56 protein-coding genes (2 of these 56 only partly in view) are annotated in these 55,577 nt (G+C 64.6%); 22 read left to right on the forward strand and 34 right to left on the reverse strand.

Annotated features, from left to right (window positions below; genetic code table 11):
- Positions 1-1,162 carry the 5' portion of an iron ABC transporter permease gene (locus tag B6V74_RS02125; protein ID WP_088721838.1) on the reverse strand. 401 nt of this gene lie to the left of the window's left edge, so 1,162 of the gene's 1,563 nt are visible here — the first part of the coding sequence; the start codon lies at positions 1,160-1,162; its stop codon lies off the left edge, out of view.
- Positions 1,163-1,439: 277 nt separating this feature from the next.
- Here B6V74_RS02125 and B6V74_RS02130 point away from each other — a divergent pair, with 277 nt between their 5' ends.
- Positions 1,440-2,315, forward strand: a complete 876-nt coding sequence (locus B6V74_RS02130; protein WP_075774392.1) for a hypothetical protein — start codon at positions 1,440-1,442, stop codon at positions 2,313-2,315.
- 46 nt (positions 2,316-2,361) lie between these two features.
- Here B6V74_RS02130 and B6V74_RS02135 read toward each other — a convergent pair whose 3' ends face one another.
- Positions 2,362-2,613, reverse strand: a complete 252-nt coding sequence (locus B6V74_RS02135) for a DUF2312 domain-containing protein (protein WP_075774391.1) — start codon at positions 2,611-2,613, stop codon at positions 2,362-2,364.
- A gap of 204 nt (positions 2,614-2,817) precedes the next feature.
- Between B6V74_RS02135 and B6V74_RS02140 the strand changes: the two genes are divergently transcribed.
- Positions 2,818-3,033, forward strand: coding sequence for a hypothetical protein (locus B6V74_RS02140; protein WP_075774390.1), 216 nt, complete (start codon positions 2,818-2,820; stop codon positions 3,031-3,033).
- A gap of 27 nt (positions 3,034-3,060) precedes the next feature.
- Here B6V74_RS02140 and B6V74_RS02145 read toward each other — a convergent pair whose 3' ends face one another.
- A complete protein-coding gene (locus tag B6V74_RS02145) occupies positions 3,061-5,058 on the reverse strand; it encodes an enoyl-CoA hydratase/isomerase family protein (RefSeq protein ID WP_168184167.1) in 1,998 nt (665 codons plus the stop codon).
- Between the two features lie 155 nt (positions 5,059-5,213).
- Positions 5,214-5,552: a TraR/DksA family transcriptional regulator gene (locus B6V74_RS02150; RefSeq protein ID WP_075774388.1), complete on the reverse strand. Its 339-nt coding sequence runs from the start codon at positions 5,550-5,552 to the stop codon at positions 5,214-5,216.
- A 198-nt stretch (positions 5,553-5,750) separates the two neighbouring features.
- On the opposite strand from B6V74_RS02150, the gene B6V74_RS02155 reads away from it, so the two are divergent.
- The gene (locus B6V74_RS02155) at positions 5,751-6,176 is read left to right on the forward strand and encodes a YeeE/YedE thiosulfate transporter family protein (RefSeq protein ID WP_075774387.1); all 426 of its coding nucleotides are present in this window, start codon (positions 5,751-5,753) and stop codon (positions 6,174-6,176) included.
- Positions 6,176-6,676: a DUF6691 family protein gene (locus B6V74_RS02160; protein WP_240497030.1), complete on the forward strand. Its 501-nt coding sequence runs from the start codon at positions 6,176-6,178 to the stop codon at positions 6,674-6,676. Before B6V74_RS02155 ends, B6V74_RS02160 begins: the two co-directional genes overlap by 1 nt.
- 43 nt (positions 6,677-6,719) lie before the next feature.
- On the opposite strand, the gene B6V74_RS02165 is transcribed toward B6V74_RS02160, so the two are convergent.
- The 6 genes from B6V74_RS02165 to B6V74_RS18870 all read right to left on the reverse strand — a co-directional run bounded on the left by B6V74_RS02165 (position 6,720) and on the right by B6V74_RS18870 (position 13,150).
- Positions 6,720-7,952, reverse strand: a complete 1,233-nt coding sequence (locus tag B6V74_RS02165; protein ID WP_088721840.1) for a FliM/FliN family flagellar motor switch protein — start codon at positions 7,950-7,952, stop codon at positions 6,720-6,722.
- 80 nt (positions 7,953-8,032) lie between these two features.
- Positions 8,033-10,759 (reverse strand): ATP-binding protein, encoded by a 2,727-nt coding sequence (locus tag B6V74_RS02170; RefSeq protein ID WP_088721841.1) that lies wholly within the window; start codon positions 10,757-10,759, stop codon positions 8,033-8,035.
- A gap of 1 nt (position 10,760) precedes the next feature.
- A complete protein-coding gene (locus B6V74_RS02175; protein ID WP_233243029.1) occupies positions 10,761-11,102 on the reverse strand; it encodes a hypothetical protein in 342 nt (113 codons plus the stop codon).
- Positions 11,102-11,497, reverse strand: a complete 396-nt coding sequence (locus B6V74_RS02180; protein ID WP_075774383.1) for a response regulator — start codon at positions 11,495-11,497, stop codon at positions 11,102-11,104. The genes B6V74_RS02175 and B6V74_RS02180 overlap by 1 nt, the downstream gene beginning before the upstream one ends.
- 51 nt (positions 11,498-11,548) lie before the next feature.
- On the reverse strand, positions 11,549-12,907 hold the full coding sequence (locus tag B6V74_RS02185) for a helix-turn-helix transcriptional regulator (protein WP_088721842.1): 1,359 nt from the start codon (positions 12,905-12,907) through the stop codon (positions 11,549-11,551).
- Positions 12,908-12,982: 75 nt separating this feature from the next.
- Entirely contained in the window at positions 12,983-13,150 is a 168-nt protein-coding gene (locus tag B6V74_RS18870) for a hypothetical protein (protein ID WP_157771568.1), read from the reverse strand.
- A 169-nt stretch (positions 13,151-13,319) separates the two neighbouring features.
- Between B6V74_RS18870 and B6V74_RS02190 the strand changes: the two genes are divergently transcribed.
- Positions 13,320-14,483, forward strand: a complete 1,164-nt coding sequence (locus tag B6V74_RS02190) for a mechanosensitive ion channel family protein (protein ID WP_088721843.1) — start codon at positions 13,320-13,322, stop codon at positions 14,481-14,483.
- Between the two features lie 44 nt (positions 14,484-14,527).
- Here the strand turns inward: B6V74_RS02190 and B6V74_RS02195 are convergent, their stop codons facing one another.
- The 8 genes from B6V74_RS02195 to B6V74_RS02230 all read right to left on the reverse strand — a co-directional run bounded on the left by B6V74_RS02195 (position 14,528) and on the right by B6V74_RS02230 (position 21,988).
- Entirely contained in the window at positions 14,528-14,992 is a 465-nt protein-coding gene (locus B6V74_RS02195; RefSeq protein ID WP_075774380.1) for a hypothetical protein, read from the reverse strand.
- A gap of 108 nt (positions 14,993-15,100) precedes the next feature.
- On the reverse strand, positions 15,101-16,087 hold the full coding sequence (locus B6V74_RS02200; RefSeq protein ID WP_075774379.1) for an ABC transporter substrate-binding protein: 987 nt from the start codon (positions 16,085-16,087) through the stop codon (positions 15,101-15,103).
- A 71-nt stretch (positions 16,088-16,158) separates the two neighbouring features.
- Positions 16,159-17,007, reverse strand: a complete 849-nt coding sequence (locus tag B6V74_RS02205; RefSeq protein WP_088718962.1) for an ABC transporter permease — start codon at positions 17,005-17,007, stop codon at positions 16,159-16,161.
- On the reverse strand, positions 17,004-17,867 hold the full coding sequence (locus B6V74_RS02210) for an ABC transporter permease (protein ID WP_075774377.1): 864 nt from the start codon (positions 17,865-17,867) through the stop codon (positions 17,004-17,006). Before B6V74_RS02210 ends, B6V74_RS02205 begins: the two co-directional genes overlap by 4 nt.
- 102 nt (positions 17,868-17,969) lie before the next feature.
- The gene (locus tag B6V74_RS02215; RefSeq protein WP_075774376.1) at positions 17,970-18,758 is read right to left on the reverse strand and encodes an ABC transporter ATP-binding protein; all 789 of its coding nucleotides are present in this window, start codon (positions 18,756-18,758) and stop codon (positions 17,970-17,972) included.
- The gene (locus tag B6V74_RS02220) at positions 18,755-19,177 is read right to left on the reverse strand and encodes a VOC family protein (RefSeq protein ID WP_088721844.1); all 423 of its coding nucleotides are present in this window, start codon (positions 19,175-19,177) and stop codon (positions 18,755-18,757) included. Before B6V74_RS02220 ends, B6V74_RS02215 begins: the two co-directional genes overlap by 4 nt.
- Before the next feature lie 6 nt (positions 19,178-19,183).
- A complete protein-coding gene (gene hydA / locus B6V74_RS02225) occupies positions 19,184-20,635 on the reverse strand; it encodes a dihydropyrimidinase (RefSeq protein WP_075774374.1) in 1,452 nt (483 codons plus the stop codon).
- 102 nt (positions 20,636-20,737) lie between these two features.
- Positions 20,738-21,988 (reverse strand): Zn-dependent hydrolase, encoded by a 1,251-nt coding sequence (locus tag B6V74_RS02230; protein WP_075774373.1) that lies wholly within the window; start codon positions 21,986-21,988, stop codon positions 20,738-20,740.
- Positions 21,989-22,115: 127 nt separating this feature from the next.
- Here B6V74_RS02230 and B6V74_RS02235 point away from each other — a divergent pair, with 127 nt between their 5' ends.
- Positions 22,116-22,778 carry a TetR/AcrR family transcriptional regulator gene (locus tag B6V74_RS02235; protein ID WP_088721845.1) on the forward strand — a complete coding sequence of 221 codons (663 nt, stop codon included), beginning with the start codon at positions 22,116-22,118 and terminating at the stop codon, positions 22,776-22,778.
- A gap of 4 nt (positions 22,779-22,782) precedes the next feature.
- Here the strand turns inward: B6V74_RS02235 and B6V74_RS02240 are convergent, their stop codons facing one another.
- On the reverse strand, positions 22,783-23,646 hold the full coding sequence (locus B6V74_RS02240; protein WP_088721846.1) for a hypothetical protein: 864 nt from the start codon (positions 23,644-23,646) through the stop codon (positions 22,783-22,785).
- A 176-nt stretch (positions 23,647-23,822) separates the two neighbouring features.
- On the opposite strand from B6V74_RS02240, the gene B6V74_RS02245 reads away from it, so the two are divergent.
- On the forward strand, positions 23,823-24,404 hold the full coding sequence (locus tag B6V74_RS02245; protein WP_088721847.1) for a VOC family protein: 582 nt from the start codon (positions 23,823-23,825) through the stop codon (positions 24,402-24,404).
- Between the two features lie 125 nt (positions 24,405-24,529).
- On the opposite strand, the gene B6V74_RS02250 is transcribed toward B6V74_RS02245, so the two are convergent.
- A complete protein-coding gene (locus B6V74_RS02250) occupies positions 24,530-25,855 on the reverse strand; it encodes an aspartate aminotransferase family protein (RefSeq protein WP_088718966.1) in 1,326 nt (441 codons plus the stop codon).
- A gap of 200 nt (positions 25,856-26,055) precedes the next feature.
- On the opposite strand from B6V74_RS02250, the gene B6V74_RS02255 reads away from it, so the two are divergent.
- Complete coding sequence (locus tag B6V74_RS02255; protein WP_206185171.1) at positions 26,056-26,706, forward strand: TetR family transcriptional regulator C-terminal domain-containing protein; 651 nt, start codon at positions 26,056-26,058, stop codon at positions 26,704-26,706.
- Positions 26,707-27,097: 391 nt separating this feature from the next.
- A complete protein-coding gene (locus B6V74_RS18710; RefSeq protein ID WP_146694507.1) occupies positions 27,098-27,451 on the forward strand; it encodes a hypothetical protein in 354 nt (117 codons plus the stop codon).
- A 10-nt stretch (positions 27,452-27,461) separates the two neighbouring features.
- On the opposite strand, the gene preA is transcribed toward B6V74_RS18710, so the two are convergent.
- A complete protein-coding gene (gene preA, locus B6V74_RS02265) occupies positions 27,462-28,763 on the reverse strand; it encodes an NAD-dependent dihydropyrimidine dehydrogenase subunit PreA (protein ID WP_075774367.1) in 1,302 nt (433 codons plus the stop codon).
- A 3-nt stretch (positions 28,764-28,766) separates the two neighbouring features.
- Positions 28,767-30,110 carry an NAD(P)-dependent oxidoreductase gene (locus tag B6V74_RS02270; RefSeq protein WP_088721849.1) on the reverse strand — a complete coding sequence of 448 codons (1,344 nt, stop codon included), beginning with the start codon at positions 30,108-30,110 and terminating at the stop codon, positions 28,767-28,769.
- Positions 30,111-30,405: 295 nt separating this feature from the next.
- Between B6V74_RS02270 and accB the strand changes: the two genes are divergently transcribed.
- Together accB and accC are read left to right on the forward strand one after the other, a co-directional pair.
- Complete coding sequence (accB, locus tag B6V74_RS02275) at positions 30,406-30,906, forward strand: acetyl-CoA carboxylase biotin carboxyl carrier protein (protein WP_075774721.1); 501 nt, start codon at positions 30,406-30,408, stop codon at positions 30,904-30,906.
- Between the two features lie 10 nt (positions 30,907-30,916).
- Complete coding sequence (accC, locus tag B6V74_RS02280) at positions 30,917-32,260, forward strand: acetyl-CoA carboxylase biotin carboxylase subunit (RefSeq protein WP_075774365.1); 1,344 nt, start codon at positions 30,917-30,919, stop codon at positions 32,258-32,260.
- A gap of 45 nt (positions 32,261-32,305) precedes the next feature.
- Here accC and B6V74_RS02285 read toward each other — a convergent pair whose 3' ends face one another.
- Positions 32,306-33,016, reverse strand: a complete 711-nt coding sequence (locus tag B6V74_RS02285) for a class I SAM-dependent methyltransferase (protein WP_075774364.1) — start codon at positions 33,014-33,016, stop codon at positions 32,306-32,308.
- Between the two features lie 71 nt (positions 33,017-33,087).
- Here B6V74_RS02285 and aat point away from each other — a divergent pair, with 71 nt between their 5' ends.
- Positions 33,088-33,726, forward strand: a complete 639-nt coding sequence (gene aat / locus B6V74_RS02290) for a leucyl/phenylalanyl-tRNA--protein transferase (RefSeq protein ID WP_088721850.1) — start codon at positions 33,088-33,090, stop codon at positions 33,724-33,726.
- Here aat and B6V74_RS02295 read toward each other — a convergent pair.
- From B6V74_RS02295 to B6V74_RS02320, 6 genes are all read right to left on the reverse strand, one after another.
- Positions 33,690-34,100 (reverse strand): DUF2155 domain-containing protein, encoded by a 411-nt coding sequence (locus B6V74_RS02295; RefSeq protein ID WP_075774362.1) that lies wholly within the window; start codon positions 34,098-34,100, stop codon positions 33,690-33,692. The genes aat and B6V74_RS02295 overlap by 37 nt on opposite strands.
- Complete coding sequence (gene mlaD / locus B6V74_RS02300; RefSeq protein WP_075774361.1) at positions 34,097-34,567, reverse strand: outer membrane lipid asymmetry maintenance protein MlaD; 471 nt, start codon at positions 34,565-34,567, stop codon at positions 34,097-34,099. The genes B6V74_RS02295 and mlaD overlap by 4 nt, the downstream gene beginning before the upstream one ends.
- Positions 34,568-34,579: 12 nt before the next feature.
- A complete protein-coding gene (locus B6V74_RS02305; RefSeq protein ID WP_075774360.1) occupies positions 34,580-34,954 on the reverse strand; it encodes an NADH:ubiquinone oxidoreductase subunit NDUFA12 in 375 nt (124 codons plus the stop codon).
- A 70-nt stretch (positions 34,955-35,024) separates the two neighbouring features.
- On the reverse strand, positions 35,025-36,095 hold the full coding sequence (locus B6V74_RS02310) for an acyltransferase (RefSeq protein ID WP_088721851.1): 1,071 nt from the start codon (positions 36,093-36,095) through the stop codon (positions 35,025-35,027).
- Between the two features lie 129 nt (positions 36,096-36,224).
- Complete coding sequence (gene clpX / locus B6V74_RS02315) at positions 36,225-37,490, reverse strand: ATP-dependent Clp protease ATP-binding subunit ClpX (protein WP_075774358.1); 1,266 nt, start codon at positions 37,488-37,490, stop codon at positions 36,225-36,227.
- A 117-nt stretch (positions 37,491-37,607) separates the two neighbouring features.
- Positions 37,608-38,237, reverse strand: a complete 630-nt coding sequence (locus tag B6V74_RS02320) for an ATP-dependent Clp protease proteolytic subunit (protein WP_075774357.1) — start codon at positions 38,235-38,237, stop codon at positions 37,608-37,610.
- 221 nt (positions 38,238-38,458) lie between these two features.
- On the opposite strand from B6V74_RS02320, the gene B6V74_RS02325 reads away from it, so the two are divergent.
- Positions 38,459-41,065 carry a methyl-accepting chemotaxis protein gene (locus tag B6V74_RS02325; protein WP_168184168.1) on the forward strand — a complete coding sequence of 869 codons (2,607 nt, stop codon included), beginning with the start codon at positions 38,459-38,461 and terminating at the stop codon, positions 41,063-41,065.
- A gap of 42 nt (positions 41,066-41,107) precedes the next feature.
- On the opposite strand, the gene B6V74_RS02330 is transcribed toward B6V74_RS02325, so the two are convergent.
- Positions 41,108-42,406, reverse strand: coding sequence for a urate hydroxylase PuuD (locus B6V74_RS02330; protein WP_088721853.1), 1,299 nt, complete (start codon positions 42,404-42,406; stop codon positions 41,108-41,110).
- Positions 42,407-42,528: 122 nt separating this feature from the next.
- Positions 42,529-42,885, reverse strand: coding sequence for a hydroxyisourate hydrolase (uraH, locus tag B6V74_RS02335; protein ID WP_088721854.1), 357 nt, complete (start codon positions 42,883-42,885; stop codon positions 42,529-42,531).
- A gap of 326 nt (positions 42,886-43,211) precedes the next feature.
- Between uraH and B6V74_RS02340 the strand changes: the two genes are divergently transcribed.
- Genes B6V74_RS02340 through B6V74_RS02360 form a run of 5 tightly spaced genes read left to right on the forward strand, consistent with a single transcriptional unit; the run spans position 43,212 to position 47,930 of the window.
- Complete coding sequence (locus B6V74_RS02340; RefSeq protein WP_088721855.1) at positions 43,212-44,015, forward strand: UDP-2,3-diacylglucosamine diphosphatase; 804 nt, start codon at positions 43,212-43,214, stop codon at positions 44,013-44,015.
- Complete coding sequence (locus B6V74_RS02345; RefSeq protein WP_088721856.1) at positions 44,012-45,151, forward strand: ceramide glucosyltransferase; 1,140 nt, start codon at positions 44,012-44,014, stop codon at positions 45,149-45,151. The genes B6V74_RS02340 and B6V74_RS02345 overlap by 4 nt, the downstream gene beginning before the upstream one ends.
- 4 nt (positions 45,152-45,155) lie before the next feature.
- Positions 45,156-45,731 carry a VTT domain-containing protein gene (locus B6V74_RS02350; protein ID WP_075776029.1) on the forward strand — a complete coding sequence of 192 codons (576 nt, stop codon included), beginning with the start codon at positions 45,156-45,158 and terminating at the stop codon, positions 45,729-45,731.
- A complete protein-coding gene (locus B6V74_RS02355; protein ID WP_088721857.1) occupies positions 45,728-46,471 on the forward strand; it encodes a glycosyltransferase family 2 protein in 744 nt (247 codons plus the stop codon). The genes B6V74_RS02350 and B6V74_RS02355 overlap by 4 nt, the downstream gene beginning before the upstream one ends.
- A gap of 34 nt (positions 46,472-46,505) precedes the next feature.
- The gene (locus B6V74_RS02360) at positions 46,506-47,930 is read left to right on the forward strand and encodes a dihydrolipoyl dehydrogenase (RefSeq protein ID WP_088721858.1); all 1,425 of its coding nucleotides are present in this window, start codon (positions 46,506-46,508) and stop codon (positions 47,928-47,930) included.
- On the opposite strand, the gene B6V74_RS02365 is transcribed toward B6V74_RS02360, so the two are convergent.
- Positions 47,927-48,679 carry a 3-keto-5-aminohexanoate cleavage protein gene (locus tag B6V74_RS02365; RefSeq protein ID WP_088721859.1) on the reverse strand — a complete coding sequence of 251 codons (753 nt, stop codon included), beginning with the start codon at positions 48,677-48,679 and terminating at the stop codon, positions 47,927-47,929. The two genes, B6V74_RS02360 and B6V74_RS02365, sit on opposite strands and share 4 nt — an antisense overlap.
- Positions 48,676-49,998 (reverse strand): aspartate aminotransferase family protein, encoded by a 1,323-nt coding sequence (locus B6V74_RS02370; protein ID WP_075776032.1) that lies wholly within the window; start codon positions 49,996-49,998, stop codon positions 48,676-48,678. Before B6V74_RS02370 ends, B6V74_RS02365 begins: the two co-directional genes overlap by 4 nt.
- A gap of 141 nt (positions 49,999-50,139) precedes the next feature.
- On the opposite strand from B6V74_RS02370, the gene B6V74_RS02375 reads away from it, so the two are divergent.
- From B6V74_RS02375 to B6V74_RS02390, 4 genes are all read left to right on the forward strand, one after another.
- Positions 50,140-51,003 (forward strand): MurR/RpiR family transcriptional regulator, encoded by an 864-nt coding sequence (locus B6V74_RS02375; protein ID WP_233243028.1) that lies wholly within the window; start codon positions 50,140-50,142, stop codon positions 51,001-51,003.
- A 57-nt stretch (positions 51,004-51,060) separates the two neighbouring features.
- Positions 51,061-52,035, forward strand: coding sequence for a TAXI family TRAP transporter solute-binding subunit (locus B6V74_RS02380; protein ID WP_075776034.1), 975 nt, complete (start codon positions 51,061-51,063; stop codon positions 52,033-52,035).
- Positions 52,036-52,144: 109 nt separating this feature from the next.
- On the forward strand, positions 52,145-54,760 hold the full coding sequence (locus B6V74_RS02385) for a TRAP transporter permease (protein WP_240497031.1): 2,616 nt from the start codon (positions 52,145-52,147) through the stop codon (positions 54,758-54,760).
- Positions 54,757-55,188, forward strand: coding sequence for a universal stress protein (locus tag B6V74_RS02390; protein ID WP_075776036.1), 432 nt, complete (start codon positions 54,757-54,759; stop codon positions 55,186-55,188). Before B6V74_RS02385 ends, B6V74_RS02390 begins: the two co-directional genes overlap by 4 nt.
- Positions 55,189-55,262: 74 nt before the next feature.
- Here B6V74_RS02390 and B6V74_RS02395 read toward each other — a convergent pair whose 3' ends face one another.
- Positions 55,263-55,577, reverse strand: the 3' end of a protein-coding gene (locus tag B6V74_RS02395; protein ID WP_088718978.1) for an acyl-homoserine-lactone synthase. The gene runs 351 nt beyond the window's last position; the window shows 315 of its 666 coding nt (coding positions 352-666); its start codon lies off the right edge, out of view; it ends in the stop codon at positions 55,263-55,265.

A 55,577-nucleotide genomic window follows, 5' to 3' on the forward strand; every position in this document is an offset into this window, starting at 1 on the left:
CGAAGGCCGAGCCCGTCAGCAGCAAGCCCGGATCATAGCCGGTCAGCGCCAGTACGGTGTCGGCCAGCGCATGATCGAGACCGGCGAGCGGCATCAGGATGCCGACCGCCAGCACAGCCCCCGGCGCGGCATAGCCGAGTGTCGTCAGCGGCAGCACGGCACGCGGCAGGCGCTGCCCCGAGAGGCGCACCCCATAGACCATGAACAGCGCGAGCGTCACAGTGATCGCAGCGGCCGCGCCCCCGGTCAGGATCGTGTGCCATAGCGCGAGCCCGAGCCCCCGGCCGAACCACGCCTCGGGATTGGCGAGCGCATGCCCGCCCATCACTGCGACCGGCAGCACGAAGCCCAAAGCCACCGGGAGCACGCAGGCTAGCGTCGCCACCCAGCCAGCCGCACCCTTCAGGCGCTGCGCCTGAACCGGACGGGCCTGACGCGCGCTTTGGTAATACTGGACACGACGGCGCGAGAGTTTCTCGACCATAAGGAGCGCGAGCACGATCCCGAGGATCACCAGCGCGAGCTGCGCCGCCCCGCCTGCATTGCCGCCCGAAAGCCATGTCGAGAAGATGCCCGTGGTCAGGGTCTGCACGCCGAAATGATCCACGACGCCGAAATCCGCCACCGTCTCCATCATGGCGATCGCGGCCCCTGCGGCGATGGCTGGACGGGCGAGCGGCAGGCCTACGCGCCAGACCAGCCCCCACGGCCCGGTGCCGAGCGCGCGGGCGACCTCGTAGCTGGCGCCGGATTGCTCGCGCAGGGCCGCACGGGTGATCAAATAGATATAGGGGTACAGCGCGGCAGACAGCACGACGACCGCCGCCTCGCGCGAGCGGATTTCGGGAAACCAGTAATCGCGCGCTGAGGCCCAGCCGAAAGCGCCGCGCATGGCGGTCTGCACCGGGCCGGAATAGTCGAGGAAATCGGTGAGGGCGTAGGCTCCGACATAGGCCGGGATCGCGAGCGGCAGCAGGAGCAACCATTGTAGAATGCGATGCCCCGGGAAGCGATACATCACCACGAGCCACGCGGCCCCCGCCCCGATGGCGGATGCCAGAAGCCCCACGCCGCCCGTCAGCACTGCCGTGTTGATCAGGTAGCGCGGCAGCACGGTCGCGATCAGATGCGGCCAGATATTGTCGCGCGGATCGAGCGCCATCCATCCAACGGCCAGGATCGGCGCAAGCACCAGCACAGCAATCACTACGGCCCCGAGCGACCACAGCCCACCAGCCGGACGCAAGCGCCCGCGCGATGCAGAGATGGGGCGGGCCGGGAGGGATGGGGCGGATTTTGGCACGGGCTTTCCCGATCAGTTTTGTCGGAATTGTCCCGACCTCCTACCCCGAAACGGGTTTGCCTGTCCAGAACGGAGCGGCTAGAGTGAGCGCCAACAATAAGGGCTTGACCCGGCAGACGATATTGAGGCGCGCAGAATGAAAGTCGTTTTCCATCTCGGAGCGCATTCGACCGATGAAGATCGTATCGTTGGCGCGCTTTCGAGCAATGATCGGCTTCTCGAATCTCATCGCATCGCCGTGCCCGCGCCCCGCAGCTACCGAATGGTTCTGCGCGATGCGCTGGTCTCTTTGAAAGGCGGACCGGCCCCGCAGGAAGTGCAGGACGCGATCATCGAAGCGAGCACCGACGCGCCGGTCCTCGACCGGCTGGTGTTCAGCCACGCATTCTTCCTCTGCATCCCCGAGCGGGTGATCACCAAGCGCGGGTTCTACGCGATGGCGCCGAGCAAGCTCGCGCCGCTGGCGAACCTGTTTCCCGACGCGGAGACCGAGTTCCACCTCGCGCTGATCAACCCCGCGAGCCTGATCCCGCAGCTGGTCGCGCGGCTACCCAAGCGCAACTACGAGCAGATCATGGAAGGCCACGACCCGCGCGAGCTGCGCTGGGAGCCGCTCATCCGACAGATGGTGGAGGCCGCGGGCGGCCGGCGCTTCGTGATCTGGTGCAACGAGGACCTGCCGCTGATCTGGCCCGAGGTGCTGCGCTCTGTCGGCGGGCTGCCGGAGGATCAGGCGCTCAAGGGCGACATGATGGTCCTGCGCCAGATCATGCCCGAAGAGGGGATCGAACGGCTGCGGAGCTATTTCGACGCGAACCCGCCGAAATCGGTGCTGCATCGGCGCAAGATCGTGGCGGCGTTCCTCGACAAATACGCCAAGCCCGAAGCGCTCGAGATCGAGGCGCCGCTGCCGGGCTGGACCGATGAACTGGTCGAGGAAATCACCGCGCAATACGACGCCGACGTCGCCGCGATCGCGCGGATGCCCGGTGTGGAATTCATCGCGCCCTGAGCACAGGGCGGGTCGCGCCGGACCATCGCCCGGCGCGCGGTGGCGCTCAGCCCATCCCCAGCGCGGATTTGTAGAGGTCGAGAATCGCTTCTTCCTCGGCCACGTCGTCCTTGTCGCGTTTGCGCAGGGCGACGATCTTCTTCAGCACCTTGGTGTCGTAGCCGCGGGCCTTGGCCTCGGACATGATGTCCTTCTGCTGCTCGGCGATGTCTTTCTTCTCGGCTTCGAGGCTCTCGAACTGTTCGATGAACTGGCGCAGTTCGTCGGCGGCGACATTGTAGGCGGCATCGTTGGGCATGGGCCTCTCCTGCTTGCGATCGGGGGTCGGCGCTCTGACTAGCCCGAGCGTCTGCGCGCATCAAGAGGCGGCGCGCGCGGATCGGCGGGTTCCGCAAGCCGATTTTTCCTGTGCGATTTCCCGCGATCACACAGGCGCCCGCGTTTTTCTTGCCATACCCCCCGCGACGGGCTAGGCAGGCGCGCGCAACTTTCGGAGGCCGCAATGGAAAATCTGATCTGGGCAGGGGCCGTCGTCTCGGTGATCGGGCTGTTCGGCATCCTCTATTGCATCGTCAAAGTGGCGAGCGCCAAACGCGCGGGCCTGCCCGACGAGGAACTGCGCGCACGGCTGCAAAAGATCATTGCGATCAATATGGGCGCGCTGTTCGTGTCGGTGATCGGGCTGATGATGGTGGTGCTAGGCATCTTCCTCGGCTGAGGTGCCCCGTCCGACGGGCGCCTCGCCTCACGCGTCGTCGAGATCGGCGAAGCACTTCCCGTTACGGATCAACACATCCCACAGCGTGACCGGCTCGGGGGCGCCCTCTTCGACGAGTTCGCGCAGCAGCTTGCGCGTGGCGAGAAGCCCGGCGCGGTCGGCGGCGAACATCACCCCGCCCATTTGCGGCGCAAAGCCCAGCACGTGGCGCGCCGCGACGTCGATATCGCCGGCCCGATGCGCCTGCGCGTGCTGCAACAGCTCCGCGCCGCAATTGGCAAGCTCGGCCAATATCCGGGCGCGGATGCGCGCATTCGACAGGCGACGCGGCACGATCCCCGCCTCGTCGCGCAACGCAGCCAGCGCCTCTGCCTGATCGGGCACCGGGCGCGGCGAGCCCTCGCTCCAATCGTAGAAGCCCTTTTGCCCCGCGCCTTTCGCCGCGGCATCGAGCGCGAGCAAACTCAACAGCGGACCGAATGGACGGTGGAGCCGCGCGAAATCCTCTAGCACGGCGTCGATGCCCAGCCGGTCGGTCAGTTCAAGCGGCGGACGCGCGCCGCCTGCCTCGCGGATCGCGGCATCGACCTGCGCGACCGAAGCCCCTGCGAGCACCGCCCGCTCTGCCGCGGCGATGTAGGCCAGGCGCAGATGATCGGCGATACCGCCTATGCCTGGACCGCCGCGCAAAACCTGCATCCCGCCCTGCCGCATCAACCCTGCCATCGCGTAGAGATCGGCAGGCAGCGCGCCGTCGGGCGGCACGATTTCGCACAGATCGCCGGTGCGGCGCAGCCCGAATTCCTCCGCGCCTTCGGGCAGGTCCTCGGCATTGCGCGCGCTGAGCGGCGCGGCCGGGAAAGCCCCCGTCCCCGTCGCGATGATCGCATCCGACCCAGATAGTCCCTCGCGGGTCATCGCCGCGCCAAGCCGCGCCCAATCGGCCTCGCGGGTATCGGGCGACAAGCTGCCGCTCTGCACCGCGACTTCCTGCTTGCGCGCGATATCGGCGAAGGCGGTCTCGATCGCGGCGGGATCGGTCGCCCCGAACACCACCTCGTGCCCGGCGGCGAGCAAGCCCCCCGCCATCCCGGCGGGCTGATCCCACAGACCGATCCGCAAAGGCGGCGGAGCGGTGGGATGCCCTTCCCCGGGCAGATGAGCGGCGCGGCGCGTGACCCGGGCGGCGTGACGCAAGGCTCGTGACAGCGGCGCGTCGAGCAAATCCTGCAACGCCACCGACTCGACATCGAGCGCCTCGTCGAGCGGCAGCAACAGTGCCCCCTCGACCACCTCGAAAAGCCGCGCACCCACTGGCGCGAGCGGCCCCTTCCCCAGCTGCGCACGCAGCGGCGCGAGATCGTTGAGATAGGCTGCGGGATCGTCCAGCGCGGTATCGGTGCGCGGCACGCCCTCGGCGATGAGCATATCGAGCGCGGCGGCGATCTGGCTGCGATCGGTCGCGCCCAGCACGAGGTCGCATTGGCCCTGCGCCCGGGCGGGCTCAGCCTCTACCTCTTCTCCGGCAGCCACGATCGCGAGCGCTCGCGCGCCACCGATCCGCCGCGCAAGCCGCACGAGACCGCCCGCGCCGACGAAGCCGCCAAGCGCGAATTCCGGTGCCGCGAAACAGGTATCGGGATCGGCGATGCGCAGATCGGCGGCCTGCGCCAGCGCCATCGCACCGCCCGCGATCCGGCCCGAGAGCCGCGCCAGCACAGGCAGGTCGAGCGCTCCGAGCCGACGGCACAGCTCCGACAGGCTCGGCACCGCGTCGCCCTTCCCGGCGCGCGGCGAGATTTCGTCGAAATCCTCCAGCGGATCGGGCGCGCAGGGCCAGCCCGACGCCCCACCCTGCAAAACCAGACCGCGAAGGCTGCTGTCGCCCGCGACCCGGTCCAGCACACCGCCGATCGCCTGGCGCATCTCGGCGGTGATACCCGCCCGCGCGCCCTGATCGTCAAGCGCGGCAAGCGTCAGCCAAGCCAGCCCGTCCTGTGTACGGAATTTAACCCGTTTCGCCATCGTCCCCCACTTGTGACGGGACATCCCGTGCGATGCGCCGCCGCGCGAAGTTTAAAGCGAAGCAGGTTCAAAACAAAAGGGAAAACGCGCATTCCCACAGGGGAGGTGCAGGGGCATCGAGCTCTCCCTGCACCGTCCAAAGAATGCGCTTCACGTTACTGGCGGGGTGCCTTTGCCCCCGGCGCGTGCTCGCGGCAGAACGGCGTCGCAGGCAGCAGATCGAGCCGCGCTTCGTCGATACGCTCGCCGCAGGTGACGCAATAGCCGTATTCGCCCGCTTCGATCCGGGCCAGGGCCGCGTCGATCGCGCGCATCTCGGACTGCGCCGACTGGCCGAGGTCTTCGAGAACCTCGTCGCTCTCATGCTCGATCGCGGCGTCGTCCCAATCTTTTTCCTCGTGCCCCTCAAGTTCGGATTCGACCTGTGCCATCCGCTCCGAGAGTTGGGCCCGCCGGGCTTCGAGTTCGTTCTTGCGCGTTTCAGTTGACTTCATCCTGTCCTCCTTGATCGATACAACCAGCTAATCGGGCAAGCGTTCCTTCGCTTTGACGCAAATCAACCGGTCGCATTCACGCACATATGCAGATATCAACGTGCTTGCGCCCTCGCAGGCGCGAGGGCTAGCATCCGGAGCGTGACGGGTTCCGGACAGAGAGCCCGTTCGATCCGAAATGGAGCACGGGGAGAGCTCATGCATCAAGATTGGATTTGGGGCCTCGTCGGGGGCCTGATGATCGGCGCCGGCGCCGGCCTGTTTCTGCTGGTCAACGGCCGGATCATGGGCGCGAGCGGCATCGTCGGCGGGCTCGTCGATGGGTCGGGCCGCGAAACCGTGTCTGAACGCGTGGCCTTCCTCGGCGGGCTGATCGCGGTGCCGCCGCTGCTCGTGCCGCTCTACAAGACGGTCGACACCCATATGACGACATCGGTCTGGGTCATCGTCGCGGCGGGCCTGATGGTGGGTCTTGGCACGCGGATCGCGAACGGCTGCACCTCGGGCCACGGCGTCTGCGGGATCTCGCGATTTTCGCTGCGCGGCATCGTCGCCACCGCCTTCTACCTGCTGGGAGGCGCGCTGGTCCTCGTGATCTTCCGGCATTTTCTGGGAGTGATCTGATGCGCAACGTCTTCGCGTTCCTGTCGGGCGGATTGTTCGGCGCGGGTCTCCTCGTGGCGGGCATGGTCGACACGAAAAAGGTGCAGGGCTGGCTCGACGTGTTCGGCGACTGGGACCCGACGCTGGCCTTCGTGATGGGCGGCGCGGTGAGCGTGATGGCCTTCGTCTGGATCTTCGCGAAGCGGCGCGAAACCTCGATGCTGGGCTCGCCGATGCCGGGACCGTTCCCGCGGCTGGTGGACCGCAACCTCGTGCTCGGCTCGCTCCTGTTCGGCGCGGGTTGGGGCCTTGCCGGGCTGTGCCCCGGCCCCGCGATGGGCTCGCTCTCCTTCAATGGCTGGGAAGGCTGGCTGTTCCTGATCGCCATGGGGGTCGGCATGACGCTGGCGCCACGGGCGAAAATCTGGCTGAGCATGCTGGACCGCAGCACGCTGGAGGTGCCGCCCTGCGAGAACGGGACCAACGAGACGCCCACACCCCCGGCGGCGCGTGGCGCGTAAGGCTACACCGCGCTTCCGTCGGCAGCTTTCGAGGCGCCTGTGGTCACAGGCCCGACTGAATCTTCAACGGTGTTAGCTCCTCCTCGTCTTGCGATGGCGCGAGCGTGTCGAGATCGAGCGGCTCCCCGAAATCCATATCCGGGGTAAGCCCGACCAAGCCGCGCGGCTCCGGGGCGTGAACGGCATGCCCCCCCTCTTCCGCGTCGTAAGCAGGATCGAGCGGGTCGCCGAGGCGGGACAGGCCGGGCAGATCGTCCGGGGTCGGCGCCTCCGCATAGGGTGACACTCCGGCATCGAACGCCCCCACCCCTTGCGCGCCAGCAGCCCCCGCGGCTTCCGCGTCACACAGCCTCAGCGCCCGCATGCCGTGGCTTTGCCCAAGCCGGGCGAGCGAGAGCTTGCGCCGCCCCTGCGCCTCGAGCGCGATCCGCTCCAGAGCGTCTCGCGGGATCGGAATCTCGGAACCCTGACGCAGCGTGAGCACGGCGGACAGCGGCAAGGTCACACGGTGCAGGACCGCTTCAAGCTGCGCGGAAGCCGCGAGGATGGAGCGTTCGAACGTGGCGGACCAGTCGCGCGCGGGGTCGTCGGGGACGAAAGCGGCCTCCGGGCTCGCAGTTCCCTTCGCATCCTCCCACGTCGCCGGGGCCACGCGGCGCATTGCGGCGCCCCGCCCTTCGCGCGGAACCGCCCAGAGGAAACCGCCGCTGCGTTCGCCCGTCGCGCCGAAGCTGAGCTCTGCCGTCCAGACGCGATAGCTGACATCTTCCAGCAGCAAGCCGAGCGGACGGGGGTCGTCGAGATGCGAGGCGAAGCGGAAGCCCCCGGCCCATGAAATAGACGGCTCGCTGATCAGGGCCTCCTCGATCTCGGCCAGCACCGCATCGACGAAATCGGCGGCGATCGCAGCATCGATCCGGGTGGGTTTCCGCGGGGCGGGCATGGCCTTGCCGAACCGCCCCATCGTCTGCATCTCGATCAGCGTCGCCAAAGTGGCGGGCGGAAGGGCGAGGACGCCGAGCGCCTCCGCCGGCCCTTCGATCACCGCAAGCAGTGACAGGTCTTCGAGCATCTCCGGCAAATCGGCGAGCGACCGCATCGCCTCTTCGATCGCAATGACTTGCAACGGTAGATCAAGCCTGTCCTGCGCGACCTTGGACAGCGCGAGCGTCACCGCCCGGGCAGCGGTGATCGGGGCCGTGCCTGCACCCGTCTTCGCCGCCTCGGTCTTACGCCGCAGCACCGATGTCTCGCGCTCGTGAACCATGACCTCCATCCGCCCGCCTTCGGGGTCTCTTTCCCAGCTTTGGCAGGTCGAGGTTTACAAACCGTTTCAAATGCTACGGCGATCGCGTCTTAGCGTGAAAGCGTTGCGCTCTCGGAAGCCTCGTCGGAGGGTGCGCGCAGATCACTGCGCCGGAGTAGCAGAGTGATGCGGAACGCGGCCCCGCCCTGCCCAGGCACATAGTCGATCGTGCCGCCCAGATTGGACATGATCTCGCGGCAAATCGCGAGCCCGAGCCCCGCGCTACCGGCGCGGCTTTGGTCGGTCAAGCGGGCGAATTTCTCGAAGATCAGCTTTTGGCTCTTTTTCGGAATCCCCGCGCCGTTGTCGATGAAATCGATCTGCACCCGCTTGCCGCGGCGCTTAACTTCGATCCGCAGCACCGCCTTCTCGGCATCGCAATATTTCCGCGCGTTCGAGATCAGGTTGATCATGACCTGAACCAACCGGTCGGCATCGGTGAAGATCGGCATATGCTCGGTCGGGAAATCGCGTTCGATGCGGAATGTCCGTTCGGGCCGCGTCGAGGAGGCCGATTGCACCGCGCGGTTGATCAGGTCGTGCAGATTGGCGACCGAGACATTGAGCTGCGCGCGACGGTTTTCCAGCACGGACAGGTCGAGCAGATCATCCAGCAGACGCGTCAGGCGGCGCGCTTCTTCATGGATGATCTCGGCATATTGCGCGCGCATCGAATCCGGCAGATCGGGCTCCATCAGAATCTCGGAAAACGCCCGGATCGAGGTCATCGGCGTGCGTAGCTCGTGGCTGATCTGGCTGAGGAAGCTGTCCTTCTGAACCGACAGATCCTGCAGCTTGTCATTGGCCTCGCGCAGCGCACGCGCAACCCGGGCCAGCTCCTCGGATTTCGCCTCTAGCCGCGCGGTGTATTCCTTCGCTTCCGCCGTCTCGCCCGCCACCGCGATCAGATCTTGCATCGACACGGAGGTGCCCCCGGTGAGCTGCGCGATCATCGCATGCGCCGTCGAGGCACCGACCGAGCCTGCCAGCTTCCGCTCCAGACGGGCGAGGAAATCGGGCGTGGTGTCGGGCAGGAACCCGGCCTTGCCCTGCCCCGCCGCCTGCGCCTGAAAGAAATGTTGCGCAGGCTCGGCGCCCAGAATGCGCTGCGACATCGACAGCAGGTCCTCGGCCTCGGCACCGCCTTGCACCCAGGATCGCGCGGCGGGGCTCTGGTCGTAGATATTGACAAACGCCACGCCCTGCAGCCGCTCCATCGGGCCGGGGAAGGACAGCATCGAGAAGATCAGGAAGGCCAGCGTGTTGAACAGCAGAGACCAGAACAGCGCATGCAGCAGCGGGTCGAGCCCCGCGATCCCGAACAAAGCATGCGGGCGCAGCCATTCGAACCCGAAGAGGCCGTGATCGAGAACGATCTGCGGTATCAGCCCGGCATCGCCCACCGACGGCAGGAACAGCGTATAGGCCCAGAGCGCGAAGCCGATCACCAGCCCCGCCGCCGCGCCCACATGGGTCGCGCCGCGCCAGAAGATGCCGCCGATCAACGCTGGCAAAACCTGCGCCGCGCCGACGAATGCGATCAAGCCAATCGCCGCCAGCGCCTCGGAACCCCCCGACATCCGGTAATAGGCATAGCCCATCGCCAGCACAGCGATGATCGAGACCCGGCGCGAGGCCAGAACCAGCCCGCGCACATCGCCCTGGGCGCGCGGCCCTTCCCGGCGCAGCGCGAGCCAAAGCGGCGTCACGATATGGTTCGAGACCATTGTCGCGAGCGCAATCGCAGCGACGATCACCATCGACGTGGCCGAGGAAAACCCACCCAAGAAGGCCAGCAGCGCCAGCTTCCCCTGCCCTTCGGACAGCGGCAGCGTGAGGACGAACAGATCGGGGTTCGCGCCCTCGGGCATACGCTCCAGCCCCATCACCGCGATCGGAACGACGAAGAGGCTCATCAGCATCAGATAGGCCGGAAAGGCCCAGCTTGCGGTGGCGAGGTGCCGCTCGTCCACGTTCTCCACGACCAGCACCTGAAACATGCGCGGCAAGGTCAGGATCGCGGCGGCGGAGACGAAGGTCAGCCCAGCGAAGCGCCCCGGGTTGAGATTCCACTCCGCGATTTTCGACGCGTCGATCCGGGCAAGCATGTCCATCGGCCCGCCGCCCAGGCCCCAGACGACGAAAACGCCCACCGCGACCAGCGCGACCAGCTTCACCACCGCCTCCAGCGCGATGGCGGTGACAACACCATGGTGACGCTCGTTCGCATCGAGGTTTCGGGTGCCGAAGAGAATTGTGAAGATCGCGAGCCCGCCCGCGATCCACAGCGCCGTCGCCCCTTGATCGGGCAATGCCCAGCCCTCGGGCGTCCCGGCGGCGAAGACGCCGAAGCTCAGCGTCACCGATTGCAGCTGAAGCGCGATGTAAGGCGTGGCGGCGGCGACCGACATCAGCGTGACGATGACGCCCAGCGTGTTCGATTTCCCGTAGCGGCTGGAAATCAGGTCTGCGATCGAAGTCACGCGATGGGTGCGCCCGATCCGCACGAGCTTGCGCAACACCCACCACCAGCCGACGAAGACAAGCGTCGGGCCGAGGTAGATGGTCAGGAATTCCAGCCCCGAGCGCGCCGCGTAGCCGACGGCGCCGTAGAACGTCCATGCGGTACAGTAGATCGAGAGCGAGAGCGTGTAGATCACCGGCGAGCGCAGAAAGCGCAGACGGCGGCGCTCTGCACGGCGTTCCGCGACGAAGGCCACCGAGAAGAGCACGATCACATAGGTCAGGCAGACCGCGACGAGATTATTGAAGGGCATCTCAGCCCTCCGGCGGCGGCGCGTCCGGCGCGCGGCGTGTGGAGGCGGCGTCCATCCGGTCGTCGTCCGCGTTGGCCGTGCCTTCGGCCACATCCTCTGCATCGAGCACCGGGCCAAGCCCGCGGGCGATCGCGAAGGCCGCGACGATCAGGGCGATCCAGACCCCGAACAGGTAGAGCCCTCCACGACCGGTATCGGGCATCGGGGTCTGCGCCGGATGCCACAGGCCCGGGATCAGGATCAGCACGAGCCCGACGAGCGGCAACAGCCGCGCCGCATCCATCAGGCGGCGGCGGCGATAGGAACGGCGGGCAAGAAAGAGCGGCTGGCCCGTCTGCGGCATCAGGCGGGCTCCCGGCGCGCCGCGCCCCCGCCGGTGATCGCCTCGAGCTGATCGAGCACGTCGCCATTCGCAAAAGGTTTGGCGAGGAAGGCCGTCGCCCCGGCGCGGGTCGCGGCATCGCGGTCGCGTCCCTGCCCGCGCGCGCTGAGCATCAGAACCGGCAGATCACGCAGCGCGGCATCCGCGCGCATATCGGCAAGGATTTCGAGACCGGACCGCCCCGGCAACATCAGGTCGAGGATGATTGCATCTGGCGGATCGCCGGTGATGCGCGCCATTGCCCGCGCGCCGTCTTCGAGCACCGACACCGTCCAGCCGGCACGCGTCAGGATGAACCGGATCGCTTCCGCGATATGCGGCTCGTCCTCGATCAACAGCACCTGTCTTTGCGCCATAGCCATCCCCCTCACCCGACTATCGCCACCGTGTCGCGCCCTGTCAAACCCTCACGCCCGCTCCGCCGATGCATCCGCGACGATCGAGGGCTCGCGCCGCCCCGGACAGTCGCCACGCGGGCAAATACGGCACGACGCACCGATCGGGCGCGCCGGGGCATCGGAGCTCTGCGGCGGCGCGGGCAGGATCAGCATCGTCGCGCGCATCAGCACGGGTCCGTCGAAGCCGGTCGGGCGCGGTTCGGAGACGGCATATGTCAGGAAGCGTTGCGGCAGCCGCCCGGCCATGTCGACCAGCGCCCGGATCGGCTGCATCGGACGCGCGAGCGCCTCGTAGAGCGGCCAGAGGGGACAGGCGGCGGCGAAGCGCGGCAACAGGAAGCCGGGCGCTGCGCGGCGGAAGGTCAGCGTGCCCGAGCCGTCGCAGATCACGAGCCCCGGCTGCCCCAAGCCCGGCGCGCCCGCCGGCAGCGCCGCGAGCCGCCGCAACACCTGCGCGAGCGGCACCGCGAAGCGCGCGGCCAAGCCCCCCGGATCGGGCCCGAGCTCGGCCAGCGCCGCCAGCAGCGGATCGAGCGGCAGCGCACGCGCATCCTCCGCCTGCCGCCGCAGATGGTTGCGCGCCAATTCCCGAGCCGCCGCGGAGGCCAATTCCGGCGCGCCCGCGATCAGCTCGGCCGGATCGGTCCCGTCCCCCTCGAGTTCCGGGAAATGCCAGCCACGCGCCTCGAGCCACGCCTCCACCTGTTCCTGCGGCGAGGACAGACCGGTTTCGGCGGTTTCCATCTCGTCGAGATAGCCGACCAAGGCCTCTGCCGTCCCCGAAAGGCGCAGGCTTTCCTCCTGGATCGTGTTGAGAAACCGCGCGCGCCATTCCGGCTCGATATCCTCGGTCTCGACAAGGATCGCAGCGGTAGAGCGCAGCGACGTCACAGCCGAGAGCACCTCGTGGAGCGAGGTCAGCAGGAACGGGTCCTGGGCCATGCGCTCTGCATAGGTCTCGACGACGCGCTCCAATTCGGCCAGCCGCGCCTGACGGTTCACCAGAAGCGCGGCCCAGGCGGGAAAGCGGCCCACGAATTCCTCGATCCGGTCGAGGTCGGGCGCAAGCTGGCTGACAGTCGCGGCGCTGCCAGCCTCGCCGGCCTCGGCCAGCTCCACCGACGCCGCCGCCTCGCGCAGCCCTGCGAACAGCGCCCCTTCCGCCCCCTCGCCCAGCGTGACCGGATCAATGCCCATCGCGCTCGCGATCCGCTCGATCAAGGCATCGCCGACGCGGCGGCGGTTGTGCTCGATCAGGTTGAGATAGGCGGCGGAAATTCCGGCGGCCCGCGCGAGGTCAGCCTGTTTCAAACCGAGCGAAGTGCGCCGCTCGCGAATGCGGGTGCCAGTGAGTGCGGAACGGGCCATATGCAATACTCCTGCCCTCGCTTTTACAGGCAAGTGCAGGAGAAGAAAATCATTTTACAGCGCTTTACACGCCGCTCAGCAGGTTCCCACGCCCGACGGGGCGACCGTGGCCATACCGGACATCCCCGCGACGCCCGGCTCGCATTCCCCGATGTCGCGCTCAAGCTGCGTACAGCCCGCGAAGGCGACCAGCGCGAATAGGGCTGCAAGCTGCGCGATGGTTGCAGAAAAGCGATGTCTCATAGCTTCCTCCAGTGCTCGAAACGGGATGTTTTCCCGAATGTCATTCTACATTCCCGCCTTTCGGCCTCGATGATCTGCGTCAATGTCCAGGCCGATTTGACAGCGCAGATCGAAGCGCCATCATCAATGCGGCAACGCAGCAAAAAGGCGTGGCATTGCGGAGACGCGGATGGAGCCCGATACGATCGAGACCGAACTGGCCAGCGCCATCGATACGGCGCAGAAATTCCTGCCGGACTGGGCGGTGGCGCTGATCACCTATGTCGCGGCGGCGCTGCTCGCTCTGCTGCTGTTCCGGGTGGTGTTCACGGCGCTCAATCGCGCGGTGGCCGACCGCGATCTGTTCTGGCGCTCGCTGATGGCGCGCGGCGCGCGACCGATGCGGCTGATACTGCTGATCGTGGCACTGGGCCTCGCGAACGGGGTCGCCCCGGCCAGCGCTGCGGTCACCAGTGCAATCACGCATATCCTGTTGGTCGCGCTGATCCTCTGTCTGGCATGGATTGCCTATACCGCACTCTACATCTGGACGACGATCCATCTGCGGCGCTTCAAACTCGACGCGGAAGACAACCTGCTGGCGCGCAAGCACGTTACTCAGACCCGCATCCTGATGCGCGTGGCCAAGGTGATGATCGTGATCATCGCGGTCGCCACGGCGCTGATGACTTTCCCCGCCGTACGCCAATATGGCGTGTCGCTTCTCGCGGCGGGTGGCGCGGCGGGCCTTGTGGTAGGCCTTGCGCTGCAACCGGTACTGAAGAACCTCTTCGCTGGCATCCAGCTTGCCCTGACCCAACCGATCCGGATCGACGACGCGCTGATCGTCGAAGGCGAATGGGGCAATGTGGAGGAAATCACGTCCACCTATGTCGTCATCCGCGTCTGGGATTGGCGGCGGCTGGTGGTGCCGCTGAGCTATTTCATCGAACAGCCGTTCCAGAACTGGACCCGCGAAAGCGCAGAACTGATCGGCACCGTGATGATCTACCTCGATCACACGGCCGACATCGCCGCCATCCGCGCGAAAGCCGAAGAGATAGCCCGCGCCGATCCATTGTGGGACGGCAAGGTCTTCGCGCTGCAAGTCACCGATTTCCGCGAGCGGGTAATGGAAGTGCGTATCCTCGCCTCCGCCCGCAACGGTCCGCGCACCTTCGATCTGCGCTGCCATATCCGCGAGGAGTTGGTGGCGTGGATTCAAGCCGAGATGCCGCACGCCCTGCCCCGAACCCGGGCCGATCTGTCCCCGGCCGAAGCTGCATTCCTCGGGGGGCCCGCAGGTGAGGCGTCCTCGGCTGACGCGCCACCAAGTGACGCGCCCTCTCCCTGAATAGGTTTCTCAAGCGCCTTCCTTCTAGTCCACGTGTCTCCGCGCTAATCGAACGCGTCGAAATGCGCCCCGTAATTCACCGCGCGGTTGGAACATTTGTCCATCGCATCGACGAGCCATTGGCGATCCGGTACGGGCCTGCCGACCAGATGACGTCCCAGCGCATCTTCCCCCTTCGCGATATTGCCTGCGACGTCGCCGCTGAATTCCAACAAGCGTTCCAGCCAGAAATCCTGCGCCTCTCCGACATAGCCACCGCTTCCCCCGCCCGACAGTCCCCGCACCACCGCGAGGCAATAGGCCGCCTCGATCGGCTGGGTGGGCGTATCGAAGAGATAGCTCGGCGGGGCAGCGAACTGGCTTTTCCATGCGAGGTAGAACAGCGCGCCCGCGAACCCGATCACGAAGATCGAGTAGAGCGCCGTCAGGGCCGGGTGCGTGCGCTGCTGGCGCTTGCGAGCCCGGGCGCGAGCCCGCGCACGTTGCGCGGTGATTGATCGATCGGCCATGCGACTGCCTCCTGCCGCCCACCAAAGCCGATTCCCCTTAAGAAACCGCGAACATGGAAAAGCCCTCCGGCGCACCGGAGGGCTTCGTCATCAGCAACAGGGCCGCGTTTATTCGAGGCCAGCCTTGTCGGTCACGTCATGGGTCCAGGCGCCTTCCGGCTTCTTGGTGATAACCGGGTCCGAGCCGCCCGACATCAGAACATCGACGGTGCGATCGTAATCCGCGGGATCGAGCGTGCCGTTCGAGCCTGCGGTCAGCTTCGAGACCTCTTTCATCATGCCCAGCTGGTGCTCCATCGTCTGCGCACCGGTCTCGTCATTGTCGAGCACGATCTGCGCGGCTTCCTCCGGATGCGCCTCGGCGTATTTCCAGCCTTCCATCGAAGCCTTCACGAATTTCGCCATCTTGTCGACGAAGGCCGGGTCCTTGAGGTTGTCTTCGAGAACGTAGAGGCCGTCCTCGAGCGTCGCCACGCCCTCGTCTTCGTATTTGAAGGTGACGAGCTGGTCCGGCTGGATCCCGGCTTCGAGCACCTGCAGATACTCGTTATAGGTCATGGTCGAGATACAGGCCGCCTGCTTTTGCAGCAGCGGATCGACGTTGAAGCCCTGCTTGAGAACGGTCACGCCATCGTCGCCACCCTCTGTGGAGATGCCCAGATGGTTCATCCAGCTCAGGAACGGGTATTCGTTCCCGAAGAACCAGACGCCCAAAGTATGACCGGGGAAGTCCTCGGGGGTCTTGATGCCGCTTTCCTTCAGGCAGGTCAGCATCATGCCCGACTTCTTGAAGGGCTGGGCGATGTTCACCAGCGGCAGCCCCTTCTCGCGCGCGGCCAGCGCCGCCGGCATCCAGTCGACGATGACATCGGCGCCGCCGCCGGCGATCACCTGCTCGGGTCCGATATCGGGGCCGCCCGGCTTGATGGTCACGTTGAGACCCGCATCGTCGTAGAAGCCCTTGTCCTGCGCGACATAGTAGCCTGCGAACTGGGCCTGCGTGACCCATTTGAGCTGCAGCGTCACGTCCTCGTTGGCCCAGGCGGCCCCCGCCATGGTGAGGCTAGCCGCCACCCCTGCGATCAGTTTCTTCATCTTTCACTCCACTGTTGGCCCCGGATCTTTACGCCCGGGATTTTGGGTTTTTCTCAGGCTCTTCCTTGCCCTTACGTCCGGGCCCGTTGCGACGGGTGCCAGAAAGTCACCAGCTTCTCGATCAGGGCGACAAGCCCATAGAAGCCCGAGCCCGCGAGGGCCGCAACGGTAATTTCCGACCACACGAGCGGCAGATCAAGCTGCCCCACCGCGGTCGAGATGCGAAACCCCATTCCTTTCGTCGGGCTGCCGAAAAATTCGGCAACGATCGCACCGATCAAAGCCAGTGTCGTTGCGATCTTCAACCCGTTGAAGAGAAAGGGCATCGCCGCAGGCAGGCGCATCTTGAAAAGCCCCTGCCAATAGCTTGCGGAATAGGTCGCCATCAGGTCGCGCTGTAGCGCATTCGTGGCCGCCAGCCCCGCCACCATGTTCACGAGGACGGGGAAGAAGACCATAACCACGACGACCGCCGCTTTGGACTGCCAGTCGAAGCCGAACCACATCACGAGGATCGGCGCGATCCCGACGATCGGCAGGGCCGCGACGAAGTTCCCGATCGGCAGAAGCCCGCGTTGCAGGAAGGGCGAGCGGTCGATCAGGATCGCCACAACCACGGCGGCACCACAGCCGATGACATAGCCCGACAGCGCGCCTTTCAGGATGGTCTGCACGAAATCCTCGCGCAGCACCGCAGTCGAGGCCATCAGGCTCGCCGCGATCTGACTCGGCGCGGGCAGGATCACCGGGCTGATATTCAGACCTCGAACCAGACCTTCCCACAGAAGCAGGAGGGTGATGCCGAACAAGGCCGGGATCAGGAAACGCGCCCAACGCTCCGAGCCATGATGGCGGGCAAGCCAGGTGTTGAGCGCCCAGGCCGCCAGCCAGAAGACGATTGCGAAAATAAGCCAGCTCATTGCACCATCCCCATCCGCTTGAGCGTGATCTGTTCGATGATGCCGACCACCACCACGAGGATCGCAGCCAGCGCCGCCGCCGCGAACAGAGCGGACCAGATCTGCACCGTCTGCCCGTAATAGCTGCCCGACAGAAGCCGCGCGCCAAGCCCTCGGGTCGCGCCCGCCGGCAGTTCGGCCACGATCGTGCCGACAAGGCTCGCCGCCACGCCCACTTTCAGCGAGGCGAAGAGGTAAGGCATCGACGATGGCAACCGCAGCTTCCAGAAGGTTGCGCCTTGGCTCGCATTATAGGTCTTCAGCAGATCGAGCTGCATGTGATCGGGCGCGCGCAGTCCCTTCACCATGCCGACGAGCACGGGGAAGAAGCTCAGGTAAGCCGCGATGATCGCCTTGGGCAGAAGCCCCGTTACGCCGAGGCTCGCCAGCACCACGATCACCATCGGCGCAATGGCGAGGATCGGGATCGTCTGGCTCGCGATCGCCCAGGGCATCACGCTCAGGTCCATCGCGCGGCTATGGGTGATCCCCACCGCCAGCAGAATGCCCAGACCGGTGCCGAGTGCGAAGCCCGCAAGCGTCGCCGACAGCGTGATCCAGCCGTGGAAGACGAGGCTCCGCTTGGAGGTAATCTTCTGCCCGGCCACGCCTTCCCAAAGGCCGACAGCCACCTGATGCGGGGCGGGCAGCACGGGACGTTTCTGGGTCAGCGTGTCGGTGACAAGCTCGGAGAACGTGACCTCTTCTCCGGCCCGTGCGGCCTGGTCGTAGGTCCATTGCGAATTCATCCAGACGGTCGCGGCGTACCAAAGCAGCAGGATCGCGGCCAGAACCGTCAGAACGGGTGCCACCATTTTCATGAGACCGCCCTCCCCGTCGGCTTGGCCGAAATATCCTCGGGGAGTGAATGGCGCAGCCTGAGGGGGGCAGACAGCCCCCGTTCCGGGGTCGGGGTCATAGCGTCATTCATCATAGGCATGCCCCGCTCGCAGCCCTTCGCGCACCCGGTGTGCGATATGCAGGAATTCCTCGCTGTCGCGGATATCGAGCGGACGCGGGCCGTTCGGCAGCGTGCTCTCGATCACCTCGTGGATGCGACCCGGACGGGGCGACATCACCACGATCTTGGTCGAGAGATACACCGCTTCCGGGATCGAGTGGGTCACGAACCCGATCGTCTTGTTCGTGGCCGACCAGAGCTTGAGAAGCTCCTCGTTGAGCTTGTCGCGCACGATCTCGTCCAGCGCGCCGAAAGGTTCGTCCATCAGCAGGATCTCGGCGTCGAAGGCCAGCGCCCGCGCGATCGAGGCGCGCTGCTGCATCCCCCCCGAAAGCTGCCATGGGAACTTCTTCCCGAAGCCTTCGAGATCCACCAGAGAGAGCACTTTTTCAACGCGCTCTTGCTGCTGCGCCTTGGAATAGCCCATGATTTCCAGCGGAAGTTTCACATTTCCCGCAATCGTGCGCCAAGGGTAAAGCCCGGCCGCCTGGAACACGTAGCCGTAGCTACGCGCCTTGCGGGCTTCCTCGGGCGAGATTCCGTTCACGGTCAGCGCCCCGCCCGTGGGCGTTTCCAGCGCCGCGATGCAGCGCAGGAAGGTGGTCTTGCCGCAGCCCGAGGGGCCGATGAAGCTCACGAATTCGCCCTTCTCGATATCGAGATCGATATCCTTGAGCGCGTGAACCGGACCGTCATTGGTCTGGAAGGTCAGGTCGAGCCCGCGGGCCTGAATTACCGGTGCGTCCGTCATCCGCGCCTCCACAGGGTTTTGTCCGCGATCTCGACGCTATTTCCCGCCGGGTCGCGCAGATAGATCGATCGCGCCCCGTTCGGCCAATAGAAGTCGGCCTCAATCTCCACGTTGTTGTCCCTCAAATGTCGTTCCCATTCGTTGAGTTGTTCCGCGTCCGCCGCGAGGCATACATGCCCGGGTCCGACCGCACCATGCGGGGGGACCGGCAGCGTCGCCTCGGGATCGGGTGGCTCACGCGTGGCCTGAGCGATGAAGGTCAGGATCACGCTGTCGCCACAGCGAAAAAAGACATGTCGCCCGTCTCGACGGGTTATCCGATCAAGCCCCAGCAGCCCGCCGTAGAAGGCTTCGGTCTTGTCGAGATCCTCGACATAGACCGCAGCCTCCAAGACGCCGGAACTGACCGGGGCCGCCATAGCGCCTTATACCCCGGTCGCCGGGATACCGCTGCGCTCCACCGGACGCGGCGCGGTCAGCTCTTTCCAGGTGGACAGAGCCTTGGTCACCGGCATGCCCGGATCGCGGGCGACGAATTCACCGTGGCCCTCGGGCGTGTGAATCTTGCCATCGGCCCAAGCGACGACACCGCGGCTGAGCGTGTAGCGCGGCAGACCCTTGACCTCCTTGCCTTCGAACACGTTGTAATCGATGGCGGATTGCTGGGTCTCGGCCGAGATCGTCTTGGTCGCCTCCGGATCCCAGACCACGAGGTCGGCATCCGCGCCGACGAGAACTGCGCCCTTCTTCGGATAGACGTTGAGGATCTTCGCGATGTTGGTCGAGGTGACGGCCACGAATTCGTTCATCGTGATCCGGCCGGTCTCGACCCCATAGGTCCAGAGCATCGGCATCCGGTCTTCCAGACCGCCGGTGCCATTCGGGATCTTGGTGAAATCGCCCACGCCATAGCGCTTCTGCTCGGTCGAGAAGGCGCAGTGATCGGTCGCCACGACCGAGAGCGAGCCCGAGGCGAGACCGGCCCAGAGGCTGTCCTGATGCTGCTTGTTGCGGAAGGGCGGCGACATCACGCGGCGCGCGGCGTGATCCCAGTCCTTGTCGAAATACTCGGACTCGTCGAGCGTGAGGTGCTGGATCAGCGGCTCGCCCCAGACGCGCTTGCCCTGCATCTTGGCGCGGCGGATCGCTTCGTGGCTTTCCTCGCAGGAGGTGTGCACGACATAGAGCGGCACGCCTGCCATATCGGCGATCATGATCGCGCGGTTGGTGGCCTCGCCCTCGACCTGCGGCGGGCGCGAATAGGCGTGTCCCTCGGGGCCGTTATTCCCTTCGGCCAGCAGCTTCGCAGACAGTTCGGCCACGACGTCGCCGTTCTCGGCATGAACCAACGGGATCGCCCCCAGCTCGGCGCAGCGCTTGAAGCTCGAATAAAGCTCGTCATCGTTCACCATCAGCGCGCCCTTATAGGCCATGAAGTGCTTGAAGGTGTTGATGCCGCGCTCAGTGACCTGCTTCATCTCGTTGAAGACCTGCTCGCTCCACCAGGTGATCGCCATGTGGAAAGAATAGTCGCAATGCGCGCGCGTCGATTTGTTGTCCCAGCGCTTGAGCGCTTCCAGCAGGCCCTCGCCCGGTGCGGGCAGCGCGAAATCGACGACCATCGTGGTGCCGCCGGCCAGCGCCGCGCGAGTGCCGCTTTCGAAATCGTCGCTCGAATAGGTGCCCATGAAGGGCATCTCGAGGTGGGTGTGCGGATCGATCCCGCCCGGCATCACATAGCAGCCGGTCGCGTCGATCTCTTCGTCGCCTTTCAGGTTCGGGCCGATCTCGATGATCTTGCCGCTGTCGATCAGCACATCCGCCTTATAGGTCAGATCCGCGGTGACGATGGTTCCGTTCTTGATGACTTTGGTCATGTTTTACCTCCCACGAAGGTCTTCCGCCTTCGATTATTTCAAGTATTCCGGGGGCTGGGCGCGCGAGCGCCTCAGGGGGCCGCGCCCCCTGCTCCGCCCGTCTCAGCTTACGATTTCCGCGGTTTCCAGCACGGCGTGGAACAGCACATCGGCACCCGCGCTCGCCCAGTCCTTGGAGATATCCTCGGCCTCGTTATGGCTCAGCCCGTCGACGCAGGGGCACATCACCATCGCCGTCGGCGCGACCGCGTTGATCCAGCAGGCATCATGGCCCGCGCCCGAGATGATGTCGCGATGCGAATAGCCCAGACGCTCGGCTGCGCTGCGCACGGCGCTCACGCAGGTCGGATCGAACGTGACCGGGTCGAACCCGCCGGTCTTCTCGAACTCCACCTCAAGGCCCATCTCGTCGCAGATTTTCTTCGCTCCCTCGCGCAGTCGCTTTTCCATGTCCTGGATCACACTCAGATCGGGCGAGCGGAAATCGACGGTGAACACGGCTTTGCCCGGGATCACGTTACGCGAATTCGGGTAGATGTCGATATGGCCCGCGGCGCCCACCGCGTGGGGCTTGTGCGACCAGGCGATCTCGTCGACCAGTTCCAGCACGCGCGCCATTCCGAGACCCGCATTCTTGCGCATCGGCATCGGGGTGGAGCCGGTATGCGCGTCCTTGCCCGTGATCGTCACTTGGGTCCAGCTGAGGCCCTGCCCATGCGTGACGACGCCGATATCCTTGCCCTCTGCCTCGAGGATCGGGCCCTGCTCGATATGCAGCTCGAACATCGCATGCATCTTGCGCGCTCCGACTTCTTCGTCGCCTACCCAGCCGATGCGTTTCAGTTCGTCGCCGAACTTCTTGCCTTCCGCGTCCTCGCGATCGTAAGCCCAGTCCTGCGTGTGCACGCCCGCGAAAACGCCCGAGGCCAGCATCGCCGGGGCGAAGCGCGTGCCCTCTTCGTTGGTCCAGTTGGTCACGACGATCGGGTGCTTGGTCTTGATGCCCAGATCGTTCATCGAGCGCACCGCCTCCAGCGCGCCGAGCACACCGAGGACGCCGTCGTACTTACCGCCCGTGGGCTGCGTGTCGAGGTGGCTGCCCATGTAGACCGGCAGCGCATCGGGGTCTTCGCCTGCGCGGGTGGCGAACATGTTGCCCATCGTGTCGACGCCCATCGTCATGCCGGCCTCTTCGCACCATTTCTGGAACAGTGCGCGGCCTTCGGCATCCGCATCGGTAAGGGTTTGGCGATTATTGCCCCCGGCGACGCCGGGACCGATCTTGGCCATCTCCATGAGACTGTCCCAAAGGCGATCGGGATTGATGCGGAGGTTTTCTCCGGGTGCTGACATTTCATTACTCCCTGTCGGCTGCGTGGGGGTTATCCCCTCTTGCGACGAATCTTTTTCTGACCGTATGGTCAGGTTGAGTGGGCCACGGTCTGACCATTCGGTCAACAAAAATCAGGACGCAGTTCGAATGAAAGATGATGAGAGCGGCAGGCGCTCAAAAAATGGGCAAGCGAGCCGCGGCAGTCGGGCCGAGGCCCGGCGCGCTACCGAAGAGTCGATCCTGAAAGCTGCCGAGCGGGTCTTCGCGGAGGCCGGATTCGGCGGCGCCACGATGCAACTGATCGCGGATGTGGCGGGGCTGCCGAAAGCCAATCTCCATTACTATTTCGAGACGAAGGAGTCGCTCTATCGCCGGGTCGTAGAGCGCATTTTCAACATCTGGCTGGAAGCGGCGGATGTGTTCGACGCGGCAAGCGGCCCCGCCGAGGGGATCGGTGCCTATATCGACGCCAAAATGGAGATTTCGCGCAATCACCCGAACGGCTCGAAGGTCTGGGCGTCGGAGGTGATGCATGGCGCGCCGGTCATTCAGGACTACCTCGAGACCACGCTCCGAGACTGGACCGAGGGCCGCGCGGTCATCATCGAGCGCTGGATTGCGGAAGGCAAAATGGCCAAGGTCGATCCCCATCACCTTCTCTACATGCTCTGGGCCACCACCCAGCACTATGCCGATTTCTCGCATCAGATCGAGACGTTGAACGGCGGCGCCCCACTGAACGACGCTCAGTGGGAAGACGCGAAGACCTGCGTGAAAAGCATCGTGTTGCGCGGGATCGGCGTGAGCTGATCGCTCAGTTCGCTGCCGGATCGGCGGTGATATCCGGCGCGCCGACGGGTGCCGCGTTGGAGTTCGCTGGTGCAGGCGATTGCGAAGCCCCCTCCGACGCATCCGGCGCATTTGCGTCTGGCGCGGCTGGCAGCGTCTCGGTCTCGACCGGGCGCATCGGTGCACCGGCCACGCCTGCGGGCAGATGCGTCTTGGGCAGTTTCGAGCCCAGCAGCTCCTTCCCGTCCGAGATCGGCTCGACCGGGTCGGCTTCGAGCCCCACCGCCTCCGCGCCGGTATCCGAACAAATGTAAATCGCGCCACCGACGACGACCGCGGTAGCCGCAAGAGCGGGCGCCGAGGCTCCGGCCAGCACGCCGAGGCCCGCATCGCGCAGCTTCTTTTGCAGGTTGCCGGCCTGATCCGACACGATCATACCGCCGATTTTTTTGCCCAGAACCTTGCTCGCCGCGTCGCCCACGGCGCTTTCGGCCTCGTCGCGCAGATCGCCGGCGGCCTTTGCAGTCCCCTTGAGGCGCTCGCAGATGCTTTTCGACGGCTTGCGGCAGAGCCCGTAGGCGTCGCGCTCACCGCGGTCGTAGCCCAGATAGGTCTCGGCCTCCTTGTCCCATTGCAGGCAGAACGGGGCGCGGCTTTCGTCGTCCATTTCGGGCGTCAGCGCCCGCAGCGTGACCAGTGCCGGGCAGGTTACCTCCCCCTTCTCGCCGAAGAGCTTTTCCCGCAGCGAGCGGCTTTCCTTCAGCGCCGCATTGTCCGCGTCGTAAACATAGGAATAGGCCTTGCCGCGAATGGAAGTTTCACACGGCACCAGTTCGGCCATGGCCGGCAGCGGGCATATCAGGGCGAGAACAAAGGTCAGGCGCAGCATCGCGAGTCTCCGGGCATCGCTGCGCACCATAGCTCACCCCCGCGCCGCGACAAGCTCGCGCACCGCTGCGTGGCGACGCTCGGCGGGGTTTCGCGCGGCCCCGCACAGATCCTGTTCCTAGACCTGAGCGCTGCACGGGTTATCTTGATCAAGAGGCAATTCAGGCAGAGGACGACATGCGCAAGATGCAGGTTCAGGGGGTTCACCACATCACGCTGACCGGCGCGGATCGGCAGAGCTCCATCGATTTCTGGGAGGGTGTCCTGGGGATGCCGTTCATCTTCGATCAGCCCAATCTCGACAATGCCGACGAAGGGCATCTCTATTTCGATCCGGGTGACGGGCGGCTGATCACGATCTTCACGAACGAGACCCGCAAGCCTGTTCACGACCGCACGCCCACCGACCCGGGCTGCGTGCATCATCTAGCCTTCAATGTCTCGATGGCGACGCATCGGCAGGTCGTGGCAAGACTCGATGCGCGCGGGATCGCGCATTCCGGCGTGAAGGATCGCGGCTTTATGGATTCGATCTATTTCAAGGATCCGCTGGGACTCCTGATCGAGCTTGCCACCTACAAGTTCGAACCGCCGCGCGGAACGTCCCATGCCGAGGTCATGATCGAGGCGCATCGCATCCGGGTGGCGCGCGGCGACAAAGCGATCGGTGAGGATCATCTCGCCGACGCGATCGAGATGATCGTCGAGCGCTCGCAGCAATCGCTGAGCGAGGATCGCGGGGCGAAGAACCCGTACTGAGCGACGCGCCGTCTCGGACGTCAGAATGGCGCGGGGCGACTAGCCCCGGGCCGCGCATCAACCCGCAACGAGAAACGGCCGCGCAATCCCTGCGCGGCCGTCTTGTCATCTAGGCTTGAGCCCGATCACTCAACCTCTTCGAGCACCTCTTTGAGCGTGCCGACCAGCTGGTCGATCTGCTCTTTCGAGATGATCAGCGGCGGGCTCATCGCGATGATGTCGCCGGTCGTGCGGATCAGGATGCCTTTCTCATAGGCCTTCAGGAAGGCCGAGAAGGCGCGCTTCGTGGGTTCGCCCGCGATCGGCTCCAGCTCGACCGCACCGATCAGGCCCTCGTTGCGGATGTCGATCACGTTGCGCACGCCCTTGAGCGAATGCAGCGCATCTTCCCAATAGGGAGCGAGCTCGGCGGCCCGCTCGAACAGCCCCTCTTCGCGATACGTCTCGATCGTCGCAATCCCGGCCGCGGCGGCGATCGGGTTGCCCGAATAGGTGTAGCCATGGAACAGCTCGATCATGTGCTCGGGGCCGTTCATGAAGGCGTCGTGGACCTCGGCCGTCGTCAGTACCGCGCCCATCGGGATTACGCCGTTGGTCAGGCCCTTTGCGGTCGTGATCATGTCCGGCACGACGCCGTATTTCTCGGCAGCGAAGGCCGCGCCCGTGCGCCCGAAGCCGGTGATCACCTCGTCGAAGATCAGCAGGATGCCGTGCTTCTTGGTGATGTCGCGCAGCTTCTGCAGGTAGCCCTTCGGCGGCAGCAGCACGCCGGTCGAGCCCGCCACCGGCTCCACGATGACGGCAGCGATGGTCTCGGCGCCATGCAGCGCGATGATCCGCTCGAGGTCGTCGGCCAGATGCGCGCCATGCTCGGGGCAGCCCTTCGACCAACGGTTCTCCTCGGGCAGATGGGTGTGCGGCAGGTGATCGACCCCCGGCACGAGCGGACCGAAGGTCTTGCGGTTGGTGACGATGCCGCCCACCGAGATACCGCCGAAGTTCACGCCGTGATAGCCGCGCTCGCGCCCGATCAGGCGCGTGCGAGCCCCGTCGCCGCGCGCACGGTGATAGCCGATGGCGAGTTTCAGCGCGGTCTCGACCGATTCCGAGCCGGAGTTGGTGTAGAACACATGCGCCATCTCGTCGGGCGCGATGTCGAGGATGCGGTTCGCAAGCTCGAACGCAATCGGGTGGCCCATCTGGAAGGCGGGCGCGTAATCGAGCTCGGCCGCCTGTTTCTGGATCGCCTCGGTGATCTTCGGGCGGCAATGGCCCGCGTTGCAGCACCACAGGCCTGCCGTGCCGTCGAGCACCTGGCGCCCGTCGGAGGTGGTGTAATGCATATCCTTCGCGCCGACGAACATGCGCGGGTTCTTCTTGAACTGGCGGTTCGCCGTGAAGGGCATCCAGAAAGCGTTGAGATCATTGGGGGACTTGCGGTCGAGCGCCATGGGAAAACTCCGGTCGGAAGGCCGGGTCGGAACGCGGCCGGGATGTCTAGTTTGACCGAACGGTCAGACTCACGCTAGCACAGCTTGGGAACCAGTCAAGCGGCCTTCACCTGGCGTTTATAGCGCGCTCTCCTGCCTGTAGCGATTGATCCTGCAGTCACGCTTCGGTTAACGTAAACGACGCATTGGGAGACGAATACTTGGCAGACGACCTCGAACCGCGCGACTTCACCGGCGACGACGACGGCAAGCGCCCGCTGACCCGGATTCAGAAGGTCAATCGCGGCAAGATTCTCGAGGCGGCGCTGGACGTGTTTTCCGCGCATGGCTTCCGGGGTGCGACGCTCGACCAGATCGCGGCGGAGGCGGGGCTGAGCAAGCCGAACGTGCTCTATTACTTTCCCTCCAAGGAGGCGATCCACGAGGCACTTCTGGAAGGGCTTCTCGATATCTGGCTCGCGCCGCTGCGCGCGATCTCCGCCGAGGGCGAGCCGCGCGAGGAAATCATGCGCTACATGCGTCGCAAGCTCGAGATGAGCCGCGAGATGCCGCGCGAAAGTCGACTGTTCGCCAACGAGGTGCTGCAGGGCGCACCGCGTATGGGCGCGGAATTATCCACCGACCTCAAGACCTTGGTGGACGAGAAGGCGCAGATCATCGAAGGCTGGATCGCTGAGGGCCGCCTCGCGCCTGTCGATCCGCACCACCTGATCTTCTCGATCTGGGCGCTCACCCAGCATTACGCGGATTTCGACACGCAGGTGCGCGCGGTCCTCGGCCCGGGCAAGGAGCCGCTGGAAGGGGCCGCCCCCTTCCTAGACCTGCTCTTCGCGCGGCTTCTCGCGCCCTGAGCGGTTAAGCCTTCCGCAACCATTTCCGAAGTTTCCGCCGGATCTTAACGGTCTGGTAACACCCTCGACGCAGTTTGAGCATGCGTGGGGGCGCAAGAAAATGGAGCTCGGAATGGACCGGATTTCGGGGTTGATGCCTCAGATCGGGTGGTCGCCTCTATTGACGGTCGCGGCCCCGAAAACAGCGCCTGCCAGCAAGGTGGAGGCGCCTGCGGATGCGGCCAATACGAACGGCGGCCTCGGCGCAAACGTAGACACCCAGACGTCGCAGGATCGCGCGAAGCAAGTGCGGGCCCTGGAGGCGCGCGCGGCGCGCGGCGCCGATGCGTCGAAAGAGGAAGGCCAAGATCGGGGCGCGGAGGACTTGAACCAATCATCCCGCGCAATTGGCATGAGCGATGGGGGTGCACGTCCCGATCCCGACGCCTTGACCGGCCCGATCCCGACCTTCGAGGTCACGCCGCTCGAAGCGCAGGCGGCAGCACTCTGGGCGGCACCGGATCTTATGCCAACCCCGGAGGGCCCTGCGCCTGAGCCGGTACGGATTGTCACCGCCCCGCTCGCCGACACATCGACGGCGAAGAAAGAGGCCGAAACCTCCGACGCTGCCGAGAGCCGTCCGGAGACTGCGCCACAGACGGCGGAGAAAAAAGACGCGCCGCCCGATACTCGGAACAGCGCGCCTCAGGAGGGTTGGTCTCAGGTGCCCCCGCAGGTCGCGCCGAACCTCGACGTGACCCGCTAAGCCCCTGCCCTTATTCGGCTGCGGTCGCAGCGGAGGGGTTGTTGGGATGGCTCGTCCAGTTGGCATAATCGCCGACCGTCTCGCCAGTGCGTGGATCCACCTCACCCTTGTCCATCTTGCGCATCGTGATGCACTCAACCGGGCAGACCTCGACGCAGAGGTTGCAGGCCACGCATTCCTCGTCCTTGACCGAATAGACACGGTCGTCGGACACCGCGATCGCCTGGTGCGAGGTGTCCTCGCAGGCGGCATAGCAGCGACCGCATTTGATGCAATCTTCCTGATTGATCTCTGCCTTGGTGACGTAGTTGAGATTGAGATACTGCCAATCGGTCACATTCGGCACCGCGCGGCCCACCAATTCGGAGGTCGAGGTAAAGCCCTTGCGATCCATGTATTCCGACAGGCCGGAAATCATCTCCTGCACGACTTTGAAGCCGTAGGTCATCGCCGCCGTGCAGACCTGCACGTTGCCAGCCCCGAGCGCCATGAACTCTGCCGCATCGCGCCAGGTGGTCACGCCACCGATGCCCGAGATCGGCAGACCGGCCGTATCGGGATTGCGTGCGATCTCGGCCACCATGTTCAGCGCGATCGGCTTCACCGCCGGACCGCAATAGCCGCCATGGGTGCCTTTCCCGTCAATGGTGGGCTCCGGCGCGAAGTCGTCCAGATCGACCGAGGTGATCGAATTGATCGTGTTGATCAGCGAGACCGCATCGGCCCCACCGCGCTTCGCGGCTTCCGCCGGGCGACGGATATCGGTGATGTTCGGCGTGAGCTTCACGATCACCGGCAGGCTGCAATATTGCTTACACCAGCGGGTGACCATCTCGATATATTCGGGGACCTGACCGACAGCCGACCCCATGCCGCGCTCGGCCATGCCATGCGGGCAACCGAAGTTCAGCTCGATCCCGTCGGCGCCGGTTTCCTCGACCAGCGGCAGGATCGCCTTCCAGCTTTCCTCGTCGCAGGGCACCATCAGCGAGACGATGATCGCGCGGTCCGGGTAGTCCTGCTTCACCGCCTTGATTTCGCGCAGGTTTGTCTGCAGCGGACGGTCGGTGATCAGCTCGATATTGTTGAGACCGAGCAGACGACGATCCGCGCCATAGATCGCGCCGTAGCGCGGGCCGTTCACGTTGACCACCGGAGGCCCTTCCGAGCCCAGCGTCTTCCAGACGACCCCGCCCCAACCGGCTTCGAAGGCACGGCGGACATTGTATTCCTTGTCCGTCGGCGGCGCGGAAGCGAGCCAGAACGGATTGGGGGATTTGATACCGATGAATTCAGAAGTCAGATCGGCCATCTCTTAGCCCTCCATCAGGAATTGGTGGATTTCTTCAGCTGCATCGCGCCCCTGCGCGACCGCCGTCACGGTCAGGTCTTCGCCGGCATGGGTGCAATCGCCCCCCGCCCAGACCCGTTCGACCGAGGTGCGGCCCGCGTCGTCCACCTTGATCTTGCCGCCCGCGACCTCGACTTTCGGAGGCATGTCGCCCAGCGTCTGACCGATCGCCTTGAAGACCTGATCGGCGGCCAGTTTGAAGGTCGCGTCGGTCATCTCGAGACCGTCGGGGCCCTTCTTCGTATAGGCAAACTCGACCTGACGCACCGCGCCATTGCCGTGGATGGCGATGGGGGCGGCGTTCTCGATGATGTTCACGCCATGGGTCAGCGCGTGCTCCTGCTCGACCGTGCTGGCGGGCATCTCGGCGCGCGAACGACGGTAGACGAGGGTCACGTTGAGCGCACCCAGCAGCTTCGACTGCACTGCGGCGTCGACCGCCGTCATGCCGCCGCCGATCACGACCACATCGCGCCCGATCGGCAGTTCGGCCAAATCGGAGGCCTGACGCAACTCCGCGATGAATTCGGTCGCGGGGCGGATACCGTCCTTGTCTTCGCCATCGAGGCGCAGCGCGTTCACGCCCGACAGGCCCATCCCGAGGAAAACGGCGTCGAAATCGCCCAGCAGCTCGGCCAGATCGCCGTCACCGGCGCGGCCCAATTGCCAGTTTTCGACCACGGTGATGCCGCCGATCTGCAGCAGCCAGTCAACTTCCGCCTGCGCGAACCCGCCCGGCGCCTTGTAGCTTGCGATACCGTATTCATTGAGGCCGCCTGGCTTCGAGCGCGCGTCATAGACGGTGACCTCGTGGCCCTTCATCGCGAGACGGTGCGCACAGGCGAGACCTGCGGGCCCGGCGCCCACGACGGCGACCGATTTGCCCGTGCTCGCGGCGCGAGTGTAGGGGTGGCTTTGCTTGGCCATCAGCGTATCGGTCGCGTAGCGCTGCAGCGCGCCGATCTCGACCGGCTCGCCCTCCGACTCCATACGAACGCAGGACCCTTCGCAGAGATTTTCCGTCGGGCAGACGCGGGCGCACATACCGCCCATGATGTTCTGATCGAAGATCGTCTTCGCTGCGGCTTCCGGTGTTCCGGTCGAGATCTGCCGGATGAACAGAGGGATGTCGATCGCGGTCGGGCACGCCTCCATGCATGGCGCATCATAGCAGAAATAACAGCGATCGGCCGCGATGCGGGCCTCTTGCGCCCCAAGTGGCGGCGCGTGATCGGCGAAATTGGTGCAGTAGCTTTCCGGGTCGAGCCGTGCTGGCGCGATCCCTTCGGTGAGCTGGCTATTGGACACTTGCGGGCTCCCTGTCAGTTTTTCTTGTTCCCTACGCTCGCACAGGATTGAATTTTATCAAGTGGTAAAATATGCCGCAGTGCGGCGGGCCGCCAATTTCCCGCCCGATTGCCCGGTTGTTGAGCAGTTTCTACCCCACACATGCTCAAATACCGGGCAATCACGAGATCGCGACCCCCCGACAACCGGACGGCCGATGCGCCTTTTCACCGCGCGTTACCTCGCGTATAACCGCCCTCAGCATCAAAGAGCCCCGCAGAATGGGCTCCATTTCAAAGCACCCTTCGAGGACCGCATGACCAAAAATACCCGTGACAACGACGTGGCCTTCATTCAGGCCCTTGCCGAACTGCTCAACGCGAACGAGCTGACCGAAATCGCCGTGACCCGCGATTACGCGCAAGATGACAGCCTGAAAGTGCGGGTGTCGAAACAGACCAATATCGTGCACGCTGCCGCCCCTGCCCCCGCAGCAGCCCCCGCTCCGGCACCCGTTGCTGCCCCGGCTGCCCACCCCGCGGCCGCAGAGCAATCCGCGCCCGTCGAAGACCCCGCTGATCACCCCGGCGCCGTGGCCTCGCCCATGGTGGGCACCGCCTATCTCTCGCCCGAGCCGGGCGCATCGGCCTTCGTGAAGGTCGGCGACCAGGTCAAGGAAGGCCAGACGCTGATGATCGTCGAGGCGATGAAAACCATGAACCATATCCCCGCCCCGAAGTCGGGCACCGTGAAGCGCATCCTCGTCGATGACGGTCAGCCGGTCGAATACGGCTCGACCCTGATGATCGTCGAATAAGGGGGCCGGTATGTTCGACAAGATCCTGATCGCCAACCGGGGCGAGATCGCGCTGCGCGTGATCCGTGCCTGCCGCGAGATGGGGATCGCCTCGGTCGCGGTCCATTCGACGGCGGATTCGGACGCGATGCATGTGCGCATGGCCGATGAATCGGTCTGCATCGGCCCGAACTCCTCGAGCCAATCCTACCTTTCGGTGCCCGCCATCGTCGCGGCCTGCGAAATCACCGGCGCTCAGGCGATCCACCCGGGCTACGGGTTCCTGTCCGAGAATGCCGCCTTCGTGCAGGTGCTCGAGGATCACGGCATTACCTTCATCGGCCCGTCCGCCGCCCATATTCGCATCATGGGCGACAAGATCACCGCGAAGGAAACCGCGAAAAATCTCGGCATTCCGGTCGTTCCGGGCTCGGCGGGCGGTGTTCCCGATACCGAATCCGCGAAGCAGATCGCGGCCGATATGGGCTATCCGGTCATCATCAAGGCCACCGCCGGCGGCGGCGGCCGCGGGATGAAGGTCGCGAGGTCCGAAGAAGAACTTGAGGTCGCGTTCCGCACCGCGCGTTCCGAGGCGAAAGCCGCCTTCGGCAATGACGAAGTCTATATCGAGAAATACCTTCAGAAGCCGCGCCATATCGAAGTGCAGGTCTTCGGCGACGGCAAGGGCCGCGGCGTCCATCTGGGCGAGCGCGACTGCTCTCTCCAGCGCCGCCACCAGAAGGTGCTCGAAGAGGCCCCCGGCCCGTCGATCACGCCAGAAGAGCGTGCCCGCATCGGCAGCATCTGCGCCAACGCGATCGGCGAAATGGGCTATTCCGGCGCCGGCACGATCGAGTTCCTCTACGAGGATGGCGAGTTCTACTTCATCGAGATGAACACCCGCCTTCAAGTCGAACACCCGGTGACCGAGGCGATCTTCGGCGTCGATCTCGTGCGTCAGCAGATCAAGGTTGCCGCCGGCGAGCCGATGGAGTTCGATCAGGACAAGCTGTCGATCCGCGGTCACGCGATCGAAGTACGGATCAACGCCGAGAAGCTGCCGAACTTCGCTCCCTGCCCCGGCAAGATCACCCACTACCACGCGCCGGGCGGCCTTGGCGTGCGGATGGATAGCGCGCTTTATGACGGCTATTCGATCCCGCCCTATTACGACAGCCTCATCGCGAAGCTGATCGTGCATGGCCGCGACCGCCACGAGGCGCTGCAGCGCCTGCATCGCGCGCTTGGCGAGCTGATCGTGGACGGGGTGGATACGACCGTTCCATTGTTCAACGCGCTCCTGCAAGAGCCCGACATCCAGAGCGGCAACTACTCGATCCACTGGCTCGAGAAATGGCTCGAGAAAAACCTCTGAGCGGGTCGACATTGACGAAAACGCCCCCGGTTTCGGGGGCGTTTTTCATTTCGGGGTCAGCAGGCAGGTGCCGCGCTTTTTCTCTTTATCCTTGGGGCGATAGTAATCGCCGATATGGCTGCGTTGGCCTTGTCCGATCTGCTCCCAGTCGAGCCAATGGCAGTCGTAATCGAGCACATCTGCCATTGCGGTCATCGCCGGGAAGGATGGAATTCCGATCAACGCTTTCTCCTGCCCGTCGATCTGCGGGATCGAGTTCAGCTCGTTATCGGTGCGCTCGCGCATCAGCAGAATGATCGGCCCCGGGCGCTGTGCAAATTCGCTGTCCACGATCACCAGTTCGGGCCCCAGCTGGCGCACCAGCTGGAACAACCGGAAATGGTCCATGACGTGGTAGAGAATGCCGAGAACACCGACCACGTCGAAGCGCTCGCCCGCGTCGATCAGCTTCTGCATTCCGTCGAAGATGTCGTCGCAGATCAGCTTCACCTTCTCGCGCAGATGCGCGCGGGGGAACTGCTCGAAGCGGTCGATCAGCTCCTGCCGCCCTTCGATTCCCACCACTTCCGAGGCTCCCGCAGCGGCGAAGGCATAGGCCCAGCGACCATCATGCGCCGCCAGATCGAGCACACGCTTGCCCGCGATCTCCTGCTCGAGCGGCTTGATGATCATCTTGTGGCGCAGGTTCATCCGCTCCACCGTACCGGGATCTTCGGCATATCGATCGATCTCGGGGAGGAAATCGTAGAAACCCATATTTGCGCTCAGCCCCGCTCTGGTTCATCTTGTTGGCGAGCCTAGGCGTAACGGGAAAACCGGGCAAGACAATGACGGACAGACTGAGCGCGGAACTACTTCTCGCCGGATATGCGCAGGGCATCTTCCCGATGGCTGAAAGCCGCGACAATCCGCAGCTTCACTGGTTCGACCCAGTCTTGCGCGGGATCGTCCCCTTGGACAAATTCCACATTTCGCGCTCTCTCGCGAAAGTCATCCGGCGCGGGGATTACAGTATTTCGACAAATGCCGCGTTTCGCGGCGTGGTCGAAGGCTGTGCCGACCGCGACGAGACATGGATCAACGGACCGCTCTTCGCGCTCTACGATCAGCTCCACGCCGCAGGCTTCGCGCATAGCCTGGAGGTCTGGCAGGATGGGAGACTCGCGGGCGGCATCTTCGGGATCACCCTTGGCGGAGCGTTCTTCGGAGAGAGCATGTTCTCGCGCCGCCCCAATGCCTCGAAAGTGGCGCTCACCTACCTGGTGGACCGGCTGCGTCAGACGGGGTTCAGCTTGCTCGATACGCAATACATCACGCCGCATCTGGCTTCGATGGGTGCGGTCGAGGTGACCCGAAACGAATATCGCTCGCGGCTCGCGCAGGCGCTGCCCCGAGAGTGCGACTTCACCTCAGGCGCGATCCCCGCGCCTCAGTCACTTTTGCATCGGATGACCCAGACGTCGTAACGCGGGTGATCGAGTGCCGAGAGCGCCGGGCTCGAAGCAATCATCCAGCCTGCGAAATCGGGCTGCGGCTTGTCCTCTTCGGTTACCGTCACATAGGCATAGGCATCCGAGGACGGATCGTCGGCCGGGTAGCGGCATTCGCGTAGCGTTACCGTGATGAACCCGTATTTCACGCTCTGCCCGACATTCAGATTGATGTCCGAGGCGATGCCCGACACCTTGTCGAGCCCGCGCAGCATCGCGCCCGTACCGTCAGCCAGCCCTTTCGCGGGCTCATCCTGCGGGATCTGGTCGTCCGGCGTCGTTTGCGTGAAGTCCTGTGCGACAGCGAGCCCTGGAACGAGTGCTGCGATCAAAACCAAAGCGCGGATCATTGCGCCCCCTCCCCTGCGCCGTCGCCACTGCCGCCACCTGCGAATTTCAGCATCAGGTTCAGCATCGAGACCGCGCTCTGCGTGTCGAGAATTTCATCACCAGGCTTGAGATCGTCGATCGCTCCGCCGGGGATCAGTTCGATATAGTTCGCGCCCAAGAGCCCGTCTTGCGTCACCGCGATCACCGTATCCTCGGGCAGCGCGACGCCCTTCTTCACCGAGATCGTGGTGTCGGCGAAGAACGTCTTGGGGTTCAGCGCGACATCCGTCACCGTCCCAACCTTCACGCCCGCAAGTCGCACATCGGTGCCGGGCACGACGCCCCCGATCGACCGGAAGGAGGCATGCAGCGGATAGGAACCGCCATCGGCCCCGATTCCCATGCCACGTCCCGCCCAGAGCAAAAAGCCCAGTGCCACGACCAGCACGATCGCGCCGGTAATGATCTCGGTGCGGTTTTCGCTCATAGCGCGGTGGCCTTACTCGGGCTGCCAAGCCTCGTAATCGCGGCGCTCGACCGGGTGCGCGAGGCGAATCGACCCCGGCGGCACATAGGCCGCTTCGGTGCCGGTGTGGTTCTGCTCATGCGGCTTTTCCCATGGCTTATGGGCCAGCGGTTTGTCGGTCGGCGGCTCGTCATAGGTGAAGTGGATCCAGCCATGCCAGTCCGGAGGAATACGGCTCGCTTCGCTCTCGCCGTTATAGATCACCCAGCGGCGCTTGGCGTCCTTGGTGCGGTAATAGATGTTGCCTTGCTCGTCCTCGCCAACTTTCACGCCCTTGCGCGCGGTGAAAAGCTGCGTGCCGACGGTCGAGCCGTTCCACCAGGTGAGAATTCGAAGCAGAAACTTCATGGGGCAACCTCCGCAATGCGTCCCGCCTGTTATATCCGCTGGGGCGTCGAGGTCCAGTACCCGTGCGGGCTCAAGGCGCCTGCGAAGCGGAATTTGCCTGCGGAATCTGCCCGCGGCGAAGGATTTTCATCGCCGGACGCTCGACCCAGTGCCACGACAGCATCGCGAGCGCGACGGTGATCGGCGTTGCGAGGGCGATATTGGAAAGCGGGCCCATCTCGCCCAGGAGCGCCACGACCATCCCCTGCACAGGGAAAGCGTAGATATAGATACCGTAGGAGTAGTCGCCCACCCGATTGAACTCGCGCAACCTTCCCGAAGGCAGCCCCGCCAGCCAGAGCGTTGCGTAGGAGACAGCGAGTGCCATCGACGGATACGCCAGAGGGCCGTGCATACTGATAGCCGCCAGAACCGCGAGGGGAAGGGCGACCACCGGCGAGGCCGGGATGCGCGCACGCATCAGGTAGGCCCCCATGCCGAGGAAAAAGGGCAGCCCCGGATACCAGAGCGAGCGAAGCGCATAGGCTCCGGGAAAATCGAATGCGGGGGCTTGGCTGAGGCCCACTAGACCTACTAGAACCGCGGTCATCAGCAGGAGCGGCCTGCGCATCAAGCCAAGCACGCCGAGCAACGCGACGACCACGTAAAGCCGTATCTCGACCGGCAGCGTCCACAGCGAGCCCTGAACCGTCGGATAGGGATTGCCCTCGAAAACACCAGGCAGATGGTAATCGAGCCGGACGAGACTCACATTGCCGAGCCACGCCAGCCATGTCTCGACCGAGGCGAGGTAGTCGGCCGGGGACAGTCGGCTGAAAATCGGCCCGATGACGAAGGTGACCAGCGAGATCGAGACGATCAACCCGGGGTAAATCCGCGCCACGCGGGCGCGGACATAGCGCCATGGGCTGCTGGAACGCTCGAAGCTCGCCGAGATCAGGAAGCCCGAAATCGCGAAGAACACGAATACCGCAAGCGCACCGAGGCTGAAGCCGGTCGCGGCCTCGAGCGGTTCCAGCGCTCCCGGTCCGAGGCTGATCGGCCAAGCATGCGACACGAGCACGCAGGACGCTGCGATCAGGCGGATCAGGTTGAGATTGTTGTTCTGCCCGGCTGCGAGCGGCGCAAACCTCTGCCTCATGTCCTTGCCCTTCTGCGAGGGGAATGCGCCAAGAACTAGCGCAAACCCTTCCGCACGAGAAGAATCATGTCGCAAAACAAAGGGGCGAACCGAAGCTCGCCCCTTGCTGAATCGTTGCTTACGTCGCGATCAGCTCGCCGATTTGCCTTCCTTCTTGGCTTCGGCATAGATCAGCAGCGGTTTTGCGTCGCTCTGGGTCACGGCCTCTTCGTTGACCACGACCTCTTCGACCTCTTCCATGCCCGGCAGTTCGAACATCGTGTCGAGCAGGATGTCTTCCATGATCGACCGCAGGCCGCGTGCGCCTGTCTTCCGCTCGATTGCCTTCTTGGCGATGGCGGTCAGCGCATCGTCGGTAAAGGTCAGGGACACACCCTCGATCTCGAAGAGACGCTGATACTGCTTCACCAGCGCGTTTTTCGGCTCGGTCAGGATGGTCACCAGCGCCTCGGCGTCGAGATCGGTCAGCGTCGCGATGACCGGCAGACGACCGACGAATTCCGGGATCAGGCCGAATTTCAGCAGATCCTCGGGCTCGAGCTCCTTGAACAGCTCGCCGATATTGCGGTCTTCGCTATCCTTTACGTCCGCGCCGAAGCCCATCGCCGAGCCCTTGCCCCGCTGCGCGATGATCCGGTCGAGACCCGCGAAGGCGCCGCCGCAGATGAACAGGATGTTCGTCGTGTCGACCTGCAGGAATTCCTGCTGCGGATGCTTGCGCCCGCCCTGCGGCGGCACGGAGGCCACGGTGCCCTCCATGATCTTCAGCAACGCTTGCTGCACACCCTCGCCCGACACGTCGCGCGTTATCGACGGGTTGTCCGACTTGCGGGTGATCTTGTCGACCTCGTCGATATAGACGATGCCGCGCTGCGCCCGCTCGACGTTGTATTCCGACGCCTGCAGCAGCTTGAGGATGATATTCTCGACATCCTCGCCCACATAACCGGCTTCGGTCAGGGTCGTCGCGTCGGCCATCGTGAAGGGCACATCAAGGATGCGCGCCAGCGTCTGGGCGAGAAGTGTCTTGCCGCAGCCCGTCGGGCCGATCAGCAGGATGTTCGACTTCGCCAGTTCGATGTCGGTCTTCGTGCCGTGGTTGAGACGCTTGTAGTGGTTGTGCACCGCGACCGAGAGCACGCGCTTGGCATGTTCCTGACCGATCACGTAATCGTCGAGCACCTGGCAGATATCGCGCGGGGTCGGCACGCCTTCGGTGGATTTCAGCCCGGCCGATTTCGTCTCCTCGCGGATGATGTCCATGCACAGCTCGACGCATTCGTCGCAAATGAACACGGTCGGACCCGCGATCAGCTTGCGGACCTCATGCTGGCTTTTGCCGCAGAACGAGCAATAAAGCGTGTTCTTGCTGTCGGAGCCGTTCGAGTTCGCCATCTCTTACCTCTGCTGCCCGGGCCGCCCCGGGCTTCGTGAATTGGCCTGTCCCTTCAAGACTAGGACAGGCCAACCGTCACCTCAATGTCAAAATCGTCCCGAAGTTAAGCGGGAGGATCACTTTTCTCCGTCGTCGCTGACCCGGCTTTCAAGGATCTCGTCGATCAGGCCCCACTCCTTCGCGGCCTCGGCGGACATGAAGTTGTCGCGCTCGAGCGCGGCTTCGACGGTCTCGTAGTCGTTGCCGGTATGCTTGACGTAGATTTCGTTCAGGCGACGCTTGAGCTTCTCGGTCTCGCGGGCGTGGATCATGATGTCGGTCGCCTGCCCCTGGTAGCCGCCCGAGGGCTGGTGGACCATGACGCGGCTGTTGGGCAGCGAGAAGCGCATCCCCTTTTCGCCCGCGGTCAGCAGCAACGAGCCCATCGAGGCCGCCTGCCCGATCACCAGCGTCGAGACCTTGGGTTTGATGTATTGCATCGTGTCGTAGATCGACAGACCGCTCGTCACCACGCCGCCCGGCGAGTTGATGTACATCGCGATCTCTTTCTTCGGGTTCTCGGCCTCGAGGAACAGAAGCTGCGCGCAGATCAGCGTCGACATGCCGTCATGGACGGGGCCCGACAGGAAGATGATGCGCTCCTTCAGCAGGCGCGAGTAGATGTCGTAGGCACGCTCGCCGCGCGAGGTCTGCTCGACCACCATCGGCACCAGCGTGTTCATGTAAAACTCGTGGGGATCTTTCATCTCGGCCCTTCCTGGTCGTTCGACGCTCTTCATAGCGTGTGATCTTTACAGAAGTCTTAGTGACCGCATCGGGGACCTTCAAGGGCACTGACTGCGGGGAAAATGCGCTTGCGGCGCAAATGCTGACCTGCAGCAGGTCCGCGTTAAGGGCATCGAAAGGGGATGGACGTAGCGTGTCCGCGATTTTGCGGGAATGCCCCCGTGTGGAAAAAGAGGCGGAGATGTCCAAATCCGAGGCTGGTGCAAGCGCCTGGCACACCGTGATGGTCAAATTGCTGGCCCTGATCGCGATCGTCGGCATCATGTTCGCGGCGCTGATGACGTTGCTCACGATCAATTCGAACCATCGCCGCGCCAACGAGGCCGCGAGGACGCAGCTCGACCAGATCCTGCCTATGCTCGGTGATTCGGTAACGGATGCGCTGATCACGGGACGGATCGCAGACGCGTCTTATGAGGTCAAAGCGGTGCTCGCGGGCTCCGACGGCGCCGGTCAGTCCGCGCTGGTGCTCAACTTGCGCGGCGACGTTCTGGCTAAGGCGGGCGAGGCCGACCCAGCCTTGGTCACGCTTGCGCAAAACGCGATTGAGGCGCAGGGCCTGAAGAAATCGGCAGACGGGCTGAGCGAAGCAATTCCCCTGCGCATTTCCCCGCAAGACGACCCGCTCGCCGTGCTCGCACTGCGATGGAGCACGGCACCCGCCATCGCGCGCGCTGCCGAGGACATGATACGCAACCTCGCTTTCACGGCCTTGATTTTTGTGGGCATTCTCGGCGGCGCGATGCTCGGCGTACGCTGGCTAATCGCGCGCCCGCTCACCCGCGTGACGCAGGCGATGCGCTCCGTAGTCGCGGGGCAGCTCGATGCCGAAATCCCCGCCACCAAGCGCCACGACGAAATCGGCGCGATCGCCCGCGCGCTGCAAACCTTTGCGTCCGAGCTTTCGATCGCCGAATCGCGCAACCGCGCAGCGCGGGTCCACAGCGCCGCACTCGAAAGCGCCTCGGTCGCGATCATTCTTACCGGCAACGATCATGTCATCACCTTCGCCAACGAGGCCGCTTCGGATCTGCTGCGCCCCTTCGCGCCAGAAATCCGATCCTACAACCCGAGTTTCGACCCCGATAAGCTTGTCGGAACCCGCGCGGACCAGATTTTGCCAGCGGGGACGACCGCGGCCGCAGCGCTCGACGGCGGGGCACGCGACACCCTCACCCTCGAAGGCCGAATGCGCGCCGGATCGCTTCTCTGCCTCGTCAGCCCCGTGACCGACGAGGCGGGCGAAAAGATCGGCCATGTCTCGCAATGGCGCAACACCACGGAAGAACGGCGCAATGCCTCGCTGATCTCTGCGATCGACGCCAACCTGCTGCGCGTGGACCTACGCCCCGATGTAACGATCGACACGCTCAATCACGCGTTTGCCGAAGTCTACGGCGCGCCCCGCGAAGAAATGGCCGGGATGTCCGTAGCCGGCCAGATTACCTTCGAGGGCACGCCGGTCTGCGAAATTCTCCGGCGCGATCCGCAGCCATTCGCGGGTATGCTGATGCTGCGCTGTGCCGACGGTCGCCAGGCCTGGCTCGAAGGCTCGGTCAACCCGATCCTCGATTCGGACGGCACGATGGTCATGTTCACCGTGCTCGCAAGCGACCGCACCCAGCAGCATTTGGAGGCTGACGCCCGCCGGAAAGAACGCGACGCGATGCAAGCCGCCCAACAACACATTGTCGAGACCCTGAAATCGGCCTTGGCCGGGCTCTCCGCCGGGGATCTCATGGCCGAGATCACCGCTGAATTCGAAGGCGATTCCAAGACATTGCGTGACGACTTCAACAGCGCGATCGGCGATTTGCGCGACGCGATGCGAAAGGTGCTCGACAACGCCGGATCGATCCGCACTGAGGCGCGGCAAATTTCGTCAAACTCCGATGACATGGCGCGGCGCACCGAACGGCAGGCCGCCACGCTCGAGGAGACCGCCGCCGCGCTCAACGAGATCACTGCCTCGGTCGAGGCGGCCGCCCAGGCCGCCGGCCGCGCGAATGACCTTGTCGAGACCGCCCGACGCAGCGCGGAAGAAAGCGGCCAAGTCGTTTCCGAAGCCGTGCAGGCGATGTCGGAAATCGAACAAAGCTCGGAGCAGATCAGCCGGATCACCAGCGTCATCGACGAGATCGCCTTTCAGACCAACCTGCTCGCTCTGAACGCCGGGGTGGAGGCCGCGCGCGCTGGCGAAGCCGGACGAGGCTTCGCGGTCGTCGCGTCGGAAGTGCGTGCGCTCGCGCAGCGCTCCTCTGACGCTGCACGCGAGATCGCCGAGTTGATCGCGAACTCCTCAGCACAGGTGAAACGCGGCGTCGGCTTGGTGGGCCAAGCGGGCGATGCGCTCGGGGGCATCCAGTCCTCCGTTTCCGATCTTCTCGCCTATGTCGCGGACAGCGCGAATGCTACGCAGGAGCAAAGCGCGGGCCTGACGGAAATCAATTCCGCCGTCACGCAGCTCGATCAGGTTACCCAGCACAACGCCGCCATGTTCGAAGAGGCCCTCGCCGCTAGCCAGGTCCTCGAACGCGAGGCCGTGGAACTCGGCGAGGCGATGGGACAATTCAAACTTGGCGAGGCATCGGGTGCCAGCCCGAGTCGTGTCGACTCTGCGGACAAACCTGCTGTGGCGCCGCGACGTGCGCCCGAGAAATCGGAGCGCATTGCCTCCGCGCCGCCGAAATCGGCCCTGCGCGATGCTGCTTCGCCTATCAGCGTGTCAGGCAATACTGCCTTGGCTTTGCCGCCGCCACCCACGGATGACGATTGGGAGGATTTCTAACTCATCACTATGATCCCTGAACCCGCCGATATGCGGCAGCGATCACGACGCGTCGGGATGGGGAACCGCGATCTCGGCCTCGGCCCGATCCGTTGGACCTGCCGCTTGCGTCCCGGCCTCGCCCGCTCGGAACCAAGCCCGGATGGCGGCGCGCTCCTGCGGCTCCATGTAGCTCAAATTCGCAGGCGGCATCGCGTCGGTCAGCCCGGCTTGCACGTAGATTTGCCGCGCGGCGGCGGCGATTTCGCGGGGCGTCTCGAGCTTGATATTCTTGGGCGCATGGCCAATCCCCTCGTAGCCGGGCTCGCTCGCATGACACATCGAACAGCGCCCCATTACGATACCGCTCACTTCGTCGAAGCCGGGCGCCGCCGCGAAGCGCTGCTCGAAAGGCGTCAACATGGCGCTGTCCTCGGTGTCCGCCCCGGCATCCGCCTTCGGGATCGAGGACAGCCATACGATCGCAATAAACAACGCCGCGGTGGCGCCCCAGGTCCACCACGGCTTACCCTTATGGGCGTGGTGCGTGTTGAAGAAGTGCCGGATCGTCACCCCCATCAGGAACACCAGGGAGGCGATAAGCCAGTTATAGGCGCTCGCGAAAGCCAGCGGATAGTGGTTCGACAACATCAGGAAGATGACCGGCAGCGTCAGGTAATTGTTATGGGTCGAACGCTGCTTGGCGATCTTGCCGTATTTCGGATCGGGCGTGCGCCCCGCCACGAGGTCGGCCACTACGATCTTCTGGTTCGGAATGATGATCAGGAACACGTTTGCGGTCATGATCGTCGCGGTGAAGGCCCCCAGATGCAGCAGCGCCGCGCGGCCCGAGAAGACCTGCGTATAGCCCCAGGCCATCGCGACGAGAATGACGTAGAGGCCGAGCATGAGCCGGGTATTGTTTTCGCCGAAGCGCGATTTGCAGATCAGGTCGTAAAGGAGCCAGCCGAGCGCGAGCGAGCCGATCGAGATCAGAATTGCCCCCCAGACCGGCAGCTCCATCACCCGCGGATCAATCAGATAGAACTGCGCCTGCGTCCAGTAGAGCACCACCAGCATCGCGAAGCCCGAAAGCCACGTCATGTAGCTTTCCCATTTGAACCAGGTCAGCCGGTCGGGCATCTGCGCCGGGGCCACGAGATATTTCTGGATGTGGTAGAAGCCGCCGCCATGGACCTGCCACGCCGCCCCATGCACCCCTTCAGGCGCGCCGGGTTCGGGCACCAGCCCCAGATCGAGCGCGATGAAATAGAAGGACGACCCGATCCACGCAATCGCGGTGATCACGTGCAGCCAGCGCACCGCGAACTGCACCCATTCCAGAAAAAAAGTGTAATCCATCCGTCGTCCCTCGTTTTGCGCCCAGAGTTTCCGAAGCCACGGCCGAGCGCAAGCGATGGCGCGGCGGAACCGCCGGATTTTTGTCCGGATGCTCAAATCACGAGCAGATGGACGCCCCGGGCTCAGCTGCCGCGATAGGTTGAGTAGCCGTAGGGCGAGAGCAGCAGCGGCACGTGGTAATGCGCCCCGGCATCATTCATCCCGAAGCGGATCGGGATATCGTCGAGGAACAGCGGCTCTTCCGCTCCCTGCACGCTCGCCCGCAGATAATCCCCCGCAGCGAAGACCAGTTCGAACTGCCCGGTGCGAAACCGCTCCGCCGGCAGGATCGGCGAGTCGGTGCGCCCGTCGGCATTCGTCACCATCTCGGCCAGCACCTCACGATCGTCTCCGTTGAGAGCGAAGAGCGTGATCTTGAGCCCGTCCGCCGGGCATCCCCGCGCCGTGTCGAGCACATGGGTGGTCAGATATCCTGCCATCGCGTTCTCCTTCGCCAATCGTCGTCACCGCGACCACTATGCTTTCGGGTGAAACAAACCGCAAGATATCGTGCGCTCACCGGAAGTTGCTTGGTATTTCACACCCTTATGGTTGATCACCGCACAGCTGCCTCTAGGTGACATAACAGGTTCACGTAGCCGTCACATCGATGTCACGTCGGAAGGCGATGGGCAGCGCAGCAAAGAGCGGAAGGATCCTATGGCCCATAAATTGCAGTCTGCCATTTTCCGGACTGTCTCCGCATCGCTTCTCTGCGCAGGCGCCGGGTGCCTGCCTCTCCCCGCCGATCCACCGGAGATGTGACATGAGCCGATCGCGCCATCACAACAAGCACCACTACCGCAGCCTCTTCCTCTCGGATTTTCACCTTGGCTCGCGCGGGTGCAGCCCCGGCCCGATACTCGACTTTCTGCAAAGCGTCCGGGCCGACGCGATCTACCTCGTCGGCGATATCCTCGACCTCTGGCATGGTGGCCCCGTGCAGTGGGGGGATATCCATGCCGAGATCATCGAGACCCTCGAGGCCCATGCCGAGGCCGGAACGCGTATCGTCTACCTGCCCGGCAATCACGATGCGGCACTACGCTCGCCGGGTATGAACTTCCTCAGCTTTGAGCTGGCCGAGACGGCACTCCATGTCGGCGCGGACGGGCAGCGCTACCTTATCGTGCATGGCGATCAATGCGATGCGCGCATCCTGCGCTGGCACGCGATGACCCGTTTCGGAAGCCGGATGGACGCGCTGTTCCGCGGCATCGATGCCTGGTTGCGCCGCCGCCGTGACGTTTCCGAGACAGAGCGCACGTTGATCCAGCTCGCGATCGAGGGGATTAACCACCTGATCGCACGTGGCTCGGGTTACGAGCATCGGCTGATCGCGCTGGCCTCCGAGGCCGGGGTCGACGGGATCATCTGCGGCCACTCGCACAAGCCCGCGCTGCGCGAGGTCAGCGGAATGACCTACGCGAATTGCGGCGACTGGGTGGACAGCCTGACCGCCTTGGCCGAGGATAGTTCAGGCGCATTGCAACTTCTTCAATGGGGCGCGGAGCCCGCCGCGGTCACCGAGACCGGCACCCGCCCCGCCGTCGCAAAGGTTCGTGCATGACGATCGTTCTGCTCTTCCTTGCAGCCCTTCTGGGCATCACTCTAACGGCGCATCTTCTTAGCGCCGCGATGACCGCGTGGCGCGAATCCCGACCACCGAAGCCGGTGCCCGACGACCTGCCTTTCATCGCGCTGATGCGCCCGGTCTGCGGGGTCGACCCGTTCGACGCGGAGACGCTGGGCTCGTCCTTCGAACTCGACTATCCGGATTACGAGGTGATCTTCTGCGCGCCGTCCGAGCACGACCCGGCCTGCGCGCTGGTCCGTCGCCTGATCGAAGAGAACCCGCATGTGCGTGCGCGGCTTCTGACCGGGCTCGACGCGGTGTCGGGCAATCCGAAGCTGAACAACCTGCACAAGGGTCTGTCCGCGACCGACGCTGAGTGGCTCGCGATGGCCGATAGCAATCTGCTTTTGCCGCGCGATTATCTGAAACGGTTGGTGGCGGAATGGCGGCCCGGCACGGGGCTGGTCTCCGCTCCGCCGGTGGCCGAGCGTCCAGGCAATCTCTGGGGCGCCGTCGAGGCAGCGTTCCTCAACACCAATCAGGCGCGCTGGCAGGTGGCGGCCGACATGATCGGGCTGGGCTTCGCACAGGGCAAATCGCTGTTCTGGCGGCGCGACATCCTGATGGCAGGCGGCGGATTTGCTGCGCTCGGGCGCAACATGGCCGAGGACGTGGCCTCTACGAAACTCGTGCGCCGGCAGGGGCTGAAGGTGCGGCTGACGCGGCACCTCTTCGCGCAACCGATCGGGAGGCGCGCGGCTCGCACGGTCTGGGACCGCCAGCTGCGCTGGTCCAAGGTGCGTCGCGACGGCTTCGTGATGATCTTCGCCGCAGAGATCGCGCAGGGCCCTTTCCTGCCCTTCCTCGCCGCGCTTGCCCTCGCCGCTTTGGGCGCGATGCCTTGGATCGCGCTGCCGCTTCTGGTTGCGCTGTGGTACGGTGCCGAGGTGCTGCTGGCGCGGATCGCGGGCTGGCCCGCCTCCGCGCGCGACATCGCAGGGTTCGCGATCCGCGACGCGATGCTGCCCGCGCTTTGGCTGATGACATGGTTCGGGCGCGATTTCACGTGGCGCGGCAATGACATGACCCATCGGGACGTGGCGCGCCGCGACACCCCCGTCACGGAGTAACCTTATGTTCGGCTTGGAGACGATCTCCGCATTGATGGCGAAACACGGCCTGGCCGTAATCGCGCCGATTGCGGTGCTCGAAGGGCCGATCGTGACCGTGATCGCGGCGTGGCTTGCCAGCCAGAACCTGTTCTCCGTCTGGTCGGTTGCGATCATCGTGATCCTTGCCGATCTCGTCGGCGATCTGGGGCTCTATTCGCTTGGCCGATGGGGGCTGAACCGGATGCCCAAGAAATGGCGCGACAGGCTGGGCCTGAGCCGCGCGCGGCTCGTGAGCGCGGCGCGGCACTTCCAGAGCAAGGGGATCAAGACGCTGGTCTTCGGCAAGCTGACCCATTCGGCTGGCGCGCCGGTGCTGGTCGCAGCCGGGGTCGCGCGGATGAATTTCTGGGTGTTCATGCTGACCAATCTGATCGCCACGATCCCGAAATCGCTTGCTTTCGTGGCACTCGGCTATTGGCTCGGCTCGCATATCGGCAAGATCGACAGCTGGCTGTCGACGGGCTCGCTGATCCTGCTCGTCGTGATCGCGCTCGGCGCCACGATCTGGTTCTATCGCCGCAAGAGGTCGCACTCATGACGAAGATCAGCTGCATTCTGCCCGCCTATAACGAGGCCCCGCGGATCGGCGCGGTGCTGGAGCGCGTGCTGGGCCATCCGCAGATCGCCGAGGTGATCGTGATCGACGACGGCTCGAGCGACGGCACCGCCGAAATCGCCGAGGGGTATCGCGCCGCCCATCCGCATCTGCGGGTGCTGCGCCAGACACAGAACGGAGGCAAGACGGCGGCCGTGGCCGCGGGGATCGCAGAAGCCGCGGGCACTCACCTGATGCTGCTCGACAGCGATCTGCTGGGGCTGACCCATTCCGATCTGGGCGCGCTGATCGCGCCGGTGGCGAATGGGGAGGCCGATGTCACGATCAGCCTGCGCCGCAACGCGCCGCGCATCTGGCGGGTGCTCGGGCTCGATTACATCTCGGGCGAGCGTGTGATCCCGCGCGAGATGCTGGGCGCGCGACTGGAGGCTCTCAACGCCCTTCCCCGCTTCGGGCTGGAGGTGTTCATGAACCGCCTGTGGATTGGCGCGCGCGCCCGGATCGCCGTCGTCGCGTGGCCCGGCGTCGACAGCCCGATGAAATCCGCAAAGCTTGGCAACTGGCGCGCCGGTGTCGCCGCCGACGCGCGGATGATCCGCGACATCTTCCGCACCATCGCACCGCATCGCGCGTTGGGGCAGATCGTGGCGATGCGCCGCCTGCGGGTGCCAGCTCAGGCGCAGACTTTACCGCGCAAAAGCTTGGAACGTATAGCTCGCTAGGCGGTTCGGTTCGCGACAGTTCAGCGGAGGTTTCATGTCACAACATGCGCGCGTCGTCATAATCGGCTCCGGCTCGGCCGGGTTGTCCGCCTTGCGCGAGGTGCGCCATGCGACAGATGACTTCCTCATCATAAATGACGGCCATTGGGGCACGACCTGCGCCGAAAGCGGCTGCATGCCTTCCAAGGCGCTGATCGAAGCCGCCAACGCCTTCCACCGTCGCCACGATTTCGAGGCCTTCGGGATTTCCGCCGCCGAGACGCTGCGCATCCGCGTGCCCGACGTGATGGCGCGAATGAAACGGATGCGCGACGACTTCACGAAATCGCCGCGCGCGGTGCCCGAGAAACTCGGCGAAAAGGCGATCTCGGGTCGCGGGAAACTCCTCGGGCCGAACCGGATCGAGATCGAGGGACACGGGGAAGTGACCGCCGATGCGATCATCCTCGCGACCGGTTCGTCGCCAGTGCTGCCGGGGCCGTGGAAAACCTTCGGCGATCGTATCTTTACCACCGACACGCTGTTCGACCGCGACGACCTGCCCAAGCGGATCGCGGTGATCGGCATGGGCGCGATCGGCGTGGAACTCGCACAGGCGATGGCGCGGATGGGTATCGAGGTCGCGGGCTTCGATGCGTTGGAAAGCGTGGCTGGCATGACCGACCCGGAAGTCGCTGCACTCCTGCGCGACGCCATCGCGGCGGAACTGCCGCTGCATCTGGGTGCACCGGCTGAGATTTCCGAAGGCAATGCGGGCAGTTTGATCGTGAAAGGCGCAGGCGGCGCAGAATTCGAGGCCGACGCCGTGCTCGCCGCGATGGGACGCCGCCCCAATATCGCGGGGCTCGGGCTAGAGACGCTCGGCGTGCCGCTCGACGATCACGGGATGCCCGAGGTCGACGCCTCTTCCACGCAGATCGGCGATCTGCCGGTCTTCATGGCGGGCGACGCAAACGCGGTCCGCCCGATCCTGCACGAAGCCGCGGACGAAGGGCATATCGCGGGGCGCAACGCCTTGGCCGAAAGTCCACGCCGCTATCGCCGCCGGGCCTCGATGGCCATCGCCTTCTGCGCGCCCAACGCGGTGCGTGTCGGGCAGAGCTTCGCGGATCTGGAGGGGAAGGACATCTTGATCGGACACGCCAATTTCGCGTCGCAATCGCGCGCCCGGCTGGCCGAAGAGGCGCATGGCCTGATCCGCATCTATGCCGAGCCGGGAAGCGGCAAGCTCCTGGGCTGCGAGATGGCGCTGCCCGAGGGCGAGCATTTCGCGCATCTCTTCGGCCTCGCGATCCAGTCGGAGATGAGCACCTACGACATGCTGGCGATGCCCTTCTATCATCCGGTGATGGAGGAAGGGCTGCGCAGCGCCTTGCGTGAGATCGCCCGGCAATTGCCCGACGAAGAGCGCTCCGACCTCGCCGACTGCCCCGAGAAAGGGCATTCGACGCTCGATTAAAGGGCTGCGATCTCGGCCACACGCGCGGCGTTGTCGGGCGCGGTCGTCCCGTCTTCCATCACCAGCGAATTCTCGAACCCGACCCGCGCCTTGCCCCCCTTGGCGAGCGCGTTTCTCAGGCAGGCGGTCTCGCCCCGGCCGAAGGCGCAAATCGCCCAGTCGGGGGTGATCGCCTCGGCTTGCATCCAGTCGAGGAACGGGTCGAGCATCTCAGGCGTCGAGACTTGCCCCGCGACATAACGGCCCATTACGAAGATCAGTTGCAGTGCCGGATCGCGCAGCAAACGGTCGGGCAGAACGCGCGCCAGCGCCTCGGCATCCTCGCGGGAATAGAGGATATGTTGGATCGCGATCCCGCGCTCTGCCGCCTCCTCGTAGAACTTCATCGCCAGCAATTCATGATCGCGCAGCATCTCGCGCGCCGAGACAGAGACCATATGAGCGCCCGAGTTCAGAGCGACGTAGCGCTGGTGGCCCGGCGCGTAGCGCCCCGCGGCCTCGGTGGTGATCTGGATCGCCATGTCGCCCAAGCGCGGACGCAGATGGGCCAACGCCTCGGCATAGGCTCCACTATCGAGCAGGTGCCCGCCCGCATCGTCGCGCAGGTGCAGATGCAGCGCCCCTGCCCCGGCGTCGCGGCAGGTGAGCGCAGTCTGCGTGATTTCGTCGAGCGAGACCGGCAGCGCCGGATGGTCGGTCTTGGTCTTGGTCGCCCCGTTCGGCGCGACCATGATACGCGGCAGGCTCACCCGAGAACCTCGCGGATCGCGGTGCCGAGCTTGTCCACCAATTCGCCAATCTGGTCGTCGGAGATGATGAAGGGCGGCGCGAGCAGGATGTGGTCGCCGCGCTGGCCGTCGATCGTGCCGCCCATCGGGTAGCAGACGAGCCCCGCCTCGAAAGCCGCAGCCTTGAGCTTCTTGTTGACGGCCTTCGCCGGATCCATCGGCTCTTTCGTGGCGCGGTCGGCCACGATTTCCAGCCCGCGGAACATGCCGCGCCCACGGATGTCGCCAATATGGGGATGCTGGCCGAACGCCTCGCGCAAAGCCGCGTCGAGCACTTCGCCCTGCTGCGCCGCCCGCGCGACCATGCCACCCTCGGTCAGCTTCTTGACCACGGCATCGCCCGCGGCGGTCGCGGTCGGGTGGCCGATATAGGTATGTCCGTGCTGGAAGAAGCCCGAGCCGTTAACGAAGGCGTCATAAATCTCGGACGTGCAGATCGCCGCCCCGATGGGCTGATAGCCCGCGCCGAGCCCCTTCGCGATGGTGACGATATCGGGCGCGATCCCGTCCTGCTCGCAGGCGAACAACGTACCGGTCCGGCCCATCCCGCACATCACCTCGTCGAGGATCAGCAGGATGCCGTATTGATCGCAGATTTCGCGGATACGCTTGAAATAGCCTTTCACCGGCGGGACCGCGCCCATCGTGGCGCCCACGACCGGCTCGGCGATGAAGCCGATCACGTTTTCCGCCCCGAGACGCTGAATTTCGGCCTCCAGCTCGTTGGCGACGCGCAGACCGTATTCCTCGGCGGTCTCGCCGTCCTCGCGCCAGCGGTATTCATGCACGGGCGCGATGTGGCTCACATCGATCAGCAGCGGGTTGAACTTCTCGCGGCGCCACGCATTGCCGCCAGCGGCCAGCGCGCCCAGCGTGTTGCCGTGATAGGACTGGCGGCGCGCGATGAAATGCGACCGGCTCGGCTCGCCTTTCTCGACGAAATACTGTCGTGCCATTTTCAGCGCGCTTTCCACCGCCTCCGATCCCCCGGACGTGAAGTAGACGCGATCCAAGCTCCCCGGCGCGTGAGCGATGAGGCGATCGGCAAGCCGCTCGGCGGGTTCGGAGGAGAAGAAACCGGTATGCGCGAAGGCGATATTGTCGATCTGATCCTTGATCGCGGCAATCACGTCCGCGTCAGAGTGACCGAGACAGGACACGGCCGCACCGCCCGAGCCATCGAGATACCGCTTGCCCTCGGAGTCGAGGATGTAGATACCGTCGCCCTTTACTGCCAAGGGCGCAGTGGACTTCGTGTGGCGCGGGAATACATGGCTCATATCGGTCCCTCCTTCGGGACAAGATTGCGTGAGGGTCGCTGATCACCCCATGAAACATATGTTTTACGCATTGACAATATATGAAACAAATGAAACGGTCACCGCGACGCGATAACTGGTGATGGAACCTGGGGAGGAGCATTGTCCGGCAGTTTCGAACAGCGATTGGCTGCGCAATATGGCAGCCTGTCCACGCGTTTGCGTGAGGCGGGCGACTATATCGCAGACAACCCGGTGAGCATCGCCACGCGCTCGCTGCGTATGCTGGCGAGCGAGTCGAACCTTGCGCCCGCGACCTTCACCCGCCTCGCCCATGCGCTCGAATACGAGAATTTCGAAGAACTGCGCGAGACCATGCGCGACCAGATCGGTCGCCGTGTTTCACCCTTCGCGGACCGCGCCGACCGGCTGCAGAAGGACGCTGCCGATCCGCAGGACAGCTTCCTCAACCGGTATGCCGCGGCCACGCAGGACAATATCGCGGCCCTGACCGCCGCGATCGAACCGGGACGGCTCGAGGCCGTGGCCGACAAGATCGCCGCCGCCCGCCGGGTGGTGCTGCTGGGCGCGCTAGGTTCGACGGGGATTGCGGAATACACCGCCTATATCGCCAATTTCCTTGGCGACAACTGGGAGCTGGGCGCCCGCGCGGGCTCGTCGCTGGGCGCGACGCTCGCCGGGCTCGACGAGCGCGACGCGGTTCTGGTGATCACCAAGCCGCCCTTCGCGCGCTCCACCATCCGCAGCGCGATCCATGCCCATGAACAGGGCGCCCATGTCACGCTGATTACCGACAGCCGCAGCTGTCCGGCGCTGCACGCGGCCGATGAGACCTTCATCGTGCCCACCGACAGCCCGCATTTCTACACGAGTTACGTCGCCACGCTGTTCTTGCTCGAAGCAATTCTGGCGCTGGTGGCGAAGCGCGCGGGACCCCGCGCAACCGAACGGATCGCCGAGGTCGAACGGCGCAACAGGCTTCTCGACGAAGTCTATGCACGCTGACCGAGGCGGACCGTACCACTGAACCGACACCCAAAAACGATCAACGGGAGTGACTACATGAAACAGTTCTTCAAACTCGGGGCCGTCGCGGCCGTCGCCGGCGCGCTGATGGCGCCCGCGGCGAACGCAGCCGACGAGACCTTCATCACCATCGGGACCGGCGGCGTCACCGGCGTCTACTACCCGACCGGCGGCGCGATCTGCCGCCTGATGAACAAGAGCCACAAGGAAACCGGCGTCCGTTGCTCGGTCGAGTCCACCGGCGGTTCGGTCTACAACATCAACACCATCCGTTCGGGCGAACTGGACTTCGGCATCGCCCAGTCGGATTGGCAGTACCACGCCTACAAGGGCGACTCGAAGTTCTCCGATCAGGGTCCGTTCGAGAAGCTGCGCGCCGTGTTCTCGATCCACCCCGAGCCCTTCACCGTCGTCGCGCGTGCCGATAGCGGCATCAAGAACTTCCAAGACCTCAAGGGCAAGCGCGTGAACATCGGCAACCCCGGTTCGGGTCAGCGCGGCACGATGGAAGTGCTGATGGATGCGATGGGCTGGAAAACCTCGGACTTCGCGCTCGCGACCGAGCTGAAGGCCGCCGAGCAGTCGAAAGCGCTCTGCGACAACCAGATCGACGCGATGGTCTACACCGTGGGTCACCCCTCCGGTTCGATCCAGGAAGCGACCACCTCCTGCGACGCGAACCTCGTGAACGTCACGGGCGACGCGGTCGACAAGCTGGTCGCCGACAACCCGTACTACGCCACCGCGACGATCCCCGGCGGCATGTATCGCGGCAACCCCGACGACACGAAGACCTTCGGCGTGCGTGCGACCCTCGTGACCTCGGCCGACGAGCCCGATGATGTCGTCTATGCGCTGGTGAAGTCGGTCTTCGACAACTTCGACGAGTTCAAGAAGCTGCACCCGGCCTTCGCGCATCTGAAGCCCGAGGAAATGGTCACCGCCGGTCTCTCGGCTCCGATCCATCCGGGCGCTCTGAAGTACTACAAGGAACGCGGCTGGATTAAGTAATCCCTGCGCATATTCGGGCGGGCGCGCTTGCGTGCCCGCCCTTTTCAGTTTCAGCTACTAAGATCATGCCGGAACAGGCGGACGGCCCGTTGGGTCGCAAGGGGGAACGATGGCGGAAAATCGCGCCTTGAACGAACAAGAATTGCAGGAGCTCGTACAAGCTTCTGACAGCGGGGCGCGCAGCCCCAAGGGATGGGTCGGGCTCATGGTCGCCGTGGTGGCGCTGAGCTGGTCGATCTTCCAGGTGCTTCTGGCTTCGCCCATCGGGCCCTATGTGCTGCCGGGCGACCTGATCAACAATGCCCGCCAGATCCATCTGGCCTATGCCATCTTCCTCTCGGCGATGGCCTATCCGCTGTTCAAGTCCTCACCCAAGGACCATGTGCCGTGGTATGACTGGATCCTCGCGGTAGGCGGGGCGCTTCTCGCGCTGTACGGCTATTTCTTCTACCAGAAGATCGTCGACAATGGCGGACTCGCCGATATGCAGGACTCCTATATCTCGGTCCTGGGCATCATCTTCCTCTTCATCGCAGCCTATCGCACGCTCGGCCCGGTCATGGTGCTGCTGGCGATCGTGTTCCTGTGTTATGTGTTCTTCGGCTCGTCGGAGTTCTTCCCCGAACAGATCCGCTGGGCCGGTGCGAGCCTGCGCAAGGCGATGAGCCACATGTGGATCACCTCCGAGGGGGTGTTCGGGATCGCGCTCGGCGTCTCGACCAAGTTCGTCTTCCTCTTCGTGCTGTTCGGCGCGCTGCTCGAGAAAGCGGGCGCGGGCAACTACTTCATCCAGATGGCCTTCGGCGCGCTCGGCCACCTGCGCGGCGGGCCTGCGAAAGCCGCCGTCGTGGGCTCTGCGGCGACCGGCCTGATCTCGGGCTCGTCGATCGCGAACGTGGTCACCACCGGCACCTTCACCATTCCGCTGATGAAACGCGTAGGCTTCTCGGCAGAGAAAGCCGGCTCGGTCGAGGTGGCTTCTTCGGTCAACGGCCAGATCATGCCGCCGGTGATGGGGGCCGCCGCCTTCCTGATGGTGGAATATGTCGGCATCTCCTATCTGGAGGTCATCAAGCACGCCTTTATCCCGGCGATCATCTCCTACATCGCACTGTTCTACATCGTGCATCTGGAGGCCGTGAAAAACCGCATGCCGACGATCGGCGACCGCGTGGTCTCGGTCTGGCGCACCGCCTTCGGCATGTTCGCCTTCTTCGCGGGCTTCGCGGCGCTGTGCTATGCCACGCAGTACCCGGTGCGCCTCATCACCTCGATGGTACCCGAAGGCGCAGGCTGGGTTCTGTCTCTGCTCGTCGTCTTGGTCTATCTCGGCCTCGTCTGGGTCGCCGCGAAAGCGCCCGATCTGGAGCCGGACGATCCGAACTCCGAGATCGTGAAGCTTCCGGAGATCAAGGATATCTACAAGGCGGGCCTCTACTACCTGCTCCCGATCGTCGTTCTGGTCTATTTCCTGATGATCGAGCGCAAGTCGCCGGGCCTGTCGGCCTTCTGGGCCTCGTTCCTGCTATTCTTCATCCTGCTCACCCAGAAACCGCTCAAGGCCGCCTTCCGCGGCGAGAGCGCCCCGATGAGCCGCTTCCGTGAAGGCGTTCTCGACCTGATCGGCGGCATGATCGACGGCGCGCGCAACATGATCGGGATCGGCCTGGCCACCGCCACCGCCGGGATCATCGTAGGCACCGTCTCGCTGACCGGGATCGGTCAGGTGATGGCCGATTTCGTCGAGTTCCTCTCGGGTGGCAACCTGATCCTGATGCTGATCTTCGTGGCGATCCTGTCGCTGATCCTCGGGATGGGCCTGCCGACCACGGCGAACTACATTGTCGTCAGCTCGCTGATGGTGGGCGTCGTCGTCCATCTGGGCGCGCAGTCGGGCCTCGTGGTACCGCTGATCGCGGTGCACCTGTTCGTGTTCTACTTCGGGATCATGGCGGACGTGACGCCACCCGTGGGCCTTGCCTCCTTCGCGGCGGCGGCAGTCTCGGGAGGCGACGCGATCAAGACCGGCTTCACGGCGTTCTTCTATTCGCTGCGCACGGTCGCCCTGCCCTTCGTGTTCATCTTCAACACCGATCTGCTGCTGATCGACGTGACGTGGTACCAGGCGATCTTCGTCTTCGTCATCGCGACGATCGGCATCCTCGTCTTCACCGCGGGCACGATGGGGTGGTTCGTCACCCGTTCGAAGATCTGGGAGACGGTGGCGCTTCTTCTGATCGCCTTCACCCTGTTCCGTCCCGGCTATTTCATGAACATGATCGAGCCGCCCTATAACGAGGTGCCGCCTGCGAACATCACGCAGCGCCTCGACAAGGCACCGGTCGGGCGTGAGCTGCGACTGATCTTCTCGGGTCCCGATTACACCACCGAAGAACCGAAGGACCTGACCGTGCTGGTCAAGGTGCCCGAAGGCGCGACGGGGCAGGACCGGCTCGACAAGCTCGGCCTGAGCTTCACCGAAACGGACGGAAAGATGGTCGCGGACGAGCCGATGTTCGGCTCGGAGTTGCAGAAGAAACTGCAGGGCTTCGACTTTTACGGCGACACGCCCGTCACACTGTCCAACGTGAAGGTGCCGAACGACCAGCTTCCGAAAGAGCTGATGTTCATCCCCGCTTTCGCGCTTCTCGCGCTCATCGCTTTCCTGCAATATCGGCGCAGGGAAGACGATGACGCGGCCTTTGCTGAAGGAGAACCGGCATGACCAATACCATTCTCTGCGCGATCGACATGAACCGCCCCAAGACCGAGCGCAAAGTGCTCGAATGGGCGGCGCGGCTGGCCAAGATGGAAGACGCACAGCTCGACGTGATCACCGTGGTGCCCGATTACGGCTCGGCGGTTGTGGGGGCCTTTTTCTCGGACGATCACACAGCGAAGGCGAAGGAGCACGCGCGCGAGCTGCTGCATGACTTCGTCGCCGAGGTCGTGGGCCCCGAGGTGAACGCCAAGGTGCGACACATCGTGGGCGTCGGCACTGCCTATCACGAGATCCTGTCGCTGGCCGAGAAAGACGGCGCGGACATGATCGTGCTCGGGGCGCATCGCCCCGATCTCAGCGATTATCTGCTCGGGCCGAACGCCGCTCGGGTCGTGCGGCACTCCAATTGCTGCGTCTTCGTCGTGCGCTGAGCGCGCGACCGACGGCGAAGATTTAGGGGCGCGCCCGGGCGATGGGCGCGCCCTTTTTCTTATCCCGCACCGGCTCAGGCAGCGGTATGCAACTGACGCGGCGCCGACCGGGCCGCCAGCACGCAGGCCTCGGCCATCTCGCGACGCCGCTGCGTGGAATATTCCGCGGGCATCCGCAGCGCCGCGTATTGCCGCCCGTCCTCGTCGTTGCGATAGGTCGGGCCCATCCGACTCACATCGTAGCCAAGCTGGCGCAGCGCCCGCATCAGCGCGAGAGAGGAGAGACAGATCAGCTCGTCCGCGCCCCGCTCCTTGGCGCGCTCCACCAGCCCGTCGACGATCAACCGCAAGCAGGTCGCGCGCTCGGCCTGCGTGGTCAGCGCGTCGGA

The sequence above is a fragment of the Thioclava sp. F42-5 genome (assembly GCF_002213195.1).
In the GTDB taxonomy this organism is placed as follows: Bacteria; Pseudomonadota; Alphaproteobacteria; order Rhodobacterales; family Rhodobacteraceae; genus Thioclava; species Thioclava nitratireducens.

Coding starts and splice junctions, on each gene's coding strand:
- hydA (WP_075774374.1), bottom strand. CDS start 20,635: ATGACCAAAGTCATCAAGAACGGAACCATCGTCACCGCGGATCTGACC.
- B6V74_RS02215 (WP_075774376.1), bottom strand. CDS start 18,758: ATGACGGACGCACCGGTAATTCAGGCCCGCGGGCTCGACCTGACCTTC.
- B6V74_RS02155 (WP_075774387.1), top strand. CDS start 5,751: ATGCATCAAGATTGGATTTGGGGCCTCGTCGGGGGCCTGATGATCGGC.
- B6V74_RS02240 (WP_088721846.1), bottom strand. CDS start 23,646: ATGCTGCGCCTGACCTTTGTTCTCGCCCTGATATGCCCGCTGCCGGCC.
- B6V74_RS02150 (WP_075774388.1), bottom strand. CDS start 5,552: ATGAAGTCAACTGAAACGCGCAAGAACGAACTCGAAGCCCGGCGGGCC.
- mlaD (WP_075774361.1), bottom strand. CDS start 34,567: ATGAGCGAAAACCGCACCGAGATCATTACCGGCGCGATCGTGCTGGTC.
- B6V74_RS18710 (WP_146694507.1), top strand. CDS start 27,098: ATGAGCGATGGGGGTGCACGTCCCGATCCCGACGCCTTGACCGGCCCG.
- B6V74_RS02135 (WP_075774391.1), bottom strand. CDS start 2,613: ATGCCCAACGATGCCGCCTACAATGTCGCCGCCGACGAACTGCGCCAG.
- B6V74_RS02370 (WP_075776032.1), bottom strand. CDS start 49,998: ATGAGCCATGTATTCCCGCGCCACACGAAGTCCACTGCGCCCTTGGCA.
- B6V74_RS02165 (WP_088721840.1), bottom strand. CDS start 7,952: ATGGAGGTCATGGTTCACGAGCGCGAGACATCGGTGCTGCGGCGTAAG.
- B6V74_RS02355 (WP_088721857.1), top strand. CDS start 45,728: ATGACGAAGATCAGCTGCATTCTGCCCGCCTATAACGAGGCCCCGCGG.
- accC (WP_075774365.1), top strand. CDS start 30,917: ATGTTCGACAAGATCCTGATCGCCAACCGGGGCGAGATCGCGCTGCGC.
- B6V74_RS02175 (WP_233243029.1), bottom strand. CDS start 11,102: ATGCCGCAGACGGGCCAGCCGCTCTTTCTTGCCCGCCGTTCCTATCGC.
- clpX (WP_075774358.1), bottom strand. CDS start 37,490: ATGGCGAACTCGAACGGCTCCGACAGCAAGAACACGCTTTATTGCTCG.
- B6V74_RS02285 (WP_075774364.1), bottom strand. CDS start 33,016: ATGGGTTTCTACGATTTCCTCCCCGAGATCGATCGATATGCCGAAGAT.
- B6V74_RS02190 (WP_088721843.1), top strand. CDS start 13,320: ATGGAGCCCGATACGATCGAGACCGAACTGGCCAGCGCCATCGATACG.
- uraH (WP_088721854.1), bottom strand. CDS start 42,885: ATGGCAGGATATCTGACCACCCATGTGCTCGACACGGCGCGGGGATGC.
- B6V74_RS02380 (WP_075776034.1), top strand. CDS start 51,061: ATGAAACAGTTCTTCAAACTCGGGGCCGTCGCGGCCGTCGCCGGCGCG.
- accB (WP_075774721.1), top strand. CDS start 30,406: ATGACCAAAAATACCCGTGACAACGACGTGGCCTTCATTCAGGCCCTT.
- B6V74_RS02170 (WP_088721841.1), bottom strand. CDS start 10,759: ATGCCCTTCAATAATCTCGTCGCGGTCTGCCTGACCTATGTGATCGTG.
- preA (WP_075774367.1), bottom strand. CDS start 28,763: ATGGCCGATCTGACTTCTGAATTCATCGGTATCAAATCCCCCAATCCG.
- B6V74_RS02295 (WP_075774362.1), bottom strand. CDS start 34,100: ATGATCCGCGCTTTGGTTTTGATCGCAGCACTCGTTCCAGGGCTCGCT.
- B6V74_RS02345 (WP_088721856.1), top strand. CDS start 44,012: ATGACGATCGTTCTGCTCTTCCTTGCAGCCCTTCTGGGCATCACTCTA.
- B6V74_RS02360 (WP_088721858.1), top strand. CDS start 46,506: ATGTCACAACATGCGCGCGTCGTCATAATCGGCTCCGGCTCGGCCGGG.
- B6V74_RS02385 (WP_240497031.1), top strand. CDS start 52,145: ATGGCGGAAAATCGCGCCTTGAACGAACAAGAATTGCAGGAGCTCGTA.
- B6V74_RS02245 (WP_088721847.1), top strand. CDS start 23,823: ATGCGCAAGATGCAGGTTCAGGGGGTTCACCACATCACGCTGACCGGC.
- B6V74_RS18870 (WP_157771568.1), bottom strand. CDS start 13,150: ATGAGACATCGCTTTTCTGCAACCATCGCGCAGCTTGCAGCCCTATTC.
- B6V74_RS02305 (WP_075774360.1), bottom strand. CDS start 34,954: ATGAAGTTTCTGCTTCGAATTCTCACCTGGTGGAACGGCTCGACCGTC.
- B6V74_RS02220 (WP_088721844.1), bottom strand. CDS start 19,177: ATGGCGGCCCCGGTCAGTTCCGGCGTCTTGGAGGCTGCGGTCTATGTC.
- B6V74_RS02390 (WP_075776036.1), top strand. CDS start 54,757: ATGACCAATACCATTCTCTGCGCGATCGACATGAACCGCCCCAAGACC.
- B6V74_RS02200 (WP_075774379.1), bottom strand. CDS start 16,087: ATGAAGAAACTGATCGCAGGGGTGGCGGCTAGCCTCACCATGGCGGGG.
- B6V74_RS02350 (WP_075776029.1), top strand. CDS start 45,156: ATGTTCGGCTTGGAGACGATCTCCGCATTGATGGCGAAACACGGCCTG.
- B6V74_RS02250 (WP_088718966.1), bottom strand. CDS start 25,855: ATGGCGCTCGACCGCAAGTCCCCCAATGATCTCAACGCTTTCTGGATG.
- B6V74_RS02325 (WP_168184168.1), top strand. CDS start 38,459: ATGTCCAAATCCGAGGCTGGTGCAAGCGCCTGGCACACCGTGATGGTC.
- B6V74_RS02310 (WP_088721851.1), bottom strand. CDS start 36,095: ATGAGGCAGAGGTTTGCGCCGCTCGCAGCCGGGCAGAACAACAATCTC.
- B6V74_RS02235 (WP_088721845.1), top strand. CDS start 22,116: ATGAAAGATGATGAGAGCGGCAGGCGCTCAAAAAATGGGCAAGCGAGC.
- aat (WP_088721850.1), top strand. CDS start 33,088: ATGACGGACAGACTGAGCGCGGAACTACTTCTCGCCGGATATGCGCAG.
- B6V74_RS02230 (WP_075774373.1), bottom strand. CDS start 21,988: ATGTCAGCACCCGGAGAAAACCTCCGCATCAATCCCGATCGCCTTTGG.
- B6V74_RS02160 (WP_240497030.1), top strand. CDS start 6,176: ATGCGCAACGTCTTCGCGTTCCTGTCGGGCGGATTGTTCGGCGCGGGT.
- B6V74_RS02140 (WP_075774390.1), top strand. CDS start 2,818: ATGGAAAATCTGATCTGGGCAGGGGCCGTCGTCTCGGTGATCGGGCTG.
- B6V74_RS02145 (WP_168184167.1), bottom strand. CDS start 5,058: ATGGCGAAACGGGTTAAATTCCGTACACAGGACGGGCTGGCTTGGCTG.
- B6V74_RS02130 (WP_075774392.1), top strand. CDS start 1,440: ATGAAAGTCGTTTTCCATCTCGGAGCGCATTCGACCGATGAAGATCGT.
- B6V74_RS02205 (WP_088718962.1), bottom strand. CDS start 17,007: ATGAGCTGGCTTATTTTCGCAATCGTCTTCTGGCTGGCGGCCTGGGCG.
- B6V74_RS02185 (WP_088721842.1), bottom strand. CDS start 12,907: ATGGCCCGTTCCGCACTCACTGGCACCCGCATTCGCGAGCGGCGCACT.
- B6V74_RS02320 (WP_075774357.1), bottom strand. CDS start 38,237: ATGAAAGATCCCCACGAGTTTTACATGAACACGCTGGTGCCGATGGTG.
- B6V74_RS02340 (WP_088721855.1), top strand. CDS start 43,212: ATGAGCCGATCGCGCCATCACAACAAGCACCACTACCGCAGCCTCTTC.
- B6V74_RS02210 (WP_075774377.1), bottom strand. CDS start 17,867: ATGAAAATGGTGGCACCCGTTCTGACGGTTCTGGCCGCGATCCTGCTG.
- B6V74_RS02195 (WP_075774380.1), bottom strand. CDS start 14,992: ATGGCCGATCGATCAATCACCGCGCAACGTGCGCGGGCTCGCGCCCGG.
- B6V74_RS02180 (WP_075774383.1), bottom strand. CDS start 11,497: ATGGCGCAAAGACAGGTGCTGTTGATCGAGGACGAGCCGCATATCGCG.
- B6V74_RS02330 (WP_088721853.1), bottom strand. CDS start 42,406: ATGGATTACACTTTTTTTCTGGAATGGGTGCAGTTCGCGGTGCGCTGG.